53 protein-coding genes and 2 riboswitches (1 of these 55 only partly in view) are annotated in these 56,253 nt (G+C 67.6%); of the genes, 44 read left to right on the plus strand and 9 right to left on the minus strand.

Annotated elements, in window-relative coordinates:
* Positions 1–180: 180 nt before the first annotated feature.
* Complete coding sequence (locus LWW96_RS02755; protein WP_291484135.1) at positions 181–486, minus strand: c-type cytochrome; 306 nt, start codon at positions 484–486, stop codon at positions 181–183.
* 112 nt (positions 487–598) lie between these two features.
* Here LWW96_RS02755 and LWW96_RS02760 point away from each other — a divergent pair, with 112 nt between their 5' ends.
* From LWW96_RS02760 to LWW96_RS02780, 5 genes are all read left to right on the plus strand, one after another.
* The gene (locus tag LWW96_RS02760) at positions 599–841 is read left to right on the plus strand and encodes a TIGR04438 family Trp-rich protein (protein ID WP_291484136.1); all 243 of its coding nucleotides are present in this window, start codon (positions 599–601) and stop codon (positions 839–841) included.
* 309 nt (positions 842–1,150) lie between these two features.
* A complete protein-coding gene (locus LWW96_RS02765; protein WP_291484137.1) occupies positions 1,151–2,269 on the plus strand; it encodes a glycosyltransferase family 1 protein in 1,119 nt (372 codons plus the stop codon).
* A 15-nt stretch (positions 2,270–2,284) separates the two neighbouring features.
* Complete coding sequence (locus LWW96_RS02770; protein WP_291484138.1) at positions 2,285–3,115, plus strand: ABC transporter permease; 831 nt, start codon at positions 2,285–2,287, stop codon at positions 3,113–3,115.
* Between the two features lie 24 nt (positions 3,116–3,139).
* Entirely contained in the window at positions 3,140–3,904 is a 765-nt protein-coding gene (locus tag LWW96_RS02775; protein ID WP_291484139.1) for an ABC transporter ATP-binding protein, read from the plus strand.
* Positions 3,901–5,088, plus strand: coding sequence for an LpqB family beta-propeller domain-containing protein (locus tag LWW96_RS02780; RefSeq protein WP_291484140.1), 1,188 nt, complete (start codon positions 3,901–3,903; stop codon positions 5,086–5,088). Before LWW96_RS02775 ends, LWW96_RS02780 begins: the two co-directional genes overlap by 4 nt.
* Positions 5,089–5,196: 108 nt before the next feature.
* Here the strand turns inward: LWW96_RS02780 and ilvD (LWW96_RS02785) are convergent, their stop codons facing one another.
* Positions 5,197–6,900 (minus strand): dihydroxy-acid dehydratase, encoded by a 1,704-nt coding sequence (ilvD, locus tag LWW96_RS02785; RefSeq protein ID WP_291484141.1) that lies wholly within the window; start codon positions 6,898–6,900, stop codon positions 5,197–5,199.
* A 245-nt stretch (positions 6,901–7,145) separates the two neighbouring features.
* On the opposite strand from ilvD (LWW96_RS02785), the gene ilvD (LWW96_RS02790) reads away from it, so the two are divergent.
* Positions 7,146–9,005 (plus strand): dihydroxy-acid dehydratase, encoded by a 1,860-nt coding sequence (gene ilvD / locus LWW96_RS02790; protein WP_291484142.1) that lies wholly within the window; start codon positions 7,146–7,148, stop codon positions 9,003–9,005.
* 145 nt (positions 9,006–9,150) lie between these two features.
* Positions 9,151–9,981, plus strand: a complete 831-nt coding sequence (gene lgt / locus LWW96_RS02795) for a prolipoprotein diacylglyceryl transferase (RefSeq protein WP_291484143.1) — start codon at positions 9,151–9,153, stop codon at positions 9,979–9,981.
* Between the two features lie 77 nt (positions 9,982–10,058).
* Here lgt and LWW96_RS02800 read toward each other — a convergent pair whose 3' ends face one another.
* A complete protein-coding gene (locus LWW96_RS02800; protein WP_291484144.1) occupies positions 10,059–11,012 on the minus strand; it encodes a DMT family transporter in 954 nt (317 codons plus the stop codon).
* Positions 11,013–11,093: 81 nt separating this feature from the next.
* On the opposite strand from LWW96_RS02800, the gene LWW96_RS02805 reads away from it, so the two are divergent.
* The 6 genes from LWW96_RS02805 to LWW96_RS02830 all read left to right on the plus strand — a co-directional run bounded on the left by LWW96_RS02805 (position 11,094) and on the right by LWW96_RS02830 (position 18,412).
* A complete protein-coding gene (locus tag LWW96_RS02805) occupies positions 11,094–12,026 on the plus strand; it encodes a LysR family transcriptional regulator (RefSeq protein WP_291484145.1) in 933 nt (310 codons plus the stop codon).
* Positions 12,027–12,563: 537 nt separating this feature from the next.
* Entirely contained in the window at positions 12,564–13,232 is a 669-nt protein-coding gene (locus LWW96_RS02810) for a GntR family transcriptional regulator (protein ID WP_291484146.1), read from the plus strand.
* Positions 13,232–14,719 (plus strand): malonyl-CoA decarboxylase, encoded by a 1,488-nt coding sequence (locus LWW96_RS02815; RefSeq protein ID WP_291484193.1) that lies wholly within the window; start codon positions 13,232–13,234, stop codon positions 14,717–14,719. The genes LWW96_RS02810 and LWW96_RS02815 overlap by 1 nt, the downstream gene beginning before the upstream one ends.
* Positions 14,720–14,840: 121 nt before the next feature.
* Positions 14,841–15,842 (plus strand): tripartite tricarboxylate transporter substrate binding protein, encoded by a 1,002-nt coding sequence (locus LWW96_RS02820; RefSeq protein ID WP_291484147.1) that lies wholly within the window; start codon positions 14,841–14,843, stop codon positions 15,840–15,842.
* Positions 15,843–15,967: 125 nt separating this feature from the next.
* Positions 15,968–16,777: an enoyl-CoA hydratase/isomerase family protein gene (locus tag LWW96_RS02825; RefSeq protein WP_291484148.1), complete on the plus strand. Its 810-nt coding sequence runs from the start codon at positions 15,968–15,970 to the stop codon at positions 16,775–16,777.
* A gap of 60 nt (positions 16,778–16,837) precedes the next feature.
* On the plus strand, positions 16,838–18,412 hold the full coding sequence (locus LWW96_RS02830) for a malonyl-CoA synthase (protein ID WP_291484149.1): 1,575 nt from the start codon (positions 16,838–16,840) through the stop codon (positions 18,410–18,412).
* A gap of 133 nt (positions 18,413–18,545) precedes the next feature.
* On the opposite strand, the gene LWW96_RS02835 is transcribed toward LWW96_RS02830, so the two are convergent.
* Complete coding sequence (locus tag LWW96_RS02835) at positions 18,546–18,989, minus strand: universal stress protein (RefSeq protein ID WP_291484150.1); 444 nt, start codon at positions 18,987–18,989, stop codon at positions 18,546–18,548.
* 100 nt (positions 18,990–19,089) lie between these two features.
* On the opposite strand from LWW96_RS02835, the gene LWW96_RS02840 reads away from it, so the two are divergent.
* The 9 genes from LWW96_RS02840 to LWW96_RS02880 all read left to right on the plus strand — a co-directional run bounded on the left by LWW96_RS02840 (position 19,090) and on the right by LWW96_RS02880 (position 27,225).
* Complete coding sequence (locus LWW96_RS02840) at positions 19,090–21,546, plus strand: cation-translocating P-type ATPase (protein ID WP_291484151.1); 2,457 nt, start codon at positions 19,090–19,092, stop codon at positions 21,544–21,546.
* The gene (gene ccoS / locus LWW96_RS02845; RefSeq protein ID WP_291484152.1) at positions 21,546–21,683 is read left to right on the plus strand and encodes a cbb3-type cytochrome oxidase assembly protein CcoS; all 138 of its coding nucleotides are present in this window, start codon (positions 21,546–21,548) and stop codon (positions 21,681–21,683) included. Before LWW96_RS02840 ends, ccoS begins: the two co-directional genes overlap by 1 nt.
* Positions 21,684–21,748: 65 nt before the next feature.
* On the plus strand, positions 21,749–23,188 hold the full coding sequence (gene ccoN / locus LWW96_RS02850; protein ID WP_291484153.1) for a cytochrome-c oxidase, cbb3-type subunit I: 1,440 nt from the start codon (positions 21,749–21,751) through the stop codon (positions 23,186–23,188).
* A gap of 19 nt (positions 23,189–23,207) precedes the next feature.
* Complete coding sequence (gene ccoO / locus LWW96_RS02855; protein ID WP_291484154.1) at positions 23,208–23,840, plus strand: cytochrome-c oxidase, cbb3-type subunit II; 633 nt, start codon at positions 23,208–23,210, stop codon at positions 23,838–23,840.
* Positions 23,841–23,852: 12 nt separating this feature from the next.
* A complete protein-coding gene (locus tag LWW96_RS02860) occupies positions 23,853–23,990 on the plus strand; it encodes a cbb3-type cytochrome c oxidase subunit 3 (protein ID WP_291484155.1) in 138 nt (45 codons plus the stop codon).
* A 24-nt stretch (positions 23,991–24,014) separates the two neighbouring features.
* A complete protein-coding gene (ccoP, locus tag LWW96_RS02865; RefSeq protein ID WP_291484156.1) occupies positions 24,015–24,917 on the plus strand; it encodes a cytochrome-c oxidase, cbb3-type subunit III in 903 nt (300 codons plus the stop codon).
* A 163-nt stretch (positions 24,918–25,080) separates the two neighbouring features.
* Positions 25,081–26,526, plus strand: coding sequence for a cytochrome c oxidase accessory protein CcoG (ccoG, locus tag LWW96_RS02870; RefSeq protein ID WP_291484157.1), 1,446 nt, complete (start codon positions 25,081–25,083; stop codon positions 26,524–26,526).
* A gap of 70 nt (positions 26,527–26,596) precedes the next feature.
* Positions 26,597–26,878, plus strand: a complete 282-nt coding sequence (locus tag LWW96_RS02875; protein ID WP_291484158.1) for a FixH family protein — start codon at positions 26,597–26,599, stop codon at positions 26,876–26,878.
* 53 nt (positions 26,879–26,931) lie between these two features.
* Positions 26,932–27,225 carry a hypothetical protein gene (locus LWW96_RS02880; protein WP_291484159.1) on the plus strand — a complete coding sequence of 98 codons (294 nt, stop codon included), beginning with the start codon at positions 26,932–26,934 and terminating at the stop codon, positions 27,223–27,225.
* A gap of 97 nt (positions 27,226–27,322) precedes the next feature.
* Here the strand turns inward: LWW96_RS02880 and fnr are convergent, their stop codons facing one another.
* Positions 27,323–28,045, minus strand: coding sequence for a fumarate/nitrate reduction transcriptional regulator Fnr (gene fnr, locus LWW96_RS02885; protein ID WP_291484160.1), 723 nt, complete (start codon positions 28,043–28,045; stop codon positions 27,323–27,325).
* A 185-nt stretch (positions 28,046–28,230) separates the two neighbouring features.
* Here fnr and hemN point away from each other — a divergent pair, with 185 nt between their 5' ends.
* From hemN to LWW96_RS02905, 4 genes are all read left to right on the plus strand, one after another.
* Positions 28,231–29,613, plus strand: a complete 1,383-nt coding sequence (hemN, locus tag LWW96_RS02890; protein ID WP_291484161.1) for an oxygen-independent coproporphyrinogen III oxidase — start codon at positions 28,231–28,233, stop codon at positions 29,611–29,613.
* Positions 29,614–29,618: 5 nt separating this feature from the next.
* On the plus strand, positions 29,619–30,347 hold the full coding sequence (locus tag LWW96_RS02895; protein WP_291484162.1) for a sulfite exporter TauE/SafE family protein: 729 nt from the start codon (positions 29,619–29,621) through the stop codon (positions 30,345–30,347).
* 216 nt (positions 30,348–30,563) lie between these two features.
* Positions 30,564–31,865 carry an HD-GYP domain-containing protein gene (locus LWW96_RS02900; RefSeq protein ID WP_291484163.1) on the plus strand — a complete coding sequence of 434 codons (1,302 nt, stop codon included), beginning with the start codon at positions 30,564–30,566 and terminating at the stop codon, positions 31,863–31,865.
* A complete protein-coding gene (locus tag LWW96_RS02905; protein ID WP_291484164.1) occupies positions 31,862–34,309 on the plus strand; it encodes a bifunctional diguanylate cyclase/phosphodiesterase in 2,448 nt (815 codons plus the stop codon). The genes LWW96_RS02900 and LWW96_RS02905 overlap by 4 nt, the downstream gene beginning before the upstream one ends.
* 33 nt (positions 34,310–34,342) lie before the next feature.
* Here the strand turns inward: LWW96_RS02905 and LWW96_RS02910 are convergent, their stop codons facing one another.
* The 3 genes from LWW96_RS02910 to LWW96_RS02920 all read right to left on the minus strand — a co-directional run bounded on the left by LWW96_RS02910 (position 34,343) and on the right by LWW96_RS02920 (position 36,148).
* Positions 34,343–35,158, minus strand: coding sequence for a sulfite exporter TauE/SafE family protein (locus tag LWW96_RS02910; RefSeq protein ID WP_291484165.1), 816 nt, complete (start codon positions 35,156–35,158; stop codon positions 34,343–34,345).
* Between the two features lie 415 nt (positions 35,159–35,573).
* On the minus strand, positions 35,574–35,918 hold the full coding sequence (locus LWW96_RS02915) for a cell division protein ZapA (RefSeq protein ID WP_291484166.1): 345 nt from the start codon (positions 35,916–35,918) through the stop codon (positions 35,574–35,576).
* The gene (locus LWW96_RS02920) at positions 35,915–36,148 is read right to left on the minus strand and encodes a DUF904 domain-containing protein (RefSeq protein ID WP_291484167.1); all 234 of its coding nucleotides are present in this window, start codon (positions 36,146–36,148) and stop codon (positions 35,915–35,917) included. The genes LWW96_RS02915 and LWW96_RS02920 overlap by 4 nt, the downstream gene beginning before the upstream one ends.
* A 36-nt stretch (positions 36,149–36,184) precedes the next feature.
* Positions 36,185–36,423, plus strand: a riboswitch (cobalamin riboswitch).
* A gap of 84 nt (positions 36,424–36,507) precedes the next feature.
* On the opposite strand from LWW96_RS02920, the gene LWW96_RS02925 reads away from it, so the two are divergent.
* The 14 genes from LWW96_RS02925 to cobT all read left to right on the plus strand — a co-directional run bounded on the left by LWW96_RS02925 (position 36,508) and on the right by cobT (position 51,194).
* Positions 36,508–38,391, plus strand: coding sequence for a TonB-dependent receptor (locus tag LWW96_RS02925; protein WP_291484168.1), 1,884 nt, complete (start codon positions 36,508–36,510; stop codon positions 38,389–38,391).
* Between the two features lie 142 nt (positions 38,392–38,533).
* The gene (locus tag LWW96_RS02930; RefSeq protein ID WP_291484169.1) at positions 38,534–39,880 is read left to right on the plus strand and encodes a cobyrinate a,c-diamide synthase; all 1,347 of its coding nucleotides are present in this window, start codon (positions 38,534–38,536) and stop codon (positions 39,878–39,880) included.
* Complete coding sequence (locus LWW96_RS02935) at positions 39,877–40,470, plus strand: bifunctional adenosylcobinamide kinase/adenosylcobinamide-phosphate guanylyltransferase (RefSeq protein ID WP_291484170.1); 594 nt, start codon at positions 39,877–39,879, stop codon at positions 40,468–40,470. Before LWW96_RS02930 ends, LWW96_RS02935 begins: the two co-directional genes overlap by 4 nt.
* A 187-nt stretch (positions 40,471–40,657) precedes the next feature.
* A complete protein-coding gene (locus LWW96_RS02940; RefSeq protein WP_291484171.1) occupies positions 40,658–41,560 on the plus strand; it encodes a helical backbone metal receptor in 903 nt (300 codons plus the stop codon).
* Complete coding sequence (locus tag LWW96_RS02945) at positions 41,557–42,591, plus strand: iron ABC transporter permease (RefSeq protein ID WP_291484172.1); 1,035 nt, start codon at positions 41,557–41,559, stop codon at positions 42,589–42,591. Before LWW96_RS02940 ends, LWW96_RS02945 begins: the two co-directional genes overlap by 4 nt.
* The gene (locus LWW96_RS02950) at positions 42,588–43,412 is read left to right on the plus strand and encodes an ABC transporter ATP-binding protein (RefSeq protein WP_291484173.1); all 825 of its coding nucleotides are present in this window, start codon (positions 42,588–42,590) and stop codon (positions 43,410–43,412) included. Before LWW96_RS02945 ends, LWW96_RS02950 begins: the two co-directional genes overlap by 4 nt.
* Positions 43,402–44,058 carry a cob(I)yrinic acid a,c-diamide adenosyltransferase gene (gene cobO / locus LWW96_RS02955; RefSeq protein ID WP_291484174.1) on the plus strand — a complete coding sequence of 219 codons (657 nt, stop codon included), beginning with the start codon at positions 43,402–43,404 and terminating at the stop codon, positions 44,056–44,058. The genes LWW96_RS02950 and cobO overlap by 11 nt, the downstream gene beginning before the upstream one ends.
* 110 nt (positions 44,059–44,168) lie before the next feature.
* Complete coding sequence (cbiB, locus tag LWW96_RS02960; protein WP_291484194.1) at positions 44,169–45,110, plus strand: adenosylcobinamide-phosphate synthase CbiB; 942 nt, start codon at positions 44,169–44,171, stop codon at positions 45,108–45,110.
* Entirely contained in the window at positions 45,107–46,192 is a 1,086-nt protein-coding gene (locus LWW96_RS02965; RefSeq protein ID WP_291484175.1) for an aminotransferase class I/II-fold pyridoxal phosphate-dependent enzyme, read from the plus strand. Before cbiB ends, LWW96_RS02965 begins: the two co-directional genes overlap by 4 nt.
* Before the next feature lie 14 nt (positions 46,193–46,206).
* Positions 46,207–47,001, plus strand: coding sequence for a HipA family kinase (locus tag LWW96_RS02970; RefSeq protein WP_291484195.1), 795 nt, complete (start codon positions 46,207–46,209; stop codon positions 46,999–47,001).
* The gene (locus LWW96_RS02975; protein ID WP_291484176.1) at positions 46,988–47,380 is read left to right on the plus strand and encodes a DUF3037 domain-containing protein; all 393 of its coding nucleotides are present in this window, start codon (positions 46,988–46,990) and stop codon (positions 47,378–47,380) included. Before LWW96_RS02970 ends, LWW96_RS02975 begins: the two co-directional genes overlap by 14 nt.
* A gap of 35 nt (positions 47,381–47,415) precedes the next feature.
* Entirely contained in the window at positions 47,416–48,867 is a 1,452-nt protein-coding gene (locus LWW96_RS02980) for a cobyric acid synthase (RefSeq protein WP_291484196.1), read from the plus strand.
* 186 nt (positions 48,868–49,053) lie between these two features.
* Positions 49,054–49,245, plus strand: a riboswitch (cobalamin riboswitch).
* Positions 49,246–49,290: 45 nt separating this feature from the next.
* Positions 49,291–50,052, plus strand: coding sequence for a 5,6-dimethylbenzimidazole synthase (bluB, locus tag LWW96_RS02985; RefSeq protein WP_291484177.1), 762 nt, complete (start codon positions 49,291–49,293; stop codon positions 50,050–50,052).
* Between the two features lie 83 nt (positions 50,053–50,135).
* Positions 50,136–51,194: a nicotinate-nucleotide--dimethylbenzimidazole phosphoribosyltransferase gene (gene cobT, locus LWW96_RS02990; protein WP_291484178.1), complete on the plus strand. Its 1,059-nt coding sequence runs from the start codon at positions 50,136–50,138 to the stop codon at positions 51,192–51,194.
* A gap of 23 nt (positions 51,195–51,217) precedes the next feature.
* Here cobT and LWW96_RS02995 read toward each other — a convergent pair whose 3' ends face one another.
* On the minus strand, positions 51,218–52,351 hold the full coding sequence (locus LWW96_RS02995) for a diguanylate cyclase (protein WP_291484179.1): 1,134 nt from the start codon (positions 52,349–52,351) through the stop codon (positions 51,218–51,220).
* 209 nt (positions 52,352–52,560) lie between these two features.
* Between LWW96_RS02995 and LWW96_RS03000 the strand changes: the two genes are divergently transcribed.
* The 4 genes from LWW96_RS03000 to LWW96_RS03015 all read left to right on the plus strand — a co-directional run.
* Entirely contained in the window at positions 52,561–53,634 is a 1,074-nt protein-coding gene (locus LWW96_RS03000) for an ABC transporter ATP-binding protein (protein ID WP_291484180.1), read from the plus strand.
* A 56-nt stretch (positions 53,635–53,690) separates the two neighbouring features.
* The gene (locus LWW96_RS03005; protein ID WP_291484181.1) at positions 53,691–54,983 is read left to right on the plus strand and encodes a PotD/PotF family extracellular solute-binding protein; all 1,293 of its coding nucleotides are present in this window, start codon (positions 53,691–53,693) and stop codon (positions 54,981–54,983) included.
* 198 nt (positions 54,984–55,181) lie between these two features.
* Positions 55,182–56,093 (plus strand): ABC transporter permease, encoded by a 912-nt coding sequence (locus LWW96_RS03010; protein WP_291484182.1) that lies wholly within the window; start codon positions 55,182–55,184, stop codon positions 56,091–56,093.
* 1 nt (position 56,094) lies between these two features.
* Positions 56,095–56,253 carry the 5' portion of an ABC transporter permease gene (locus LWW96_RS03015; RefSeq protein ID WP_291484183.1) on the plus strand. 735 nt of this gene lie beyond the right edge of the window, so the window shows 159 of its 894 coding nt (coding positions 1–159); it begins with the start codon at positions 56,095–56,097; the stop codon falls past the right edge of the window.

Here is a 56,253-nt window from a genome sequence, read left to right on the forward strand (position 1 = left end):
CAGCCTGTATTCTTATGCATGCAGCGGTGCTCTGAAGTTTGATGATTGGTCGCACAACCATCTTGCTTGAGATGTCACCGCTGTTTTTTTGCCTCTGGGGTGGCTTACCCCGCTAATCCGTGAAGAACCAAAAAAAAGCCGTGCCCAAGGGCACGGCTGCCGCGTTCTGGCGAACGGGGATTATTTCTGGGTCAGCACCCAGGCAGCCAGCTTCTTGGCTTCTGCTTCGTTGACCTGGGTGTTCGCGGGCATGGGCACGGGACCCCACACGCCAGAACCGCCCTTCATGATCTTGGCGGCCAGTTTGTCGGCGGCATCCTTTTGGCCGGCGTACTTGGCAGCGACGTCCTTGTAGGCGGGGCCGACCAGCTTCTTGTCCACGGCATGGCAGGCCATGCAGTTCTTGGAGGTGGCCAGGGCCAGATCGGCCATGGCCGGTGCAGCGACCGACAGCGTCATGGCAAGGGTGATCAGGGTACGCTTCATGGTGGGATTTCCTGTGGTTGGGTTACAGTTCTTTAATGGGATTGTAGTGGCTTGGGTTGACACGCGTCTTGCCCGTGATCAAGCCGCCAGCCCCCTTATTTTGGAGATCGCCATGTATTTGCTGGGCCTATCCCTGCTGCTTCTCGCGTTGAAATATTTTGAGATCGGGCCGGTGGCGGCCTGGTCGTGGTGGTGGATCGTCGCGCCGTTTGGCGCCACGGCCGCGTGGTGGGCCTGGGCGGACTCGACCGGCTACACCAAGCGCAAGGCCGTGGAGAAGATGGAAGAGCGCAAACGGGAGCGCATCGAGAAGCACAAGGAAGCCCTCGGCATGCGCCCGCGCAAGCCGCGGTAGCCCGCTGGCGCATCGGCGCCGGCCCGGGCATCCGCCCGGTGTTTCATGGCCGCGCGGCCCCACAAGGTGCGCCCTGCCACACGGGTGCCGTGGGATGCCATGACGCCGGTGCCCAAGGGCCGCCCATCTTTTCAAAACCATCTTGTGCGCCCTGCAGGGCAACAAACGTAAGCGATAGTAAGCGCATGGCAGGGCGGCCGCTTTGCGCCGCAGCACAGTGTTCTACCGAGCGCCCGAGGGCAGGGCGCCATCGGCCCGGGACGGCGGCGCGCGTTATGCAAAACACCAGTAGGTCAAGGGAGTGTGTGAATGAAGGTGGCGTTTGGGGTCAGCGTGCTCGCGCGGTCCGTCCAGCAGGGCGGCGTGGATGGCATCGGGACCTACACCCGGGAGCTGATGGCGGCCATGCCGCAGGGCGTGCAGCTGCAGCCTTACGTGTTCGGTCCGGCGAGCCTGTGGACGGGCGCCGTTCCCGCGGTGGCCGCAGGGCGGTTTGGCACGCAGGCGCTCCTGTCGAATGTGCCCGGCGGCAGCTTCCGGGCCATGCGCCGCGCGCTCGGGGCGGGGGTCGATCTGGTGCATGCCACCGATCACCTGGTGCCACGGATGCGGGGGATTCCCGTGGTCGCCACCTTTTTCGATGCGATACCGCTGGCCCATCCCGAGTGGATCCGGTACCGCTTCAAGGCGCTGAAGAACGAGATGTGGCGCCGGACGGCATTCTGGGCCCAGCGGATCATCACCATTTCAGAATATTCCCGGCAGGAGATTGCCGAGCATTTCCGCGTCCCCGTGGAGCGCATCACGGCCATTCCGCTGGGCGTGGGGCCGGGGTGGTTTGATCCGGTGGACGCCGCGCAGGCCGCCGCCGTGCGCGCACGGCACGCGTTGCCAGAGCGTTATTTCGTGACTGTCGGCACGCTGCAGCCGCGCAAGAACATCGCCCGGCTGCTGGCGGCACACAGCAGCCTGCCGTTGCGTTTGCAGCGCGAATTTCCGCTGCTGGTCGTGGGCAAGCCCGGCTGGGGCTGCGAGGATGTGGTGGCGCGGTTTTCTGACGGAACGCTGCCCAACGTTCGCTGGCTGCGCCACTTGCCCGACGCCGATCTGCGGGCGGTGGTGAAGAGTGCGACTGCGCTGGTCTTCCCTTCGCTTCACGAAGGCTTCGGACTGCCGGTGCTGGAGGGCTTTGCGGCCGGCGTGCCGGTGGCGGCCTCCCATGCCACGTCGATTCCCGAGGTGGCCGGCGATGCGGCGCTGCTGTTTGACCCGCTGCGCACCGACGATGTGGCGCATGCCATGGCGCGGATCGCGGAACAGCCGGCGCTCGCGCACCAACTGGCGGCGCGGGGCCGCGAGCGTGTGCGCAGCTTCACGTGGCAGGCGTGCGCGGAAAAGACCGTGCAGGTCTACCAGTCGGTCCTCTGACGGGCGAAGGCAGCCATGGCAAACACGGCCCTTCATGCGCCAGCCGGAGCCTTTGGGCAGCAGGTCCGGCTGCTGGTGCGGGATATCGCCAGCGCGCTGGCGGCGTGGCGCTTCTGGTGCTTCATGGGGTGGAACGATGTGGCCAAAAGGTACCGGCAGACGTTCCTGGGCCCCGTGTGGATCACCGTGAACACGGCTCTGTTCATCGTGGCGTTTGGCCTGATTGGGGCCCAGTTGTTCAAGTACCCGGCCGATTGGTACCTGCCGTATTTTTGTGCCGGGCACGTGTTGTTCGGGTATTTCAGCGCACTGCTCAACGAAGGGTGTCTCACCTACACCGGCTCGGACGCCTTCCTGAAGCAGATGTCCTACCCCAAGACGGCGTTCGTCTTTCGCACCGTGTTCCGCTGCACCGTGCTGATGCTGCACAGCGCGGTGATCGTGCTGGCCGTGCTGTGGTGGTCCGGGCGCCTGGGGGCCGTGCACTGGGCGGCCTTCCTGGGCGCCATGGCGCTCACTTTGCTGGCCGCCAGCTTCGCCGTTGCCATCATTGGCGCGCTGGCCACCCGTTTCAGGGATGTGACCGTGGCCATGGGCAGCCTGATGCAGCTGAGCTTCTTTGTCACGCCCGTGCTGTGGGTGCCCGACGAGCTGACCGAGCGGGCCCGCTGGGTGGTGCGCCTGAACCCGCTGGCATTGTTTCTGGATCTGGTGCGCAACCCCTTGATGGGCACGGCGACGGACCCGCAAGCATGGCTTGCGGCGGCCGGCGTGGTCGCTGTGCTGGGCGTGGTGTTTTTTTTCCAGTACGTCATGGTCCGGCGGCGGATCGTGTACTGGCTGTGACATGGCCAAAAGCCGCGGACCCCTATGGCACACATCCGATTGCACGAGGTCTCCATCGACTTTCCCGTGTTCACTTCGCGGTCGCGTGGTTTGCTCAACACCATGCTGGGGCTGCCGCAGCGTGAAAAGGCGCGCGTGGAGGCCAGCGGCCTGCGGCGGGTCAGCGTGCATGCCTTGCGGGACGTCAGCCTGCAGCTGAATCCCGGGGACCGGGTGGGGCTGGTGGGGGCCAACGGGGCCGGCAAGACGACCCTGCTGCGCGTGCTGTCCGGCGTGTACGAGCCGATGCAGGGAGAGTGCAGCTTCCAGGGGAAGATCGCGGCGCTCACGGACATCATGCTCGGCATGGATGCCGACGCCACCGGCTACGACAACATCATCATGCGGGGCATCGTGATGGGGCTCACGCGCCGGCAGGCGATGGAACTGATCCCGTCGGTGGAGTCCTTCACGCAGCTGGGCGAGCATCTCCAGTTGCCCGTGCGAACCTATTCGCAGGGCATGTTGCTGCGGCTTGCGTTTGCGGTGTCCACCAGCGTCGTGCCCGACATCCTGCTGATGGACGAAATGATTGGCGCAGGCGATGCCAAGTTCTTCAGCCAGGCACAGGGGCGCATCAATGGGCTGATTGAAAAGGTATCCATCCTGGTGCTTGCCTCGCACAACGAACTCATTCTCAGGAGCTTTTGCAACCGCGCGCTGGTCTTGAAGGAAGGCCGCGTGGTGTTTGACGGTGGCGTGGAGGACGCGTTGGCGTTCCACAACGCGCAGCAAGGGGTGACGCCATGAGACTGTTGTCGACAGGACCCGCGGAGGTATACCGGGCCATCGCCTCCATGGGGCGCACGGAAGACATCGCGTGGTCGCCCGACGGGCGCCGGCTGGCACTTGCCGCCATCACGCTGGACCGCTTGCTGGTGGTCGGCGTGGACTGCCAGACTGTGGAAGGCCGCAAAACCCTGGTCCTCACGGATGCCGTGGAGATCGCCTCGGACAGCCTGCAGCGCCCGCACGGCGTGAGCTGGATCGGCAACGACCGACTGGCCGTGGCCAACCGCGAGGGCATCGTGTCGGTCTTCGATGTTCCCGCGCCCCGCGGCCTGGCCTCGGTGCACCATCTCCAGCCCATGGCCGTCATCAGCAAGCGCGAGACCGAGCTGGTGAGCACCCCGGGCAGCCTGTGCGCGCGGGACCTGGGGTCCGGGCTGGTGGAGCTGTGGGTTTGCAACGGCTTTTCCAACTACGTGACGCACCACCTGCTGGACGCCCGGGCCGGCCTGGCCCATCTGGACGCGCAGGTGTTCATGCAGCAAGGGCTCGACCTGCCCGACGGCGTGGCCGTGGACGCCCGGGGAGACTGGGTGGCCATCAGCAACCACGACCGGCATGCCGTGGCGCTGTACCGGAACGACGAGTGGCTTGCGGCGGACCAGGTGCCGGCGGCCCAGCTGCAGGGGGTGACCTATCCCCACGGGCTGTGCTTTCTGGCTGAGGGGCGAATTTTGCTGGTGGCGGATGCGGGGGCGCCCCACGTTGCCGTGTTTTTCCGGCCCGCGCAGGGCTGGGTGGGCGGCGCGGCGCCGGACGACGTGGTGCGCGTGCTGGAGGACGGCGCATTTGAGCAGGGGCATTACAACCCCCGCGAAGGCGGGCCCAAGGGCATCGACGCGCACGAGCCCTGGGGCGTGGTGGTCACTACCTGCGCAGAGCAACCCCTGGCGTTTTTTGATGCAGACCCGCTGGTGGCGCGGGCACAACCCGCGGCGGCGGGCAGCCGCCCGCCGGCCGACCCGGCGCGCATCACGGTCCTGCGGCTTGCCCGTGGTGTGGCGGCCCGGGAGGTCGCAGTGACCGCCGCCGTCCGCAAAGAGCTGGAGCAGATGCGTTCCAGCTGGTCCTGGCGCGTGACTGCGCCGCTCAGGGCATTGGCCGGCCGCTGGATGCGCCGGAACGCGGGGCGCGGCAAGCCCTGAGCGCCTGGGCTACGGCCCCGGGGGACCGGGAGCAGGCCCGGCGCTCTCGAAGAGGCCGCGCAAGGGATCCATGCCCGCGCCACCTGCGCGGGCCCCCCGCGCTGTGCCTCAGTATGCGTCCAGCACGGCGCCCCGGCTCGCGCTGGCGGCGTTGAAGGCAAACTTGGCCTGCACACCGCGGGTATAGCGCGGGGGCGGTGGCGTCCAGCCTTCGCGGCGCCGGGCGATCTCGGCCGCGGGCACGTTCAGCTCCAGCTTGAGCTGGTGCGCGTCGATGGTAATGCTGTCGCCCTCGTGCACGAAGGCAATGGTGCCGCCAGCGGCGGCTTCCGGCGCCACGTGCCCCACCACCATGCCCCAGGTGCCACCGGAGAAGCGCCCGTCGGTGATGAGGCCCACGCTCTCGCCGAGCCCCGCGCCGATCAGGGCGCCGGTGGGGGCCAGCATCTCGGGCATGCCGGGGCCGCCCTTGGGCCCCAGGTAGCGCAGCACCATCACGTCGCCGGCCTGGATCTTGCCGTCCAGAATGGCCTGCAGGGCCGACTGCTCATCGTCGAACACCCGCGCCGGGCCGGTGATGACGGGGTTCTTGAGCCCGGTGATCTTGGCCACCGCGCCCTCGGGGCTGAGGTTGCCCTTGAGAATGGCCAGGTGGCCCTGCGCGTACATCGGGTTGCCGATGGGGCGGATGACGTCCTGGTCTGCGCGGGGCTCGCCGGGCACGTCCTGGAGCACTTCGGCAATTGTCTTGCCGGTGATGGTGAGGCAGTCGCCGTGCAGCAGGCCGGCGTTCAGCAGGATCTTCATCACCTGCGGGATGCCGCCCGCGCGGTGCAGATCGACGGCCAGGTATTTGCCGCTGGGCTTGAGGTCGCAGAGCACGGGCGTCTTCTGGCGGATGCGCTCGAAGTCGTCGATGGTCCACTCCACGCCGGCCGCATGCGCGATGGCCAGGAAGTGCAGCACCGCGTTGGTGGAGCCGCCAGTGGCCATGATCACGGCCACGGCGTTCTCGATGGACTGGCGGGTCACGATGTCGCGGGGCTTGAGGTCCCGCCGGATGGCCTCGATCAGCACCTGGGCCGACGCCCGGGCGGAGTTCATCTTTTCGTCATGCGGGTTGGCCATGGTGGAGGAGTAGGGCAGGCTGATGCCCAGCGCCTCGAACGCGCTGCTCATGGTGTTGGCGGTGTACATGCCGCCGCACGAGCCCGTGCCCGGAATGGCGCGTTTCTCGATTTCGTGCAGGTCGTGGTCGCTCAGCTTGCCGGCGGCGTTCTCGCCCACCGCCTCGAACACGCTCACGATGTTCAGGTCGCGGCCCTGGTAGTGGCCGGGCAGGATGGTGCCGCCGTAGACATAAATGGCGGGCACGTTGGCGCGCAGCATGCCCATGAGGCCGCCGGGCATGTTCTTGTCGCAGCCGCCAATGACGACCACGCCGTCCATCCACTGGCCCTGCACGCAGGTCTCGATGCAGTCGCTGATCACCTCGCGGCTCACCAGGCTGTATTTCATGCCCTCGGTGCCCATGGCCATGCCGTCCGAAATGGTGGGCGTGCCGAACACCTGGGCGTTGCCGCCCGCTTCCTCGATGCCGGCGATGGCGGCATCGGCCAGCTTCTGCAGGCCGCTGTTGCACGGCGTGATGGTGCTGTGGCCGTTGGCCACGCCCACCATGGGCTTGGCGAAGTCGCCTTCCTGGTAACCCATGCCGTAGAACATGGAGCGGTTGGGCGCGCGGCTCTTGCCCTCGGTGATGTGGGCGCTGCGGCGGTTGATGGCAAGGGACGGGCGCGTCGAATCGGTCATTGGCGGTACTCCTGTGGGGAATGCCGCAGTGTCCGCCGGTGCAGTGGCGCTGTCCATCGGTGGGAATACGCAATGCGCCGCAGGGCCCCCGGATGCGTCGGCCATAATTGCGGGGTTTGCCCAGGGCGCGGCTCAAGAGGTTGCGCGTCGCACGGGCGCGCACGGGGCTGCTACGGCGCAGCCCGCCCCCTTCTGCGATCCAATCGTTTTCCTCTTCCTCCCTCCATCCTTCTTTTCTCTCCACGATGCCCGCATACCGTTCCAAGACTTCCACCGCCGGACGCAACATGGCCGGCGCCCGCTCGCTGTGGCGCGCCACCGGCATGAGGGACGACGATTTTTCCAAGCCCATCATCGCCGTGGTCAACTCGTTCACGCAGTTTGTGCCCGGCCACGTACACCTGAAGGACCTGGGCCAGCTCGTCGCGCGCGAGATCGAGGCCGCGGGCGGCGTGGCCAAGGAGTTCAACACCATTGCTGTCGACGACGGCATCGCCATGGGCCACGACGGCATGCTGTATTCGCTGCCCAGCCGCGACATCATCGCGGACTCGGTCGAGTACATGGTCAACGCCCACTGCGCCGATGCGATGGTCTGCATCTCCAACTGCGACAAGATCACCCCCGGCATGCTGATGGCGGCGATGCGCCTGAACATCCCGGTGATCTTCGTCTCCGGCGGCCCGATGGAAGCGGGCAAGACCCGGCTGGCCAACCCCGTCACCAAGACCATCGAGTTCAAGAAGCTCGACCTGGTGGACGCGATGGTGATCGCCGCGGACCAGGCCTATTCCGACGCCGACGTGGCCGAGGTGGAGCGCTCGGCCTGCCCTACCTGCGGCTCGTGCTCGGGCATGTTCACCGCCAACTCCATGAACTGCCTGACCGAGGCGCTGGGCCTGTCCCTGCCCGGCAATGGCACGGTGGTGGCCACGCACGCCGACCGCGAACAGCTCTTCAAGCGCGCCGGCCGCCGCATCGTGGAGCTGGCCCGCCAGTACTACGAGCAGGACGACGAGCGCATCCTCCCGCGCTCCGTGGGCTTCAAGGCCTTCGAGAACGCGATGACGCTGGACATCGCCATGGGCGGCTCCACCAACACCATCCTGCACCTGCTGGCCGTTGCGCGCGAAGCCGGGATCGACTTCACCATGGCCGACATCGACCGCCTCTCGCGCGCCGTGCCGCAGCTGTGCAAGGTGGCACCCAACACCAACAAGTACCACATCGAGGACGTGCACCGCGCCGGCGGCATCATGGCCATCCTGGGCGAGCTGGAGCGCGCCGGCAAGCTGCACACCGATGTGCCCACGGTGCATGCGCCCACGCTGGGCGATGCGCTGACGCAGTGGGACATCACCCGCACGCAGGACGAGGCCGTGCGCACCTTCTACATGGCCGGCCCGGCCGGCGTGCCGACGCAGGTGGCGTTCAGCCAGAACACGCGCTGGCCCAGCCTGGACCTGGACCGTGCCGAGGGCTGCATCCGCTCCGTCGAGCATGCGTTCAGCAAGGAAGGCGGCCTGGCCGTGCTGCGCGGCAACATCGCGCTGGACGGCTGCGTGGTCAAGACCGCAGGCGTGGACGAGTCCATCCACGTGTTCGAGGGCACGGCCCATGTGACCGAGTCGCAGGACGAGGCGGTGGAGAACATCCTGGCCGACAAGGTGAAGGCCGGTGACATCGTCATCGTGCGCTACGAAGGCCCCAAGGGCGGCCCCGGCATGCAGGAAATGCTCTACCCGACCAGCTACATCAAGTCGAAGGGCCTGGGCAAGGCCTGCGCGCTGCTGACCGACGGGCGCTTCTCGGGCGGCACCTCGGGCCTGTCGATCGGCCACTGCTCGCCCGAGGCCGCCGCCGGCGGCGCGATCGGCCTGGTGCAGAACGGCGACCGTATCCGCATCGACATCCCCAACCGCACGATCAATGTGCTGGTGAGCGATGAAGAACTCGCCAAGCGCCGCGAGGCACAGAACGCCAAAGGCTGGAAGCCTGCCCAGCCACGCCCGCGCAAGGTGTCGGCTGCGCTCAAGGCCTATGCCAAGCTGGTGATGTCGGCCGACAAGGGCGCGGTGCGCGACCTGTCGCTGCTGGACGACTGAGCGGGCCGCGGCGCGCGCGCTGCGCAAGCTGCCCCCTCGCAAGCCGCGCCGCCAGCGCGGCTTTTTTCGTGGCGGCCCGGGGCCGCGCCGGGGGTGGCCGCACACCGGCGGGGGCGAATGCGGGGCAGGCACAATACCGGCCACCATGCTGACCTATCCCCACATTGACCCCGTCGCCCTGCAGATCGGCCCGCTGGCCATCCACTGGTACGGGCTGACCTATCTCGCGGCCTTTGGCCTTTTCATGCTGCTGGGCAACCTGCGCCTGCGCCACGAGCCGTTTGCCTCCCTGACCGGCTCTGCCGCGTGGTCGCGCAAGGATGTGGAGGACATCCTCTTCCTGGGTGTCGCCGGGGTCGTGGCCGGGGGGCGCCTGGGCTACTGCCTGTTCTACAAGCCGGGCTACTACCTCAGCCATCCGCTGGAGATCTTCGCGGTGTGGCAGGGCGGCATGTCGTTTCATGGCGGTTTGCTGGGCGTGATCGTGGCGATGATCTGGTTTGCCCGCTCCCGCCAGCGGCCCTGGCTGCAGGTGGCGGACTTCGTGGCGCCCTGCGTGCCCACCGGCCTGGCGGCCGGACGCGTGGGCAACTTCATCAATGGGGAACTGTGGGGCCGCTTTGCCAGCCCCGACCTGCCCTGGGGCATGGTGTTTGCGCACAGCGGTTCCCTGCAGCCGCGCCACCCTTCGCAGGTCTACCAGTTTCTGATGGAAGGGCTGCTGCTGTTCGTGCTGCTGTGGCTGTATGCGCGCAAGGAGCGCCGGCAGGGCCAAGTGGCGGCGGCGTTCCTGTTCGGCTATGGCGTCTTCCGCTTCATTGCCGAGTATTTCCGCGAGCCCGACGCCTTCCTGGGCATCTTGTCGCTGGGCATGAGCATGGGCCAGTGGCTGTGCCTGCCGATGATCGTGGGCGGCATCGCGCTGTGGCTGTGGGCGCAGCGGCAACCCCAGGCGGCCCGGCGCGTGCCCGCTTGAAGAAAATTTTGGTAAAAATGGCATCCAGCGCTTGATGGGTAAGCGCTGGCAGCTATTAAAACAATAGCTATTTTGCTTCAGCAGGACGCCGTGCGCCGCCGCACGGTCAGCAGCGCGGCCGCCACGATCAGCGCACCGCCCACCCAGCCCAGCGGGCTGAGGCTTTCTCCCAGCCATGCCACCGCAAACAGCGCGCCAAACACCGGCTCGCTGCCCATTAGCAGGCCCACGCGGGTGGGCGAGCTGTGGCGCAGCGCCCAGTTCTGCACCCCGAACGCAAACACCGTGCAGCCCAGCACCAGGTACGCGCTGGCCCCCCAAAACTGGGGCTCGCGCGGCAGCGGGGGCAGCCCGCCGGGCAGCGCCAGCGCCAGCCCCAGCGCCCCCGATCCGACGACGGCGGCCTGCACCGCGGTGAGCGCCATCACCGGCGCCGCGCTGTCTCCGCCGCCACGGGTCAGGCGCGTGGTGGCGCACACCGTGATGGCGCGCAGCACCGCCGCGGCCAGGATCAGCGCATCTCCCCAGCCCCAGGCTACGCCGCCCTCGCCGAGCCCTGGCGCGCCGCCGCTGAGCAGCGCGGCGCCCAGCAGCGACACCGCGGCAAACCCCAGCATGGCTGGGGCCGGGCGCTGGCGCAGCAAGGCCCATTCGGCCAGCGGGGTGAACACCACGCACAGGCTGATCAGAAAAGCGGCGTGGCTGGCCTGCGTGTGCGCCAGGCCCCAGGTCTCGCACAAAAAGATGCCCAGCAGCAGCCACCCCAGCGGCAGCCCCGCACGCAGCGCACTGCGCCGCTGCGCCGGGCTGGCGCGCCACCACGCGGGCAGCAGCAGCGCCAGGGTGAGCCCGAAGCGCACAGCCAAAAAGCCCAACACCGGATAGAACACCAGCGCCCCCTTGGCCACGCCATAGCTGGTGCCCCACACCACGGCCACCAGCAGCAGGGCCGCATCCGCCCAGCGCGCGGCAAAGGCTGCCGCAGAAGAGGGCGCGGCCGGTGAAGCGAAGAATGCGGTGGGCTGGGTCATGGTGGTGTCCTTGAAAGCCCTGAATTGTTGGCCTGTGCGTGAAAATTGATAATCTCTGCCAGTGCAAAGCATCTGTTCCGTATGAGCATCAATCAACCTGCCGCCCAGCCTCTGGACGGCCTGACCGACATGGCCGTGTTTGCCCGCGTGGTCGAGGCGGGCGGCTTTTCGGCCGCAGCGCGGCAACTGGGCACCACGCCCTCGGCCGTCAGCCGCCAGGTGGCGCGGCTGGAGGGCGCATTGCGTGTGCGCCTGCTGGAGCGCACCACCCGCAAGGTGCGGCTGACGGAAGCCGGCACCGCCGCCTACGGCCGCTGCCAGGCCCTGGTGGCCGCCGCGCGCGAGGTCTGGGCGCTGTGCGACACGCACACGGGCGCGCCGTCCGGCCTGGTGCGCATGAGCGTGCCCAAGGCCGTGGGGCGCCAGGTGGTGCACCCGCTGGTGCTGTCGTTCCTGGCGCAGTACCCGGCGGTGGATGTGCAGCTGGTCGTGACCGACCGCGTGGTGGACCTGTGGGAAGAGGGCATCGACCTGGCCTTGCGCATCACCGACGCGCCCCCACCCGGATTGGCCGGCCGGCCGGTGGCCACGGTGCGCCACCGCATCTGCGCCAGCCCCGCGTACCTGGCGGCCCACGGCCATCCCGGGCACCCGCGTGACTTGGCCGAGCACGCCTGCATCTACCTGGGCGAAGACGAGCGCGACCGGCACTGGCGCTTTGTGCGCGGGCCGGAGACCGCCACCGTCACCGTGCACGGCCGCTACGTGGCCAACCACAGCGAGCTGCGGCTGGAGGCGGCGCTGGCCCACCTGGGCATCGCCAGCCTGCCCGGCTTCACCGCCCAGGCCGCGCTGCACAGCGGCGCCCTGGTGGAGGTGCTGCCGGACTGGGAGCACCGCACCAGCTACGCCGGCACGGCTTGGCTCCTGTACCCGCCCAACCGCTTCCTGGCCGCCAAGACCCGGGCGTGGATCGACCATCTGGTCCAGGGGCTTGCGCAGCTGAAGAGCTAGGTAGTTGAGCGGAAAGCGTGCCCGCAGATCGGGAGGACTGCAAGTGCGGGGGCGCAAAAAGGACCCATAGCAGCCGGAGCGGTTGCGAGGTTTTGCAACGCTGCAGACCGCCCGAGCCCGCAGAGGCACTCGGCGCAGTGATTCGTGCACAGGGTGCCTGGAGGCCTCTGCGCTCCATCCCTCGCGTCGCCGGTTCCCCGCGGGCGGATGTCGTTTTTATGCCGCAACCCGGCGGGTGTTGTTGCGCATTTGCCCCTGAGTTTCTTGCGGGATGGCTCGGCGCTGGCCTTTTGCGGTGACGCTGCCCATAATTACAGAAAATTATGCAAATTCACGCACTCACCCCCCGAAAAGGCAGCAGGTTGCGCGCTGTTAGCCCCAGTTCGCTCGCGCGGCTGGGCGTATGTGGCAATGTCGACCGCTGTGGCACCGCGCCGGCTGGGCAGGCACCCCGTGCCGGGGGCCTACGCCCGCGCCAGCGGTTGTGCCGGGCGGGTGGCCTCGACATGCGGGTCCCCTTCATGGCCCCTGTTGCCTATGCGCCCGGTTCCTAACTCCTTGCATGACGAAGCTGCCGCGCGGCTGCGTGAGCAGATCTTCGCGGGGGCGCTGCCGCCGGGCAGCTTCCTGGACGAGGGCGCGCTGTGCGAACGGCTGTCGATCTCGCGCACCCCCCTGCGGGAGGCGCTGAAGGTGCTGGTGGCCGAAGGCCTGTTGCGCCACGAGCCGCGCCGCGGCTGCTTTGTGGCCGAGGTGACCGAGCGAGACCTGGACGAGATCTTTCCGGTGATTGCGTTGCTGGAAGGCCGCGCCGCCCACGAAGCCACGCGCAACGCCAGCGCGGCGGACGTGGCGGCGCTCTCGGTGCTGCACCAGCGCCTGCAGGAATGCGCCCAGCAAGGCCGCATCACCGACTACTACGAGGCCAACTACGCCATCCACGAGGCGCTTATCACCCTGGCTGACAACCGCTGGCTGGCGCAGGTGATCGGCGATCTGCGCAAGATCCTGCGGCTCGCGCGGGCGCAGACCCTGCACGCGCCGGGCCGCCTGCAGCAAAGCCTGGCGGAGCACTTGGCCGTGTTTGCGGCCCTGAAGGCGCGCGATTGCGACGCCGCCGAAGAGGCCATGCGCAACCACCTCTTGCGCCAGCGCGACGCGCTGCGCGACATCGCCCGCAACCAGCAATCGAGGCTCACACCATGATGAACAGCACCCCCGAGTGGATCGCCCGCAGCGTGTCCCGCCTGCGCACCGCCGCACCCGCCGTGGACAGCAAGGCCGCGGACAAGCCGGCCCGCGCCGTGCTCGACAAGACCGTCACCGACGTGGTGCCCAAGACGCCCCAGCCGCGCGGCACCCATGAGCGCCTGCAGGCCACGCTGCGCCGGGGGCAGGAGGCGTTGTCCCCCCGCGCGCTGCGCCGCTTGCTGGCCGACCTGCAGGAGGTGGTGGCACCGCAGGTCAGCGAGATCGAAGGCGGCCGCCGCGCGCAGGCGGTGGCCGAGTGGTATGCCAAGGCCGAGCCCGAGGAGCGGCGCGACATGTGGCTGCTGATGTGCGAGCAGTTCGCGCCCGACGCCTCGCGCTTCAAGTCGGCCCGCGCGCGCTACGAGGCCGCCGCCGGCACCGAGGAAGAGGGCCAGGCCGAGATCAGCCTGCGCCGGGCGCTGGTGTCGCCGCGCACCCGGCTGCTGCAGCGCTTTGCCGTGTTCCCGCAGGGCATGCGCTTCCTGGTGGACCTGCGCGCCGAGCTGCTGCCGCAGCTCAAGGGCGACAAGCGCCTGCTGCCGCTGGACGCCGAGCTGGAGCACCTGTTCTCGACCTGGTTCGACGTGGCGTTCCTGGAACTGCGCCGCCTGTCCTGGGACTCGCCCGCTTCCCTGCTGGAAAAGCTCATCAAGTACGAGGCGGTGCACGACATCCGCAGTTGGGCCGACTTGAAGAACCGCCTGGATAGCGATCGCCGCTGCTACGGCTTCTTCCACCCCCGGCTGCCGGGCGAGCCACTGATCTTCGTGGAGGTGGCGCTGCTGGACAAGATGTCGTCCAGCATCACGCCGCTGCTGGACGAATCCGCTGCGCCGGTGGACATCTCGCGGGCCACCACGGCCATCTTTTATTCCATCAGCAACACGCAGACCGGTCTGCGCGGCGTGAGCTTTGGCGATTCGCTCATCAAGCACGTGGTGGAGACGCTCACGGCCGAGTTCCCGCGCCTGCGCACGTTTGCCACGCTCTCGCCCATCCCCGGGTTCCGGTCCTGGCTGGGCAAGCATGCGGGCGCCATGCTGGAGCGGCTGGACGACAAGCGCCGCGCCGAGCTGGGCCGGGCCGTGGGCTTTGAGCCGCCCCAGGCCACCCACCTGCTGGCCGCGCTCGACAAGGCCGCGGAACTCGATGCCCGCTCGCCGGTGCGGCAGATGCTGCTGGAGTGCGCGGCCTCTTATTTGGGCCGCGAGCTGCCCGATGGCAAGCCTGCCGACCCCGTGGCCCGTTTCCACCTGGGCAACGGCGCCCGCGTGGAGCGGCTGAACTGGGGCGGCGATCCGTCCGCCAAGGGCCTGAAACAATCGTATGGCCTCATGGTGAACTACCTGTACGACCTCAAGCGCCTGGACAAGCACCGCAGCCTGCTCGCGCAGGGCAAGGTGCCCATGTCGGGCGAGATCGAGAGCCTGTGCCGGGGGTGATGCGCCCGCCTAGTTGTTTGCACGGCAGGGCAGCGACAATGCCGGCGGGCACCCGGTTGCTGGGCCCGGGCGTGCCCGCCCACTGATTTCCTTTTTTTACAACGACGACAGGAGACAAGGAATGAAAGAACACCACACGCAGATTCGTCGCCGCACGGTGCTGCTGGGCGCTGCGGGCGCCGGACTCGGATGGTCTGCAGGCCCGGCAAGGGCGCAGGCTTCTGCCTGGCCCACCAAGCCGGTCTACCTGGTGGTGCCGTTTCCGGCCGGGGGCGGAACAGACGCCTTTGCGCGCCCCCTGGCGGCACAGTTCTCCAAGGCCACCGGCAAGACGCTGGTGATCGACAACCGCGGCGGCGCCGGCGGCACGGTGGGGGCCAGCTTTGCCTCCAAGGCCGCGCCGGACGGCTACACCCTCTTCATGGGCGCCGTGCACCACGCCATTGCGCCGTCGATGTACCCCAAGCTGGACTACGACATCGAGCGGGACTTTGTGCCCCTGTACCTGCTGGCCAACGTGCCGCAGGTGGTGGTGGTCAACCCCAGAAACGTGCCGGCCAGCAACTTCCAGCAGTTCATGGATTTCGTGAAGCGCAACCCGGCCAAGCTCAACTACGGCTCGGCGGGCGCGGGCACCTCGCACCACCTGGCGGGCGAATTGTTCAAGCAGCAGACGGGCACCTTCATCACGCACATTCCGTACCGTGGGGCCGGTCCGGCGCTGCAAGACCTGATCGGCGGCCAGGTGGACATGATGTTCGACGGCCTGGGCTCGTCGGCCGCGCATATCAAGGCCGGGCGCGTGAAGGCGATGATGGTGTCCGGCAGCAAGCGCAACCCGGCCTTTCCGGACGTGCCGTGTGCGGCCGAAGTCGGGCTGCCCGATTACACCGTCACCACTTGGTATGGCCTGTGGGCGCCCAAGGGCACGCCGGCCGACGTGCAGGCACGGATCGTGGACGAGGTTCGCAAGCTGGGCACGGCCGAGGAGCTCAAGACCATCTGGGCCAGCAACGGGGCCGATTTCGGCGGCATGACCCAGCAGCAATTTGCGGCCATGGTCAGCAGCGAGGTCAAGCGCTGGGCGGCGGTGGTGAAGGCGTCTGGCGCCAAATTGGACTAATCCCCTGAAGGGGGACGCGCCCCCGTGGACCGGCCAAGCCAGTTCCACGGTGGCGCTGGTGATGGCGCTGCGCGGGTTTCGAGGGCTGCAAGTGTTGAGCAGTGCAGGACGGGATGGATACCAAGATGTCTGGTGAAGTGTTGATGAATGCGGGTGAGGGCGGCGTGGTGCATGTCACCCTGCGCCACACGGGGCGGCTGAACGCCATGTCGCGGCCCATGTGGCGGCAGTTGCGGGCGGTGTTTGAAGCAGTGCAGCGCCGCAGCGAGGCGCGCTGCGTGGTCATCGCAGGCGAGGGCGGTGCGTTCTGCGCCGGGGGCGATATCTCGGAATACCCCGGCTTCCGCTTCGACGTGGAGGGCCTGCGCGACTTCCACGAGAACGATGTGTGGGGCGGGCTGAACGCCATGCTCCAGTGCGACGTGCCCATCGTGGCCCAGATCAGCGGCGCCTGCATGGGCGCGGGGGTGGAGATTGCCAGCTGCTGCGACATCCGCATTGCAGGGCAGGGAGCGCGCTTTGGCGCACCCATTGCCAAACTGGGCTTTCCCATGGCCCCGCGCGAAGCGCAGCTGGTGGCCGGCGCGGTCGGCGAGGTCATCGCCCGCCAGATGCTGCTGGAGGCGGCCACCTTCAACGCCCCCGACATGCTGGCCCGCGGCTTTCTGAGCCGGGTCGTGCCCGACGACCAGGTGGCCGCCGAGGCGCAAGGCTGTGCTGCCCGCATTGCGGCACTGGCGCCCCAGGCCGCCCGCATGAACAAGCAGACGCTTCGTGCATTGAAAGTGCCTCCAGCGCTTGCTGGACAAGCGCAGACAGCTATTAAAAACATAGCAAACAATGCGCTGGCCGCCGACCCCTACGCCTATGCGCCCAGCGCCGAGCACCGCGAGGGCATCAACGCCTTCCTGCAAAAGCGCTCGCCCGTGTTCTGAACGGCCGGCGCGGCCGTCCCCTGATCGTTTTCCTTGTTGAACCCACTGCCCCCTCAAGCCATGAGCCAGCAAAACCTCTTCAGCGCCTTGCGCGCAGCCTTTCCTGCGGACCTGGACAGCACCGCCGTGGAGACCACGGCCGCCGACGGCACGCCGCTGTACTACACCTGGCGCGACCTGGACCACGCCAGCGCCCGCATTGCCAACCTGCTCGCATCGCTGAAGTTGCCCGAAGGCAGCCGCGTGGCCGTGCAGGTAGAAAAGTCGGTGGAGGCGATGGCGCTGTACCTGGCCACGCTGCGCGCGGGCTACGTCTTCTTACCGCTCAACACCGCCTACCAGAGCGCCGAAATCGAATACTTCATCGGCAACGCCGAGCCCGCCGTGGTGGTGTGCAGCCCCGGCAACTTTGGCTGGGTGTCCAAGCTGGCCTTCACCCTGGGCACCCAGCACGTGTTCACGCTGGGCGATGACCGCACCGGCAGCCTGCTGGAGCGCGCCGCCCACCACAGCGATGAGCACCAGGCCGTGCCCCGCAGCGCCGACGACTTGGCCGCCATCCTCTACACCAGCGGCACCACCGGCCGCAGCAAGGGCGCCATGCTCACGCACGGCAACATGCTCAGCAACGCCGTCATGCTCAAGGAGTACTGGGGCTGGACGGCTACCGGAGGGCCTGACGGACGGGGCGACGTGTTGATTCACGCCTTGCCCATCTTCCACGTGCACGGCCTGTTCGTCGCCATCCACGGCGCGCTCATCAACGGCAGCAAGATGATCTGGCTAGCCAAGTTCGACCCCAAGGCCGTCATCGCCGCCATGCCCCGCGCAACCGTGTTCATGGGCGTGCCCACGCTGTACGTGCGCATGCTGGCCGAGGCAGGTTTGAACAAACAGGCCGTGAAGAACATGCGCCTCTTCATCGCAGGCTCGGCGCCGCTGCTCATCGAAACCTTCAAGGAGTGGCAGCAGCGCACCGGCCACACCATCCTGGAGCGCTACGGCATGAGCGAAACCATCATGCTCACCAGCAACCCCTACAGCGCCGACCAGCGCTACAACGGGCAGGACGAACGCCGTGGCGGCACCGTGGGCTTCCCCCTGCCGGGCGTGAGCCTGCGCGTGCAGGGCGACGACGGCAAAGACCTGCCCGTGGGCGAGATCGGCGGCATCCAGGTCAAGGGCCCCAACGTCTTCAAGGGCTACTGGCGCATGCCCGAGAAGACGGCCGAAGAGTTCACGAAGGACGGCTACTTCAAGACCGGCGACGTGGGCAAGGTGGACGAGCGCGGCTACGTCCACATCGTGGGCCGCAGCAAAGACCTCATCATCAGCGGCGGCTACAACGTCTACCCCGCAGAGATCGAGGGCTACATCAACGACATGCCCGGCGTGGCCGAAAGCGCCCTGGTCGGCGTGCCCCACCCCGACTTTGGCGAAGTGGGCGTGGCCGTGGTGATTGCCAAGCCCGGTGCCCAGCTGGATGCCGATGCCATCGTGGCCCAGCTCAAGTCGCAGTTGGCCAACTTCAAGATTCCGAAGAAGTGCTTTGTGGTGGCGGAGTTGCCGCGTAATACGATGGGGAAGGTGCAGAAGAATCTGCTGCGGGATCAGTACAAGGGGTTGTTCGCCTAGTCGCCGCGGCCGGCTGCTGGCCAGCAAAAAAGCCGGGGAGGCGGATGCTTCCTCGGCTTTTTGCTTTGTTTTTGATAGCTGCTAGCGCTTGCTGGATAAGCGCTAGAGCCTGTTTTGATGCTGATTTCGGTGCTTAACGCAGCACCAGCACCGGGATGTGCGAGTGCGTCAGCACATGCTGCGTTTCGCTGCCCAGCAGCAGGCGCTTGAGGCCCTTGCGGCCGTGCGATGCCATCACGATCAGGTCGCACTTGTGCTTCTTGGCGGCGGAGATGATGGCTTCGGCCACCAGGTCCGATTTGGCAATGATGGGCTTGACGGAGACTCCTTGGGAGTCGCCCTGGGCCTTGACGCCATCCACCATCGCTTGTGCGGCGCTGCCCCACTGGGCTTCGATGCGCTTGACATCGCTGGCGTCCACCGGCATGCCGCCTTCGAAGTAGCTGCGGGGATAGCGCGGCACCACCTTCAGGGCGACCACGCTGGCGCCGGTGAGGGCCGCGATGGACAGGCCGTGCTCCACCGCCTTGTCCGACAGAGGGGAGCCGTCTGTTGCAATCAGGATGCGTTTGTACATAAAAGGTCCTCCAAGTGATGCAACAAGCTTAGGATGAATCATGTCCGCGGACTTGATGCAGGTCAATGTGCATGTCATGTCGCAAAGATAGGCTTGAACCATGTCAATGTTTCGACCCGATCAGCCGGTAGCGCCTTCGGCGCCTGCCGCGGGGGCGGCTGCCCTGGTGGCGCCGGCCGCGCAGGCTGCGTTGCTGGATGATCCGCAGGAATGGTCGGCCTTCGGCCGGCCTCGCGATGCGTCGGGTACGGCTCCCGCAGACCCTGCTGCCTGCACGTGGGATTCGCAGGTGGTGCTGGAGGGCATGCACTGCGCGGCGTGTGCGCTGACGATCGAAGACGCGCTGCGCAGCGTGCCCGGCGTGCGGCAGGCCGATGTGAGCGCGGCCACCCGCCGCGCCCGCGTGGTGTGGGATCCCGCCCAGGTGCGCCCGTCGCAATGGATCGAGGCCGTGCAGAAGGCCGGCTACCGTGCGATGCCCGCCATGGACGCCTTTGCCCGCGAGCAGCGCCAGAAGGAAAGCCGCCGCGCCCTGTGGCGTTGGCTGGTGGCAGGCTTCTGCATGATGCAGGTGATGATGTACGCATGGCCTGCCTACGTGGCGCAGCCCGGCGACCTGACGCCCGAGATGGAGCGGCTGTTGCGCTGGGCATCGTGGGTCATCACGCTGCCGATGGTGGTGTTTTCCTGCGGGCCATTCTTTGCCAGCGCGCTGCGGGACGTCCGCCAGCGCCGGGTCAGCATGGATCTGCCGGTGGCGCTGGGCATGGCCATCACTTTCGTGGTGAGCACGGCTGGCACCTTCGATCCCACGGGCATCTTCGGGCGCGAGGTCTACTACGACTCGCTCACCATGTTCGTGTTCTTCCTTCTGACGGGCCGCTGGCTGGAGCTGCGTTTGCGTGACCGCACGGCTGGGGCGCTGGAGGCCATGATGAACCGCCTGCCCGACAGCGTGGAGCGGCGCACGGCCATGGGGGACTACGAACGCGTGGCCACGCGGCGCCTGGCGGTGGGGGACACCATCCGCGTGCTGCCGGGCGAGGCGTTTCCTGCCGACGGCCGCATCCTGCGCGGCAATACCCACGCCGACGAATCGCTGCTCACCGGCGAATCCACGCCAGTGGCGCGTGGCGAAGGTAGCGCGGTCACGGCGGGCAGCTACAACCTGCAGGCGCCGGTGGAGGTGCGGGTCGAGGGGCTTGGTGCGCAGACACGCTTTGCGCACATCGTGGCGCTCATGGAGAGTGCGTCCCTGCAAAAGCCCCGCCTGGCCCAACTGGCCGACCGCATTGCCCGCCCGTTCCTGGTGGCGGTGCTGGTGGCGGCGGTGCTCGCCGCGGTGTACTGGTGGCCCTCCGATCCGGGGCATGCGCTGATGGTCGCCGTGGCGGTGCTGATCGTGACCTGCCCTTGCGCGCTGTCGCTGGCAACGCCCGTGGCCATGCTCACGGCCGCCGGCACCCTGGCGCGGCACGGTGTGCTGGTGCGCAATCTGCAGGGCCTGGAGGCCCTTGCGCAGGTGGATACCGTGGTGTTCGACAAGACCGGCACGCTCACGCGGGACGGCATGGCGTTGCGGGCGGTTCACCCCGCTGGCGGCTGGGACGGTGCGCAGGCGCTGGCACTGGCCGCCGTGCTGGCCGGCCATTCCATGCACCCCGCCTCGCGCGCTGTAGCCGCCAGCGCCGCGGCGGATGCTGGCCACGCCGCGCATGCCGCGCGCTGGCTTGTGGCCGACCTGCGCGAAGAAGCCGGGTTCGGCCTGGTAGCCACGGTACAAGACCGCCAGGCCGCCGGCGCGCTGCCGAGGCAGTTCCGCCTGGGATCCGCGGCGCATGCCGGCGTGCCAGTCCACGGCGCGGGCCTGGGCCTGCAGGTCGTGCTGTCGGAGCAGGGGGCGGACAGTGCGGTGTCCGAGGTCGCCCGCTTCGATCTGGTGGAAGACCTGCGCGCGGAGGCGCCCGGGGTGGTGGCCTCGTTGCAGCAGGCCGGCATGGCGGTGCAGCTGCTTTCGGGGGACCGGCAGCAAGCCGTGCAGCGCGTGGCCGCCCAGGCGGGCATCGGTGTTGCGGCGGGCGAATGCACCCCGCAGGACAAGCTGGCCGCGTTGCGGGCGCTGCAAGCGCAAGGGCACTGCGTTGCCATGGTGGGCGACGGCCTCAATGACGGCCCGGTGCTCGCGGGCGCCCATGTGTCGTTTGCGTTCGGGCGGGCCGTTCCCCTAGCGCAATCGCGGGCGGATTTCGTGGTGCTGGCAGACAACCTGGCCTTGGTGCCCCAGACCGCCTTACTGGCGCGCCGCACCTTGCGCGTGGTGCGCCAGAACCTGTGGTGGGCGGCGGGTTACAACGCCCTGTGTGTTCCCTTGGCGGTGGCGGGCTGGATGCCCGCCTGGCTGGCCGGGCTGGGCATGGCGCTGAGTTCCCTGCTGGTGGTGCTCAACGCGGCACGGTTGGCCCGCGGCCTGCCGGCCGTCCCGCAGGGAGGGCCGGCTGAGCCCGCCCCCGGCATCCAGGCCATGACCATTTCAAAGACTACTCTGGAGACCGCCTGATGGACATTCTTTATCTGCTGATTCCGCTGTCGGTGGTGCTGGTGCTGATGATCTTGGCCGGGCTGTGGTGGGCGATCTACCACGGCCAGTTTGAGAGCGTGGAGCAAGAGGGGGAGCGGATTCTCCGAGACGGTTGACATGTGTCAATGCCCCAAAACGCTGACTAAAACAAACTCTTACTGCATTAAAAAAGAGGTGCCCGATGGATTCTTCAAAAACTAATGCTGCACACTACAACGACACCGTAGTGCGGCAGTTTTCTATCCTGGCCGTGGTCGTGGGGGTGGTCGGCATGCTGGTGGGCGTCATCGTCGCCGCCCAGCTCGCCTGGCCGGAACTCAACTTTGGCATTCCCTGGCTGAGCTACGGCCGCTTGCGACCCTTGCACACCAACGCGGTGATCTTTGGGTTTGGCGGCAGCGCGCTGTTCGCCACCAGCTACTACGTGGTGCAGCGCACCTGCCAGGTCCGCCTGTTCGGCGGACCCTTGGCCTCGTTCACCTTCTGGGGTTGGCTGCTGGTGATCGCCGCGGCCGTGGTGAGCCTGCCGCTGGGTTATACCCAGGGCAAGGAATACGCCGAACTGGAGTGGCCCATCGACATCCTGATCACCCTGGTGTGGGTGGCCTATGCGGTCGTGTTCTTCGGAACCATCGGCGTGCGCAAGGTCAAGCACATCTACGTGGCGAACTGGTTCTTCGGCGCCTTCATCCTGGCCGTGGCCCTGCTGCACGTGGTCAATAGCGCTGCGATTCCGGCCGGTTTCATGAAGAGCTACTCGGCCTACGCGGGTGTGCAGGATGCCATGGTGCAGTGGTGGTACGGCCACAATGCCGTGGGCTTTTTCCTGACCGCCGGCTTCCTGGGCATGATGTACTACTTCATCCCCAAGCAGGCAGGCCGTCCCGTGTACTCGTATCGCCTGTCGATCGTGCACTTCTGGGCCCTGATCTTCACCTACATGTGGGCAGGTCCTCACCATCTGCACTACACCGCGCTGCCTGACTGGACGCAATCGGTGGGCATGGTGTTCTCCCTGATCCTGCTGGCTCCCAGCTGGGGCGGCATGATCAACGGGATCATGACCCTGTCGGGCGCATGGCACAAGCTGCGTGACGACCCCATCCTGCGCTTCCTGATCGTGTCCCTGTCGTTCTACGGCATGTCCACGTTCGAGGGCCCGATGATGTCCATCAAGACCGTCAACGCCCTGAGCCACTACACCGACTGGACCATTGGCCACGTGCACTCCGGCGCCCTGGGCTGGGTGGGTCTGATCTCCATGGGTTCGCTGTACTACCTGGTTCCCCGCCTCTTCGGCCGCGACAAGATGCATTCCGTCAAGGCGGTTGAGCTGCACTTCTGGATGGCCACGATCGGCATCGTGCTGTACATCGCCGCCATGTGGATTGCCGGTGTGATGCAAGGCCTGATGTGGCGCGCCATCAACCCCGACGGCACGCTCACCTACACCTTCGTGGAAAGCGTGAAAGCGACCTATCCGTTCTACGTGATCCGCGTGGGCGGCGGTCTGCTGTACCTCGGCGGCATGATCGTCATGGCCTGGAACGTGTGGATGACTGCGATCTCGGGTCGCTCGGTCAAGGTGGCTATCCCCGCCGTGAACGCGGCCCACGCCTGAGCCCGAAGGAGATTTATTCATGTCTAACAACAACGCATCTGCTTCGACCGGCTTCTCCCACGAAAAGGTGGAGACCAACAACTTCCTGATGATCGTGCTGATCCTGCTGGTGATCGCCATTGGCGGCCTGGTCGAGATCGTGCCGCTGTTCTTCCAGAAGTCCACGACGGAGGCCGTCAAGGGGGTCGAGCCCTACACGGCCCTGCAACTGGCAGGCCGCGACATCTACACCCGCGAAGGCTGCTACAACTGCCACTCGCAGATGATCCGCCCCTTCCGCGCAGAAACGCTGCGGTACGGCCACTATTCGGTGGCGGGCGAATTCGTCTATGACCACCCCTTCCAGTGGGGCAGCAAGCGCACCGGTCCCGACCTGCAGCGCGTGGGCGGCAAGTACAGCGACGAATGGCATCGCATTCACCTGAACAACCCGCGTGACGTGGTGCCCGAGTCCAACATGCCTGCCTACCCCTGGCTGGAAAAGACCCCGGTGGACGCCAGCGTCATGCCAGCCCACATGAAGGCGCTGCGCACCGTGGGCGTGCCTTACACGGACGCGCAGATCACGGCGTCTGTCGACGAGGTCAAGGGCAAGACCGAACTGGAAGCCCTGGTGGCTTACCTGCAAGTGCTGGGCCGTGCGCTCAAGTAAAGGAGATTCGCCATGGATATCACCACCATGCGCATCGTCGCCACGCTGGCATCGATGGCCTGCTTCATCGGCATCTGGGTGTGGGCCTACCAGGGCCGCAACAAGACCCGCTTTGACGAAGCTGCCCAGTTGCCCTTCGAGCAAGATTGACCTTTACCAGAACGAGAACACCCCATGAGTGACTTCACCAGCAATTTCTGGTCGGTCTTTGTGACCACGCTGACCTTGGTCGGCATCATCGGCTGCGCGATCCTGCTGTGGATGGCAGGGCGCAAGAAGGTGATGGCCACGTCCGACAACACTACCGGCCACGTCTGGGACGAAGACCTGGTCGAGATGAACAACCCCCTGCCACGGTGGTGGGTGTGGCTGTTCGTCATCACCATCCTCTTCGGCCTGGGCTACCTGGCTGCCTACCCTGGCCTGGGCGCCTTCACCGGCAAGCTCAGCTGGACGCAAAAGGGCCAGTACGACGCCGAAATGGCCAAGGCCAAGACGGAACTGGAGCCCCTGTACGCCCGATTCGCTTCGATGAAGCCCGAAGACATGGCCAAGGACCCGCAAGCCAAGGCCATCGGCGAGCGCCTGTTCATGAACAACTGTGCGCAGTGCCATGGTTCGGATGCCCGCGGCAGCAAGGGGTTCCCCAACCTGACCGACAATGACTGGCTGCACGGCGGTACGCCCGAGAAGATCCGTGAAACGATCGAGAAGGGGCGTATCGGTGTCATGCCTCCCATGGTCGCAGCGGTCGGCTCTGCAGAAGATGTTCGCAACTTGGCGCAATACGTGCTGAGCCTGTCCGGCAGCCCGCACGACTCGGTGCGTGCATCGCTGGGCAAGCCCAAGTTCGCTGCTTGCGCCGCCTGCCACGGCATGGACGGCAAGGGGAATCAGGCACTGGGCGCGCCCAACCTGACCGACGACATCTGGCTGCATGGCTGGGGTGAAGCTGCCGTGGCCGCCATGGTCAACAACGGCAAGGTGAACCAGATGCCGGCACAGGCAGAAAAGCTGACAGAAGCGCAGATCAGCGTGCTGGCGGCTTACGTGTGGGGCTTGTCGAACGTCAAGTGACGACAATCCTCTGAACACCGAGGCGGCGCGCGGCGCCGCCTCGGTGTTTGGAACCCGCTCACAAAACCCGTCAGGAGCCCATCCTGGCCCCACCCGACGGGTTTTGTGAGCTGGCTCTGGACTAGGAGTCAGCATTGCTAGTCTTCAAGGGATTAAGAAAACCATGAACCCCCCCAGCGAGCCAGCGCGCAAGGTCATTCCGATAGCTCCGGCGGCCCCTGACGCGTCAGCCAACACCGAGATCGTCTCCTTGTACGAGGCGCAAAAAAAGGTGTACCCCCGGTCCATCAGCGGAGTGTTTGCGCGGTGGCGCTGGGCCATGGTGTTCTTGACGCAGTTGGTCTTCTACGGCCTGCCCTGGTTTGAGTGGGGGCAGCGCCAGATGGTCTTGTTCGACCTGGGCGCGCGGCGGTTCTACATCTTCGGGCTGGTGCTGTACCCGCAGGACTTCATCTACCTTACGGGCCTGCTGATCATTTCCGCACTCTCGCTGTTCCTGTTCACGGCCGTGGCGGGGCGCCTGTGGTGCGGCTTTGCCTGCCCGCAAACGGTCTACACCGAGATCTTCATGTGGATCGAGCACAAGATCGAAGGAGATCGCAGTGCCCGGATGCGGCTGGACAACGGTCCCTGGACGTTTGAGAAGATCCGCAAGAAATTCCTCAAGCAGTTGGTCTGGATTGTGGTGGCTGCCTGGACGGGGTTCACCTTCGTGGGCTATTTCGTCCCCATCCGCCAGCTGGGCGCAGAGCTGCTGGCATTGCAGGGCAGCTGGCAGATCTTCTGGGTGCTGTTCTACGGTTTCGCCACCTATGGCAACGCCGGCTACATGCGCGAGCAGGTTTGCAAGTACATGTGCCCCTATGCCCGGTTCCAGAGCGCCATGTTCGACAAGGACACGCTGATCGTCAGCTATGACGTCCAGCGCGGCGAGCCCCGCGGCCCGCGCAACAAAACGGTGGATTACAAGGCCAAGGGGCTTGGCGATTGCATCGACTGCACCCTGTGCGTGCAGGTCTGCCCCGTGGGCATCGATATTCGCAAAGGGCTGCAATACGAGTGCATTGGTTGCGGACTGTGCGTGGACGCCTGCAACACCGTGATGGACAAGATGCACTATCCCAAGGGGCTGATCCGCTTCTCGACGCAGAACGGCGTCGCCAGCCGCTGGAGCCAGTCGCAGATCCTTCGGCGCGTGCTGCGACCGCGTGTGCTGATCTATAGCGCGGTGCTCGCGACCCTGTGCATCGGGATGTTGGTGAGCCTGGTCAACCGCACGCCGCTGAAGGTGGACGTGGTGCGAGACCGAGCCGCGCTGTCCCGCATTGTGGCGGGGGGCAAGCTGGAGAACATCTACCGTCTGCAGATCATGAACGCCACCGAAGGTCCGCAGCGGTACCGCATTGCGGCGCGGGGCATTGAAGGGCTGGAGGTCGCTTCCGAGCCGGAAGTCGAGATCGGGCCGGCCGAATCCCGCTGGGTGGCGGTGCGCTTGCAGGTGCCGTATGGCTCTGTGCCGCCCGGATCGCACGCCGTGCATTTCGACATCCAGGCCGTGGGTGCCGCGGACCATGTGTCGGAAAAGTCAGTCTTTCTGGTGCCGCGATAGTGTTGCATGCATACTGATGCAGGTGCCGGGTGCCTTGCACAGAACATCTCAATCTTGAAGGAGTAAGCCCATGTCTACCAGCAACGCGCTTGGCGCTGTTCCCCCTGCCGCAGCACCGTGGTGGAAGTTTGGCCATGTCTGGCTGGTCATTGCCGGCCCCGTCATCGTGATCATTGCCGGCTTCTTCACGCTGTGGCTTGCGCTGTCGCGTCCTGATCCGGTGGTGGCGGAAGACTATTACCGCCAAGGGGTGGAGATCAACAAGACGCTGGCCGAGCCGCAAAAAAGCCTGGCCCCCGCCATGAAGGCACGCAACCACGCAGCCACCCCTGCCCACGACCAGCCCCGCTGAATTACACTGGTCCGGCGACTGGCTGCTTGTGCGTTTTTGCAGGAGACAAACCAATGTGGACGCAACGCCTGATGTGGATTGCCTGGCCCGCCTTTCTGATGGCGGCTGTGATGGAAATGCTGGTTTTTGCGCTGGTGGATCCGCAGGACCTGCACTGGTTCGGACAGCCGCTGGCGCTCTCGCGTGAAGGGGTCTACACCCTCGCGTTTTTTGCGTTCTGGGGGATTGCCATGGTGTCCAGCGCACTGACCACCCTGCTGGCAATGTCGCCTTTCGAACTCAATCGCTGCCCGGTGCCCGAGGGCGACCGGCCGGACGATTGCCGCAAGACGCCCTCCTGCCCCTGAGCGCGCGGGTGAGGCCGTCGCCCCGCAGTCATCAAGAAAGAGGGCGGGGCGTTGTCGGGACGCCTGGGGCTGCTGCGGCCCCAGCGCCGACGGCGCGTCAGTGGCAGGCTTGCTGGTTGTTCACGATGCGCTTGAGCGCATCGGTGTTGAGGATGCGCACATGGCGCTGCTTGACCTCGACAGTCCCTTCTTCCACGAACTTGGAGAACGTGCGGCTCACCGTTTCCAGCTTGAGGCCCAGGTAGCTGCCGATCTCTTCCCGCGTCATGCGCAGCACCAGCTCGGACTGGGAGAAGCCCCGGGCGTGCAGCCGCTGCACGAGGTTCAGCAGAAATGCCGCCAGGCGCTCTTCAGCGCGCATGCTGCCCAGAAGCAGCATCACGCCATGCTCGCGCACGATCTCGCGGCTCATGATCTTGTGCACGTGGTGCTGCAGGGCCGTCACCTCGCGGGAGAGCTCCTCGATGCGGTCAAACGGCATCACGCACACCTCGGCGTCTTCCAGCGCGACAGCGTCGCAGGTGTGGTGGTCGTTGACAATCCCATCCAGGCCGATGATCTCGCCCGCCATCTGAAAGCCGGTCACCTGGTCGCGGCCATCTTCCGTTGCCACGCACGTCTTGAAGAAGCCCGTACGGATCGCGTAGAGCGAGGTAAACGACTCGCCGTTGCGAAAGAGGGTGCCCCCGCGTTTCACCTTGCGCCGCACGGCCACCACTTCATCAATGCGCTGCAACTGATCCTCGCTCAAGCCGACCGGCATGCACAGCTCACGCAGGTTGCAGTTGGAGCAGGCGACTTTGATGGTGAGCGGGTTCATAGACACAGGTGCTGATAAGGGTTTCGAGCATATCGTCGCGCGGGCCGATGGGCGGTCCCCATGGGCCGGGTGGCGACTGACATGCATCAAATTGTCGCTGTTCGCGTTATGTCATTGCTTGATTCAGGTCAAGGACGCTGGGCGCAGCTTACGGCACAGTGAAAAGGTACGCAAGGAATTTGCCCATGACCGCTGTTTCGCCCGAGCTTCTGCGCCGTTTTGACGTGCCAGGGCCTCGCTATACCTCTTATCCAACGGCTGACCGCTTCGTGGAGGCTTTTGGACAGGACGACTACGCCCTCGCGCTGGAACAACGGCGCCTGGGCTCCATGACGAAAGCGCTGCCGCTGTCGCTGTATGTGCACATACCGTTTTGCGAGTCGCTATGCTACTACTGCGCTTGCAACAAAATCATCACCAAACACCATGACAGGGCCGAGGTCTATCTCCGGTACCTGAGCCGCGAAGTGGATCTGCACACGGCCCGCTGCGGTACTGGCCAGGTGGTGAGCCAGCTGCACCTGGGCGGCGGCACGCCCACCTTCCTGTCGGACGACGGCCTGCGTGAACTGATGGCGATGCTCAAGCGCAGTTTCTCACTGGCGCCCGGGGGCGAGTATTCGATCGAGGTCGATCCCCGCACCGTGGACGCGCAGCGGCTCGCCCTGCTGGCCGAGCTGGGTTTCAACCGGCTGAGTTTCGGGGTGCAGGATTTCGATCCCGAAGTGCAGAAGGCGGTGCACCGCATCCAGCCTGCCGAGCAGGTGTTCTCGCTGGTCGAGTCGGCGCGCTCGCTGGGGTTCGAGTCCGTCAACGTCGATCTGATCTATGGCTTGCCGCGCCAGACGCCCGAGTCATTTGACCGCACACTGGCCCAGGTCGCGCAGTTGCGTCCGGACCGGATTGCCCTGTATGCCTACGCGCATTTGCCGGAGCGCTTCAAGCCCCAACGGCGCATCATCTCTGCCGAGCTGCCCACCGCTGCGGGAAAGGTCTCCATGCTGTCCCGCTCGCTGGACGCGTTCATGGAGGCGGGCTACGTGTACGTGGGGATGGATCACTTTGCGCTGCCGGAGGATGCGTTGGCCGTTGCGAAGCGGCAGGGCCGCCTGCACCGCAACTTCCAGGGGTACAGCACCCAGCCCGACTGCGATCTGATCGGTTTGGGCGTGTCGGCCATCGGCCGGGTCGGCGCCACCTACAGCCAGAATGCGAAGACGCTCGACGAGTATTACGACCTGCTCAACCAGGGGCGTCTGCCCGTGGTGCGGGGACTGGCGCTCACCCGTGACGATCTGGTGCGTCGCGCGGTCATCATGGCATTGATGTGCCAGGGCGAATTGCTGTTCGAGCCGATGGAGCAGGCCTGGCTCATCGACATCCGGAGCTACTTTGGCCCCGAGTTGGCGCAGCTGGAAACCATGGCCGAGCAGGGGCTGGTGACCCTGCGCCCCGATGGGATCGAGGTGACGGCCATGGGCTGGTTCTTTGTGCGGGGGATCGCCATGGTGTTTGACCGCTATCTGCAGGCCGACCGCAACCGCGCCCGTTTTTCCCGCATCATCTGAACCCCATGAACGCGACGACTGCCACCACCGCCTTGCTGATGGGACTCGTGGGCGGGTCGCACTGCCTGGCCATGTGCTCCGCGCCCTGTGGTGCGCTGGTCGGGCAGGCTGGTGATGGCACGTCCGGTGGGACAGCGGGGGAGCACCCCATCCAGTGGGTGCCGCAGGGTGGCGTAATCCGCCGCGGCATCGCGTTTCACCTGGGACGCCTGGCGGGGTATGGCGCTGCCGGCGCGCTGGCGGCTCTGGCCATGGACAGCCTGGCCTGGCTCACGCAGCAGACGGTGGCGCTGCGCCCTGCGTGGACGCTGCTGCATGTGGCGGTCATGGCCTGGGGGCTGATGATGGTGATCCAGGCCCGCCAACCCCAGTGGGTGGAGGTGGCAGGGCGTTCAGTGTGGAGCCGGGTCCGGCCCTGGGTGCGCGCACCCGGCGGTGTGCTCGCAGCGGGGTTCCTGTGGGCCCTGATGCCCTGCGGGTTGCTGTATTCGGCGCTGCTTGTGGCTGCCTTGAGTGGTGGCGCCCTGGACGGGGCGCTGACCATGGCGCTGTTTGGCGTCGGTAGCGGCGTCTGGCTCGTGGGCGGCCCATGGATCTGGGGAAAGCTGAAGGCCCGCCTCAACGCTTCGCGCGCCGATTGGGGGACCCGCGTCGCGGGCGCCTTGCTCTGCGCTGTGGCGGGCTGGGCGCTGTGGATGGACTTGATCTACAAGCCATCCCTTTGGTGCCGGTAGTCAGGTTGCTGCAAGGCCCTCGCGGCCGCGGTGGAACCCCGCATTTCCTCGAATACCCCTCGTCCCCCGCGCTGCGGGGCGCCCTGCACGGCGCTGGCAGGCCCTGTTGCCGGGTTGCCTCAGGTGCCGCAAGTTGCTCTGGCGCCTTCCTTGAAGTGGCGATAATGTGTGTAACCATTGGTGGCAGAAGCGTCGCCATGTTTCACACGCACGGACGTGAACTCCTCCATCCTCATTGATATCAGCCAACTGCGGGTCGGCATGTACATCCAGCTCGATGTGGGCTGGATGCACCATCCGTTTCCTGTCAGCAGTTTCCGCATCGCGTCGGCAGAGCAGATTGCCACGCTGCGCGGCCTCGGACTGGCGGAGGTGCGGTATTTCCCCAAGAAGAGTGATCCGGGCCTGCAGGAAATCGTACCCGCCGCATGGAATGTGGCGGACATGGCGGAGCCGGCCCCGGCCGGGACCCATGAAGCGGGCGCGACCCAGGCAGCCGCTGATCCCGAAGCCCGGCGCAGGCGCGAATTGCTGGAGGCCCAGAACCGGGCGCTGGCCGCCTGCGATCAGCGGTTCGGGGCTGCGACGCGGCAGTACCACGCGCTGGAGCGCACCGTTGTCGAGCACCCCGACCAGGCGCGGGCGAGTGGCGACGCGCTGGTGGCTTCGTGCGTGGCCGAACTGCTCGAAAACGGGGACTCCGTCATCCGGCTGCTGTCCGAAGGGGTGGGCGAGCGCAGCGCCCTGCACCCCATCAACGTGCTGGTGATTTCGCTGCTCCTGGGGCGGGCGCTGGGCATGCAGAGCGCGGAACTGCAGGACCTTGGCGTTGCAGCGCTGCTGCACGACCTGGGCAAGCTGAAACTGCCGCCGAACCTGCGGCACCCCACCGTGTCCATGATCCCCATGGAGCGCACGCGCTACGAATCCCATGTGGCAGAGTCCGTGGCGCTGGGCACGCGCATGGGGTTGTCCGATCCGGTGCTCAAGGCCATTGCGCAGCACCACGAGATGGCCGACGGCAGCGGATTCCCGCAGCGCCTGCAGGGGCCAGCCCTGGCGCGCGCAAGCCAGGTGCTGGCGCTGGTCAACCACTACGACCGCATGTGCAACCCTGCCAACGGCGTGGATGCGCTCACGCCGCACGAAGCCCTGTCGGTCATTTTTGCGCAGCTCAAGCCGCGGTTCGACGCCGTGGTGCTGGGGGCCTTCATCCGCATGATGGGGGTGTACCCGCCGGGGTCTGTCGTCCAGCTGGTCAATGACCGGTACGCCATCGTGGCGTCGGTGAACTCGTCCCGTCCGCTGCGGCCCAAGGTCATCGTTCACGATTCGCGGGTTCCCAAGGAGGAGGCGCCGATCCTGGACCTGGAAACCGTGCCGGAGCTGGGTATTCGGCGCAGCCTGAAGCCGGCGCAGCTACCGCGCGATGCGCTGGACTACCTCTCTCCGCGGCGGCGCATCTGCTACTTTTTTGAGCGGGCAGTCCTCACCGGCTCGCCCGAGGGGCACCCGTGACGGTTTCGCAGGCCCCCGGTTGGCTGGATGGACTCCAGGAAGCCGTGTGGCTGGTGGATGAGAGCAGCCTGCACATCCTGTACGCCAATGCCGCGGCGCAGGCGCTGTCGGGCCTGCCCGCTGCTGCCATGGTGGGAGCGTCCGTGCTCAGCTTGGCAGCGACCCCGCAGGACCATGCGTTCTGGGCCGAGCCGGCCACGGTGATTGCGCAGGGCATTCATTCCCACACCTTGCTGTTGCGTGCCGATGGGTCGCTGCTGCCGGTGGACCGGCGGGTGGTGCGGGTGCCGGCGCACGCAGCGGCCAGCACCGTGTTCATGCTGACCATGCTGGACCGCAGCGTCCAGGAGGCGACCGAGCGCGAACTCGAAACCTTGTTGTCGGAGTTGCGCGGCACACTGGACTCCGCGGCCGACGGCATGCTGGTGTGCGGGCTGGATGGGAGCATCCGGGCGTTCAACCAGCGCCTTGCCCAGTTGTGGGGGCTCCCGCAGGAATTGCTGGTGCAACGGGACGATGCGGCCGTTTATGCGTACATGCGGGCGCAGGTGCAAGATGAGCGCGCCTACTCCGAGCGCCTGGCGTCCCTGGCCCGGGAACCCGCGCAAGAAAGCAACGATATCGTCGCCCTGCGCAACGGCGCCGTGCTGGAGCTGCGGACGGTGCCGCAGTTCAGCCGTGGAGAGCCTGCGGGGCGGGTGTTTTCGTTCCGCGACGTTACCCGCCAGGCCGAGATCCAGGCAAGCCTGCGCCTGGCCGCCCGCGTGTTTGAATCCAGCCTCGACGCGATTTTCATCGCCGACAGCCAGCACCGCATCCTGCGGATGAACCCCGGGTGCGAGCGGCTGGTCGGCCCCACGGCCAAGACTTTCGAGGGGCGCATGGCGGCATCGCTGTTCGGCGGCAATCTGGATGCAGCCTTCATGGAACAGGTCCTGCAAGGCTGGGCGCAGGAGGGATTCTGGGAGGGGGAGCTGTGGCTTCCCCGGGACAACGGCGCGTATTGCGCGGTTCAGCTGTCCTGGGTGGCGCTGCGTGATGACGAGGGCCGGCTGGTGCAGAGCATCGGCTTCATGCGTGACCTGACGCTGCAGCACGCAGCCCAGAAGCGCATCGAAGAGCTCGCCTACAGCGATGTGCTCACGGGCCTGCCCAACCGGCTGCTGCTGTCGCAGCGCGTGGACACTGCCATCCAGGGGGCGCGCCAAAGCGATACCGGCTTTGCCATCCTGTTCCTGGATCTCGACCGTTTCAAGATCATCAACGACTCCCTGGGCCATCCCTTTGGCGACCGCGTGCTGCAACTCGTGGCGGAGCGCCTGCAGGCGTGCCTGCGCCAGACCGACATGCTGTGCCGCCTCGGTGGCGATGAGTTCGTCATCTACCTGCACGGTGGCGGTGCCGAGGTCGCAGAAAGCGTGGCGCGGCGCATTCTTGACGACATGCTCAAGCCGTTCATGCTCGACGGCATGGGGTTTTCCATCCAGTGCAGCATTGGCATGTCCTTGTACCCGCAGGACGGCTCCACGCTGGACGAGCTCATCAAGCAGGCGGACACCGCCATGTACCGCGTCAAGGAGCGTGGGCGGGGCAGCTACGGCTTCTATCAGCCGCAGATGAACGCCAACCTCCTGTCGCGCATGCAGATGGAGCATGCCATGCGCCAGGCCTTGGGGCTGGGCCGCATGGCGGTTCATTACCAACCCCAGGTCAACATGGTCACGGGCCGCATCACCGGTGCCGAGGCCTTGATCCGCTGGACCGACCCGGAGTTTGGCGCCGTGTCGCCGGGGCAGTTCATTCCGCTGGCCGAGGAATCGGGCTACATCGTGACGCTCGGAGCCTGGGTGATGGAGCAGGCCGTGCGCGAGGCCGCCGTGTGGATGCACGGCGGCACGCCCATCGTGATCTCCGTCAACGTGTCGGCACTGGAGTTCCGCCAGCCCGATTTTGTGGACCGGATCACCCGCCTGCTTGCGGTGCACCAGCTTCCTCCCACGCTGCTGGAGCTGGAGCTGACGGAAACCCTGCTCCTGCAGGACGCCCAGGAGATGGAGCAGCGCCTGCGGGTGCTGGCGGGCCTGGGCATTGGCCTGGCCATCGATGACTTCGGGACGGGGTACTCCAGCCTGGCGTATCTGAAGAAGCTGCCGCTGCACAAGCTCAAGATCGACCAGTCCTTCGTGCGGGGGCTGCCCGACGACGAGGGGGACCGCGCCATCGTGAGCGCGATCATCAGCATGGGCCGCGCGCTGCACATCGAGGTGGTGGCGGAAGGGGTGGAGACACCCACCCAGCAAGCCGTGCTGCAGCAGATGCACTGCGACCACTACCAGGGGTTCCTGTGCGCGCCGGGCCTGCCGGCGGAGGCATTCCGCGCGCTGCTGGCGCAGCAGCCCCGCCCGGTAAAGGCCAAGGGGCGCCGCCGGCCCGTGCAGGGGTGATGCAATCGCCGCAGCAGTCGCTGCGGCCCTGGCTCAGAGCGCCGCGAGACCCTTCCAGAGCATGTACGCAGCCAGGCCGAACAACAGGGATGCGAACACGCGCTTGAGCTGCTTGACCGGCAGGCTGTGGGCCGCCTTGGCGCCCAGCGGGGCAGTGAGCACGCTGCAGGTGGCAACGACCGCCAGGGCCGGCAGCCACACGTAGCCCAGCGACGCAGCAGGCAGGCCCTCGACATGCTGGCCGCCAGCGACATAGCCCACCACGTTGGCCAGCGCGATGGGAAAGCCCAGGGCTGCGCTGGTGGCCACGGCGTTGTGGATGGGAACATTGCACCAGGCCATGAAGGGCACGCTCACGAAGCCGCCGCCGGCGCCCACCAGCCCCGACAGAAATCCGATGACGCCTCCGGCGGCCACCTGTCCGGCGCCGCCGGGCATCTGCCGGGTGGGCGCAGGCTTCTTGTCCAGGAACATCTGGAAGGCTGAAAAGCTCACGAACAGGGCGAAGAAGATCGCAAGGAACGAGCCCTTCAGCAGGGCAAACACGCCCAGGCTGGCGACAAACCCGCCCAGCACAATGCCGGGGGCGAGGCGTTTCACGATGTCCCACCGCACCGCGCCGCGCCGGTGGTGCGCGCGCACGCTGGAGATGGAGGTGAACATGATCGTCGCCATGGAGGTGGCGATGGCCATCTTCACGGCCAGGTCGGGGGCCACCTGCCGTGCGCCCAGGATGTAGGTGATGAACGGCACCAGCAGCATGCCGCCGCCGATGCCCAGCAGGCCTGCGAGAAAGCCTGTGGCCAAGCCCAGTGCGCCAAGTTCAATGATCAGGAAAGGGTCCAGCATGGGGCAACCACCGGCAAAGTCTGCGAGAGTGCGGATCGGCTGCCGCCCGCGGTCGGAGCCGGGCCATCTGGCGGTCCGGCCCACTGCGGCGGCAGGGAGGGAAGAGGGTGTCTGCGAATGCCACCGAGCCGTCATCCTGAACCGGGGGTTCAGGTGGGCGAGGGCAGCCTGGCGTTGGGTTCATCTGACGCGAGATGATCACGCTCACCGGACGATGTACCAAGCCCGAGCTCATGGAGCATTGGTTCAAGGAAATATAAAGCCCAGCAGCTTCGCAGACCTGCCCATTGTAGGCGCTGCCAAGCCATCTTGCAGGAACCGATCTGCGCAAACCCACGCCGACAGGTGCGGCAAGCGCCACGCTTCGGCCGCAGACGCCGGGCTGCGAAAAATCCTGCGGCCGAGCGAAGGCTTGTCAGAGCAGGCGACCGTCGTCGCCCAGGGCTTCGTCCAGGCGATGGACCAGGTGGCGCAGGCGTTGTTCGTCGCCGTCTGTCAGCGCGGGCTCCTGATGGAGGGCTGGGGCTGCGGCGGGGGCTGGCGCCACCGGCGCAGCAGCCTCGCGGTCAGCCACCTCAAAGGCGAGATTCAGTGCCGCCAGCACGGCGATGCGCTCGCGCGCACGGACCTTGCCAGCGTCGCGGATGCGCGTCATGGCCGTGTCCACGCGCTCCACGGCCTCCAGCAGCCGGCTCTCGTGCCCCTCGGGGCAGGACAGCAGGTAGCTTTGCTGCAGGATGTGCACCTCGATTTGCTTCATTCGGCTTCTTTCGTGACCGGGGTGGCGGCCGGGGGAAGGCGTTCGAGCAGGGCGTCCACCCGCGCGCGCGCGGCGCTGAGGCGGGATTTGAGCGAGTCCCGCTCCTGCGTCAAGGCCGCCACCTGCTCCGCGAGCAGCGCGTTGGTCCGTTGCAACTCGGCATGGCGCAGCAGCAGGCGCTCCACGCGTTCGGCGATCTGGTCGGTGGTGGACGGGGACGGTGTGGCCATACAACCCTCGATTGTAGGGTTGTGGGCTGTAAACAGCCGTAAAATCCCACTGTTGGTGCTCGCGGTGTGGTTCACATGCTGCAGTTCAACGGGAAGCAGGGAGGCCTCGCCCACCAGGGCCGGCCCAGCCTGCGCTGCCCCCGCAACGGTCAGCGGACGAGTCCTTGCGACTCTCTCTCCAACCACAAGCCACTGAGTGCCTTGAACAAGCGCTTGGGAAGGCGTTGGAGGGCGTTCCGCCAGCCCGGATACCGGCCAACACGGTGGTCGCTTGCGCTTCTTGGAGGAAGCGGCTCGCGGCTGTATCACCCACATGCTGGCGGGAGGCCGGCCCGGGTTGTTTGTTGACGTTGATTCCCATGACATTCCGTACCCTTCGCGCGCGTTCCGCTGCGCGGCTGTGCCCGGCTGCACCGCGCCTGGCCCTGTTGGCCCTGGCGGCCGGCAGCGCTTGCAGCGCCTTGGCGCAGGCCGCGCCCGCCGGCGGCGAACTGCTGGCGCAGAACCTGCGCACGCCTTCGCTGGCCGAAACCGTGGTGGCTGCCACCCGCAGCCCGCAGCCGCTGACCGATCTGGTGGCCGACATTTCCGTGGTGGACCGCGAAACCATCGAGAGCAGCGGCGCCACCGGCCTGGCCGACCTGCTGGGCCGTCTGCCCGGTGTGGAGTTTGCGCGCAATGGCGGGCCTGGCACGACCACGAGCGTTTATCTGCGCGGCGCGGAGTCGCGCTTCACGGCGGTGTTCATCGACGGCGTGCGGGTGGATTCGCAGTCCACCGGTGGTGCGCCGTGGGAGAGCATTCCGCTGGGCCTGATCGACCGCATCGAAGTGCTGCGCGGCCCCGCGGGCGCGGTGTACGGGTCTGACGCGCTGGGCGGCGTGGTGCAGATCTTCACCAAGCGTGGCGAGAAGGGCACCGCCCCCTACGTGGGCGCAGGCGTGGGCAGCCACGGCACGACCAAGGTGGAGGCCGGTATCAGCGGCGCCAGCGGCACGGTGGACTACGCGCTGGGCCTGGAGCGCGAGAACAGCACGGGCTTCAACGCCCGCACGGTGTCCACGCAGAACCCCGACCGCGACGGCTACCGCTCCACGGCGGGCCACGCCCGCGTGGGCCTGCAACTGAACGCCGTGCACCGGCTCGAAGGCACGCTGATGGTGAACGACACCAACAGCGGCTACGACAACGGCCTGGGCAAGGACGACCGCAGCCTGCACCAGATGCACGCGCTGGGCCTGAACTGGAGCGCGCAGTGGAGCAGCGCCTACAAGACGCGCCTGTCCATCACCGACTCGCGCGATGAGTACGAAACGCGGCCATCGCCGTACCTGAGCGACACCCGCCTGCGCGGCTACTACTTCCAGAACGAATGGCGGCAGGGGCCGCACCTCGTGACGGCCGCGCTGGAACGCCGCGAAGACCGCCTGGAGAACGCGCCCATCGACGCCAAGCGTTCGCAGGACGCCGTGGCCCTGGGCTATGGCTACAACGCGGCCGGGCATACGGTGCAGCTCAATGTGCGGCATGACTCCGACAGCGAATTCGGCGGCAAGACCACCGGCAGCGTGGCCTACGGTTACGCGATCACGCCGCAGTGGCGGGCCACGGCCTCGGTGGGCACGGGCTTTCGCGCGCCCACGCTGTACCACCGCTTCAGCGAGTACGGCGTGGCCACGCTGCGCCCCGAAAGCAGCCGCAATGCCGAGGTGGCGCTGCGCTACGCACAGGGCAGCAGCACCTTCTCGGCAACGCTGTTCCGCAACCGGCTGACCAACCTCATCTCGTTTGCCGGGCCGGGCACCTGCGCCTCGGAATTCGGCTGCTACGCCAACACCGCGCGGGCCGAATACCAGGGCGTGACCTTCGCGGGATCGCACCGCCTGGGCGACGTCACGCTGCACGGCTCCATCGACCTGCAGCGCCCGCGCGACCTGGACACCGGCAAGCAGCTGGCGCGCCGCGCCAAGCGCCACGCCACGCTGGGCGCCGACACCCGCTGGGCGGGCTGGACGCTGGGCGCCGAAGTGCAGGCCTCGGCCCGCCGCTTCGACACCGCGGCCAACACCAACGTGCTGGGCGGCTACACCCTGCTCAACCTGTACGCCAGCACCCGCATCGCCCGCGACACCACGCTGCTCGCGCGCATCGACAACGTGGCCGACAAGGACTACCAGCTCGCGCGCACCTATGCCACCGCGGGCCGCACGGTATACGTCGGAATCAAGTGGGCACCCCAATGACGCCCCCCCTGAGGCGCTGCGCGCCTTCTCCCCACGGGGGGACGCCACCCGTGGCCTGGCGGAGCCAGTTCCACGGTGGCACTGGTTTCGTGCGTGCCAGTTTCATCGGCATGCTGGGCATGTGTTCCCCGGGGTTGCTGAAATGACCAGGTGCCCCGCGTTGCTGATCGCAGCCCCGGCCTCGGGGCAGGGCAAGACCACTGTCACTGCGGCTCTGGCGCGCCTGCATGCGCGCCAGGGGCGGCGGGTGCAGGTGTTCAAGTGCGGACCGGATTTTCTGGACCCGCACTGGCACCAGCTGGCCAGCGGCGCGGCCGTGCACCAGCTTGACCTGTGGATGAATGGCGAGGCCGACTGCGCCCAGCGGCTGCACGCCGCGGCGCAGGCATGCGACCTGATCCTGATCGAGGGCGTCATGGGGCTGTTTGACGGCACCCCCAGCGCTGCCGACCTGGCGCAGCGCTTTGGCGTGCCGGTGCTGGCGGTGGCCGATGCCTCGGCCATGGCCGGCACCTTCGGGGCGCTGGCGTTTGGGCTGCGCCACTACCGCCCGGGCCTGCCCTGGGCGGGCATCCTGGCCAACCGCGTGGGCAGTGCGCGCCATGCCGACATGCTGCGCGAAGGCCTGCAAGACCCGTCCGACTGGATGGGCGCGCTGCTGCGCGTCGCGCCGGGGGGCGGCGCTGCGGGCGCTGCCTTGCTGCCGGAGCGGCACCTGGGCCTGGTGGCCGCGCACGAGCTGCAGGACAGCCTGCAGCGGCTGGATGCCGCCGCCGACGCGCTGGAGGCCACGCCGCTGGGCCAGATGACCGCCGGCGACTTGCAGCGCTGGGCGGTGGATTTCGCCGCGCCGGCCCAGACCGCACCGGTGCCGCCGCTGCTGGCGGGCCGCACGGTGGCGGTCGCACGCGATGCGGCGTTCTGCTTTGTTTACGCCGCCAACCTGCAGTGCCTGGAGCAGATGGGTGCGCGGGTGGTGCTTTTCTCGCCGCTGCACGATGCGGCGCTGCCGCCCTGCGACGCCGTGTGGCTGCCCGGCGGCTACCCCGAGCTGCACACGGCGCAGATCGCGGCGAACACCGGCCTGCAGGCCAGCCTGCGTGCGCACGTGGCCGCCGGCCGGCCCCTGTGGGCCGAGTGCGGCGGGATGATGGCGCTGTTTGACTCCATCACCCTGGCCGATGGCGCCGTGGCGCCGCTGTGGGGGCTGCTGCCGGGCCGCGTGACCCTGCACAAGCGCCTGGCGGCCCTGGGGCCGCAGCAGCTGACCGTGGCGGGCCACACGCTGCGCGGCCACACGTTTCACTATTCGACCAGCGACAGCAGCGCCCCCGTGGTGGCTCGCACGGCACGACCCAACGAGGCCGTGTCGCCCGACGCGGGCGAGGCGCTGTACCGCCAAGGCAGTCTGCACGCCAGCTACTTTCACGCGTGGTTCCCCTCCAGCCCCGAGGCCGTGGCGTACTTGCTGGGCGGGGCCCCACCATGACAGCGGCTGTGCCCTCCATCACCACCGAACTGATCCTGGGTGGCCAGAAAAGCGGCAAGTCACGCCGCGCCGAACTGCTGGCGCGCGACTGGCTGGCGCAGTCGGCCGATCACCGCGCGGTGTTGATTGCCACCGGAGAGGCCTGGGACGACGAGATGCGCGCGCGCATCGCCCGCCACCAGCGCGACCGGGCCGAGCGCGTGCCCGGCCTGCAGACGGTGGAGGAGCCGCACGACGTGGCCGCAGCGCTCACGCGGCTCGGCGCGCCGCAGACCTTGCTGGTGGTGGACTGCCTCACACTGTGGCTCACCCACTGGACCATGCCCCTGGGTGTGGAAGCCATGAGTTTTGAACAAAAACAGGCCCTGGCCCTTGACTGGCAAGCGCAAGCAGCTATGTTTTTGGAAGCAGTTCGGAAATCCCCCGGGCCCGTTGTTCTGGTGGGCAACGAAATCGGCCTGGGGGTCATCCCGATGGGGCGCGAGGTGCGGGCCTTCGTGGATGCGCTGGGCACCCTCAACCAGCAGGTGGCCCAGGTGTGCCCCCGCGTCACGCTGATGGCCGCCGGCCTGCCCCTCAAGCTGAAATGAAACACCCCCTGAGCCGCTTCGCGCCTTCCCCCTCTCTCGCTTCGCGGGAAGGGACCGCCGCCCGTGCACGCAAGCGAAGCGCCGCACCGCCGGCTGGCGGCCCTTGCACGGCGGCCCCGGTTTTGTGCACGCCAGTTTCGAGCGCTTTGCCTCGTGCAGACGGCTACCCATACGCTGAGTTAGAACTATGAAACCAACCCCCGTGCGCCGCATCCTGTGGGTGATCGCCATCCTGGTGCTGCTGGGCTTGCTCATGGCCGGGCTGGCGCGTGCGCAACCTGTGCATATTCGGGATGACAAGGGCCGCGAGGTCTCGCTGCCCCGCCCCCCGCAGCGCATCGTGAGTCTGCTGCCGTCGCTGGCCGAGAGCGTGTGCGCGCTGGAGCAGTGCCATCGCCTGGTGGGGGTGGACCGCTATTCCAACTGGCCCGAGGATGTGGTCGGCAAGCTGCCCAAGGTGGGAGGCGGGCTGGACCCCAGCATCGAGGCCATCGTCGCGCTCAAGCCCGACGTGGTGCTGATGTCCGTCAGCTCGCGCGCCAGCGACCGGCTGGAGGCGCTGGGCCTCACCGTGGTGCAGCTGGAGCCCAAGACCCATGCCGACGTGCGCCGCGTGCTGGGCGTTCTGAGCGATCTGCTGGGCGTCCCCCGTGCGCAAGGGGCCGACCGCCTTTGGCGCGTGATCGACGCGGGGGTGCTGGCGGCGGCGCAGTCCCTGCCGCCCCGGGCCCGCAATGCGCGGGTGTATTTCGAGGTCAGCCGCGGGCCATACGCCGCGGGCGAGGCGTCGTTCATCGGCGAGACGCTTACCCGGCTGGGCGTGCGCAACGTGGTGCCCGCATCGCTCGGCCCGTTTCCGCGCCTGAACCCCGAGTTCATCGTGCGCGCCAACCCCGACATCATCATGATCGGCAACCGCAGCATGCAGGCCATGGTGCCGTACCCCGGCTGGGCCACGATGCGCGCCATCCGCGAAAACCGGCTGTGCGTGTTCGGCCCGGGTGATTCGGACGTGGTGGTGCGCCCTGGGCCGCGCATGGCAGAGGCGGCTCGCCTCATGGCACGGTGTCTTTCGGACAAGGCTTCATGACCGGCGTATCCATCGATTTGCCCACGGGGTCGGCGCGTCGCCGCGCGGCCTGGTGTGCGGCGTGGCTGCTGCTGGCCAGCGCTGTGCTGACCGTGTGCGGCGCCAGCGTGGGCAGCACGGGTTTTGACAGCGTGCTGCGCATGCACGGCGACCCGGTGGCCTGGCAGATCGTGTGGGACATCCGCCTGCCGCGCACGCTGGGCGCCTGGCTGGCGGGCGCGCTGCTGGGCCTGTCGGGCGCGGTGGCGCAGGGGCTGTTTCGCAACCCGCTGGCCGACCCGTACCTGCTGGGCAGCGCCTCGGGCGCTGCGCTGGGCGGGGCGGTGGCCATGGCGCTGTTCGGCGTGTCGCCGGTGGCGGCGCAGTGGCTGGCGCGCATCGGCATCACGGGCATGGCTTTTTTGGGCGCGGCGGGCGCCGTGGTGCTCACGCTCATCCTGGCTCGGGGCGTGCAGCACACGCTGCGCCTGCTGCTGGCAGGCGTGATCGTGGGCGTGGTGCTGGGGGCGCTGCGCGACCTGGTGGAGCTGGCCTCGCCCGACATCCTGCAGGCCATGCAGGCTTTTACGCTGGGCAGCACCGCCTTCGCCGGCTGGGCCGCCTGCGCAATGATGGCCGGTGCGCTGGCGCTGTGCATGCTGGTGGCGTGGATGCTGGCGCGCGCGCTGGACGGCCTCACGCTGGGCGAGTCCACCGCTGCCAGCCTGGGCTTGCCGCTGGCGCCCATGCGCGCCGGCCTGGTGGCGGCCATGGCGCTGGCTACCGGCACGGCCGTGGCGCAGACGGGGCTGATCGCCTTTGTGGGCCTGGCCGCGCCGCACCTGGTGCGCTCCATCGTGCGCGTGACGCACGAGCGGCACATCGTGCTCGCCAGCCTCATGGGCGCGGTGCTGCTGCTGGCGGCCGACATCCTGGCGCGCTGGGTGCTGGCGCCGCAGGAGCTGCCGGTGGGCGTGCTCACGGCCGCGCTGGGCGGAACCTACCTGCTGTGGCTCATGCACCGCCGCAGCGCGCAGGGGGGCTCACTATGAATTCCATAGCTGTCCGCGCTTGCCAGATCAGCGTCAGCATCGGAAATCGCCCCATACTGCAGGCCGTCGACCTGGCGCTGCCGGCCGGGCGCTGGACCTGCATCGTCGGCCCCAACGGGGCGGGCAAGTCCACGCTGCTCAAGGCGCTGGCCGGGCTGCTGCCCCGCGCCGTAGTCCAGGGCGAGGTGCAGCTGTTCGGCCGCCCGCTGGCGCAGCTACCCGCGCGCGAACGCGCCCGGCAGCTGGCCTGGCTGGGGCAGAACGAAGGCTCGCCCGACGACCTGTCCAGCTACGACGTGGCCTTGCTGGGCCGCCTGCCGCACCAGCCCTGGCTGGCCCCGCCCAGTGCCGCCGACCACGCCGCGGTGGAGCAGGCGCTGCGTGCCACGCAGGCCTGGGACTGGCGCGACCGCCCGCTGTCGCAGCTCTCAGGCGGCGAGCGCCAGCGGGTGCTGCTGGCGCGGGCGCTGGCCGTGCAGGCGCCGCTGCTGCTCATGGACGAGCCCCTGGCCAACCTCGACCCGCCGCACCAGACCGACTGGCTGCACACCGTGCGGGCGCTGGTGGAGGCCGGCGGCACCGTGGTCAGCGTGCTCCACGAGGTGTCGCTGGCGCTGCAGGCCGACGAACTGGTGGTGATGGCCGGCGGCCGCGTGCTGCACCAGGGCGCCAGCGACGCAGCGGCCACGCACGCCGCGCTGGAGCAGGTGTTTGACCACCGCATCCGGGTGCGGCATCTCGACGGCCTGTGGATGGCGCTGCCCAGCCTGCAGCCGAGCCGCCCCTTTTCCGAAGGAAAGAATGAACACCATGCAGATTGAAACCCCACCCACCGAAAAGCGCTATGAAAAAGCCGAGGGCGAGCGCCGGGGCATCGTCATCGTCAACACCGGCGACGGCAAGGGCAAGAGCACGGCCGCCTTTGGTCTGGCGCTGCGCGCGCACGGCCGGGGCAAGGCCGTCAAGATCTTCCAGTTCATGAAAGTGCCCACTGCGCGCTTTGGCGAGCACCGCGCGTTCGAGCAGCTGGAGGCCTTCCGGACGGCGCCGGGCCGCCCCAAGCCGGACGACGGCCCCCTTGGGGGGCAGGGCGCTACACGCAGTGAGCAACCGTGGGGGCCCATCATCGAGGGGCTGGGCGATGGCTTCAGCTGGAAGAGCAAGGACCTCGACCACTCCGCGCAGCTGGCCCGCGAAGGCTGGGAGAAGGCGCGCGCCGCCATCCTCTCGGGCGATTATTTCCTGGTGGTGCTCGACGAAATCACCTACCCGCTGATCTACGGCTGGCTGCCCCTGGAGGGCGTGCTGCAGACCCTGCGCGAGCGGCCCAAGGAGGTGCATGTGTGCCTCACCGGCCGCCGCTGCCCGCCCGAGATCATTGAACTGGCGGACACCGTGACCGAGATGCAGATGGTCAAGCACGCGTTCAAGGCGGGCATTCCCGCGCAGCGCGGCATCGAGGACTGACGTGCCGCACCGCGCTGCATGGCTTTCTGACGGGGCGCAGGCGCGCCATGGCTGAGCCCGGGTTCGCGTCCCTGCTGAGCGGCGGCGGCTGGCCTGCCGCGCTGGGGTGGATGGCCGCGCCGTTGCTGGCCCTGCTGGTGGACCGATGGTTGGGCGAGCCGCCCGCGCCCCTGCACCCCGTGGTGTGGATGGGGCGGGCGCTGCAGCGGGTGGGAGACCGGCTGGCGCCCCAGATCCCTGTGGCGCAGGATTTCAAGCGTTTTTGGCTTGCAGCGCTTGCCTGGTGTGCGCTGGCAGCTATTGTTTTGATAGTGTCCCTGGCGGTGCAGCAGTTGGCGTGGAGGCTGTTGCCGCCGGCCGTGGCCGGGCTGGCCGTGGGCGTGCTGCTCAAGCCGCTGTTGGCCTGGCGCATGCTGCGCGATGAAGTGCTGGCGGTGGAGGTGGCGCTGGGCCAGTCGCTGCCCGCCGGCCGAGCCCAGCTGGCGCGGCTGGTGAGCCGGGACGTGAGTGCACTCAGCGCGGTGCAGGTGCGCGAGTCGGCCGTCGAGTCGCTGGCCGAGAACCTCAACGACTCCGTGGTGGCGCCGCTCTTCTGGTTCGCGCTGCTGGGCCTGCCGGGCGCGGCGCTCTACCGCTTTGCCAACACCGCAGACGCGATGTGGGGCTACCCCGGTATGCGGGGCGGGCGGTACTGGCAGTGGGCGGGCAAATGGGCGGCCCGGGCGGACGATGTGCTGTCGTGGGTGCCGGCGCGCATCACGGCAGCCCTGGTGGCGCTGGTGGCCGGCGGCGTAAGGCTGCGTGCCTTGGTGCGCCAGGCCCGCAAGACGCCGTCGCCCAACAGCGGCTGGCCCATGGCGGCCATGGCGCTGGCGCTGGGGGTGCGGTTGGGCAAGCCGGGCGTGTACACATTGCACGGGCACGGGCGGCGCGCCGGCCCGCTGGATGTGCGGCGGGCGGCCCGCATCGGCCAGGCGGTGGTGGTGGCGTGCGTGCCGCTCATGGCGCTGCTGCAGGGGCTGGTGTGGTGGATGGAAGGGAAATTTGCATGACGGCAGGGAACCCGAGCCCGGAAACAGGATGGAACGCCGTGCATGGCGGGCCGGACGCGCTGGGCGTGCCGGTGCACGACTTTTCCACCAACAGCAACGCTGCCGGGCCCTGCGAGGAAGCCTTGCACGCGGTGCAGTCGGCGGACCCGCGGCACTACCCCGACCCGGGCTACGCGGCGCTTCGCGAGGCCCTGGGGGCGTTCCATGGCGTGGCACCGGACCGGGTGGTACTGGCTGCCAGCGCCAGCGAGTTCATCCACCGCGTGACCGCGCTGGCGGCCCAGCAGGGGGCGCGGCACGTGGCCGTGCCCTTGCACGGTTTTGGCGAATACGCGCGGGCGGCGCAGGCGCGGGGGCTGGCCGTGGAGCGGCTGCGGGCGGACTCCCCCGCGCCCCTGCAATGGGCCTGCGAGCCGTCCAGCCCGTTGGGCCAGGGTGAACCCGTGGTGCGCACCTGGGCTGCGGCCGCCCCGGCTGCGGCGCCCGCGTGGCGGGTGGTGGACTGTGCCTATGTGCCGTTGCGCCTGGATGCCGCGGCCCCGTGGTCGGCCGCGCTGGTGGCCCACGGGGCGGACTGCTGGCAGCTGTGGACGCCCAACAAGGCGCTGGGCATGACGGGCGTGCGCGCGGCCTACGCCATCGCGCCGGCGGGCGGCGATGCCCAGGTGCAGGCGCTGGACGCGCTGGCGCCCGCGTGGCCGGTGGGCGCGCACGGCGTGGCGCTGCTGCAGGCCTGGGTGCGGCCCAGCGTGCAGCGGTGGCGGGTGTACAGCCTGGACACCCTGCGCAGCTGGAAGGCGCGCCAGGAGGCGCTGTGCATCGACCTGGGCTGGTCGGTCCACGCCGGCAGCCTGGCCAACTATTTCTGTGCCCAGCCCGACACGGCCGGTGACCTGTCCGCGTTGCAGCAGGCCCTGGCCGCCCTGCGGCGCAGCGGCATCAAGCTGCGGGACTGCACCTCTTTTGGCCTGGCCGGATCGGTGCGCCTGGGCGTGCTGCCGCCGGCCGCGCAAGATGCGCTGCGCGCCGCCTGGAACGCCCTGCCGCGCGAGCACCGTACCATGCCCGTCCCATCTGCATGAAAGACATCCCTGTGGTGCGAACTGTCCAAATCACCCGCTACGTCACGCCGCTGCGCGAGGGCGGCTCCATGCCCGCGGTGGTCGAAGCCGACGACCTGGGCCTTTACGTGCTCAAGTTCCGCGGGGCGGGGCAGGGCGTGCGCGCGCTGCTGGCCGAGATGATTGCGGGCGGCATCGCCCGCGCCCTCGGCCTGCCCGTGCCCGAGATCGTGCTCGCGCAGCTGGACCCGATGCTCGCGCAGACCGAGCCCGACCCCGAGATCCAGGACCTGGTCCGCGCCAGCGGCGGCCTCAACGTGGGGCTGGACTACCTGTCGGGCGCGCTCAACTTCGACCCGGCGGTGGACGTGGTGTCTGCCGATTTCGCCTCGCGCCTGGTGTGGTTCGATGCGCTGGTCGGCAATGTGGACCGCACCGCCCGCAACACCAACCTGCTGGTGTGGCACCGCCAGCCCTGGCTGATCGACCACGGCGCGGCGCTCACCTTCCACCATGCGTGGAACGGCGCCGTCGCCCAGCCGGCCAAGCCCTTCGCGCCCATTGCCGAGCATGTGCTGCTGGGGCAGGCCACGGCGCTGGCCGCGGTGGACGCCGAGCTGGCCGCCCGCCTCACGCCCGAAGTGGTCGCGGCCATCCTGGCCGAGGTGCCCGACGAGTTCCTGGCCCTGGCAGGCGCCGACCACGCGGAAGGGCCGCTGTCGGCCCCGGCAAGCCACCGCCAGGCCTACGGGGACTACTTCTGCGCACGGCTGGCCGGGCGCACAACCTGGGTGCATGCGTTGCAGGAGGCCGCCAATGCACGCGCCTGAGATTTACGACTACGCCATCGTGCGCGTGGTGCCGCGCGTGGAGCGCGAAGAGTTCATCAACGCGGGCGCCATCGTCTCGTGCCAGCGCACGGGCTTTCTGCAGGCCGCCATGGCGCTGGACGAAGCACGCCTGCGGGCGCTGGACCCCCATGCCGACCTCGACACCGTGCGCCGCCACCTGGGCGCCATCGTGGCCATCTGCGCGGGCGAGCCGGGTTGCGGGCCGATTGCGCAGCTGCCGTACCGCGCGCGCTTCCACTGGCTCACGGCGCGGCGCAGCGGCGTCATCCAGACCTCGCCCGTGCACACGGGCCGCTGCACCGATGCTGCGGCGGCGCTCGAACACATCCTGGACCGCATGGTCCGTCCCTTGCCATGACCGCGAAGACTTCTCCGCCGCTGGCCCGCTGCGTGATGGTGCTGGGCACCACCAGCGGCGCCGGCAAGAGCTGGCTCACCACTGCGCTGTGCCGCTACTACAGCAACCAGGGCCTGAAGGTGGCGCCCTTCAAGGCGCAGAACATGAGCAACAACGCGCGCGTGGTGCCCGCCCCCGGCAGTGCACTGGGCGAGATCGGCAGCGCCCAGTACTTCCAGGCCCTGGCCGCGCGCGCCACGCCCGAGGTGCGCATGAACCCCCTGCTGCTCAAGCCCGAGGCCGACACCCGAAGCCAGGTGGTGCTGATGGGCCAGGTGCATGCCGAGCTGACGGCGCTGCCCTGGCGCGGCCGCAGCGAGCGCGTCTGGCCGCAGATCGCCGCCGCGCTGGACGCGCTGCGTGCCGAGAACGAGGTGGTGGTGATCGAGGGCGCAGGCTCGCCCGCCGAGATCAACCTGCACGCCAGCGACATCGTGAACATGCGCGTGGCGCGCCATGCGCAGGCCCGCTGCCTGCTCGTCACCGACATCGATCGGGGCGGTGCGTTTGCCCACCTCTACGGCACCTGGGCGCTGCTGCCCGAGGACGAACGCGCGCTCATCCAGGGCTTTGTGCTCAACAAGTTCCGGGGCGATGCCAGCCTGCTCGCACCCGCACCGCAGATGCTGCAGGAGCTGACGGGTGTGCCCACCGTGGCCACCATCCCCACGCAGTGGCACCACGGCCTGCCCGAGGAGGATGGCGTCTTTGACGACCGCAGCATGGCGGCCGGCGCGGTGCACACCACGGTCGCAGTCATCGCCTACCCGCGCATCAGCAACCTGGACGAGTTCCAGCCGCTCAAGAACGTGCCCGGCGTGCGCCTGCTGTGGGTGCGCAGCCCCGCCGATGTGGCGGGCCTGCGGCCCAGCGACTGGATCGTGCTGCCCGGCTCGAAGGCCACCGCCGCCGACCTGGCCTGGCTGCGCGCCCAAGGCCTGGACCAGGCCATTGCCCGCCACGCGGGGCAGGGCGGCACCGTGCTGGGCGTGTGTGGAGGCCTGCAGATGCTGGGCGAAGCGCTGATTGACACGGCGGGCATCGACGGCAATGCGCCGGGCCTGGGCCTGCTGCCGCTGGTCACCGTGTTCGAGCCCGCCAAGACGGTGCGGCGCACCTCGGCGGCGTTCGGGGCGCTTGCAGGTGCCTGGAGTCCGCTCTCGGGCGTGCGCGCCGAGGGTTATGAAATCCACCACGGCCAGACGGCCCAGCACCCCGCCATGGCCGCCAAGGGCGACGTGGCGCGCGAGATCGTGCCCGGCATCGCCTGGCAGAACCCGGCGGGCAATGTGCTGGGCGTGTACCTGCACGGTTTGTTCGAGGACGCCGCCGTGCTGCAGGCCCTGTTTGGCGCCCGGGCGCCCACGCTGGACAGCGTGTTTGACGGCTTGGCGGATGGCGCGGCCCGGCACTTCGCACCGGGCGTGCTGGAGGCGCTCATTGCGTAGGGAACCTCTGCACGAATCGAGCGGCAAGTAGGCACTGCGGATCGGGATGGGATGCAAGGCGTAAAACGCAGCAATAGCCGGTGCTATTGCGAGGATTTGCAACGCAGCAGCCTGCCCGAGTCCGCAGGTGCCCACGGCGCGGGGATTCGTGCAGAGGTTCCTAAGCACTCTGCAGAGTGCCGGCTGCTATCATCGCGCCCCTCAGGTGCCCGCTGCCGCAATGGCAACGGGAGAATCGGGAAGGCGGTGCAAATCCGCCGCGTGCCCAACGCTGTAAGGACGATGCCGCGCACACATGCCACTGGCTGCCATGCCGGGAAGGCGTGCCGAGGCAGACGACTCCAAGCCAGAAGACCGGCCTGAGCCATTCTTGGCGCTGCAAGGCCGGGCAGCGCTGCCACTATTCAAGCACAGGGGACTGCCATGAATACGCGCGCAGTGGTGCAATCCGCGCCCAGCGTTCACGCCTTTACGCAAGAGGCGCGCGACGCCGTTTACCACGCGATCTTTTCACGCCGCGATGTACGGGGGCAATTTCTGCCCACACCCGTGCCGGACGAGGTTCTGAGCCGCATCCTTACCGCCGCGCACCACGCACCTTCGGTGGGCTTCATGCAGCCCTGGAACTTCCTCGTGGTGCGCTCGCCAGAGACCAAGCGGCGCGTGCATGGCGCCTTTGCCAAGGCCCACGCCGAAGCTGCCGCCCTGTTCGAGGGCGACAGGCGCGCCGCCTACCAAAAGCTCAAGCTCGAAGGCATCGTCGAATCGCCCGTCGGCATCTGCATCACCTGCGACCGCGAGCGCACCGGCCCGGTGGTGGTGGGGCGCACCCACATGAAGACCATGGACCTGTACAGCAGCGTCTGCGCCGTGCAAAACCTGTGGCTCGCCGCGCGCGCCGAAGGGCTGGGCGTGGGCTGGGTCAGCATCTTCCACCAGGCCGACTTGCAAGAGGCGCTGAGCATTCCCCCGCGCATCACGCCCATTGCCTACCTCTGCGTGGGCTACGTCAGTCACTTCCACGCCAGGCCCGAGTTGGAGACTGCCGGCTGGCTGCCGCGCCTGCCCATGGAGGAGCTTGTGTACTTCGACCAATGGGGCCAGCGCGATGACCTGCAGCCCCTCATTGCCCATCTGCAGCGCGACCAGGCCGCTGCCCTGCGCCAGCGGGACGCCATCGCCTGACCTCGCCACCGCGCGCTCCGCCATTGATCGCGGGGCCTGCCAGTGCAGGCCGCGCTCCATCCTGATTGAAAGTTGAACAAGCCATGAATACCCCCTTGCCCCAGATTGCCGATATTGCCGACCCGCAACTCATCCAGGCCCTGCAGCACAAGCTGGACCACAAGACCAAACCCCTGGGCTCCCTGGGCCTTCTGGAGCGCCTGGCACTGCGCCTGGGGCTGATCCTTGGCTCGGAAGCCCCTGCCTTGCACGTGCCGCAGATGCTGGTGTGCGCGGGCGACCATGGCCTGGCTGCACGGGGCGTTTCGGCCTTCCCGAGCGATGTGACGTGGCAGATGGTGGAGAACTTCTTGGCCGGCGGCGCAGCCGTGAGCGTGCTGGCGCGCCAGCACGGCCTGGGCCTCACGGTGGTGGACTGCGGCGTGGCCAAGCCCATTGCCGCGCGCGATGCGGCGCCCGGCCAGCCGCGCCTGCTGCTGCGCAAGGTGGCGCCGGGCACGCAGGATGCCTCGGCCGGCCCCGCCATGACCGCCGACCAGTGCGCGCTGGCGATTGCCAACGGCCTGGAGGTGGTGCGCGGCCTGCCCGGCAACGCACTGCTGCTGGGCGAGATGGGCATCGGCAACACCTCGGTGGCATCGCTGCTGCTGGCGCGCCTGGCGGGCTTGCCGCTGGCCGAGGTGACGGGCGCCGGCACGGGCCTGGATGCCGCGGGCATTGAGCGCAAGCGGGCCGTGCTGCAGCAGGCGCTGGATGTCAATGCCGACGCTACCGGCCCGCTGGAGGCGCTGGCCGCGCTGGGCGGCTACGAAGTGGCGACGCTGGTAGGCGCGGTGCTGCAGGCCGCGGCCGAGCGCCGGGTGATCGTGGTGGATGGCTTCATCACCAGCGCGGCCGTGCTGGTGGCCAGCCGCATCGCCCCGCAGGTGCTGCAGCGCTGCGTGTTTGCCCACCGCTCGGGCGAGCGGGGCCACAGCCTGATGCTGGCACAGATGCAGGCGGAGCCCCTGCTGGACCTGGGCCTGCGTCTGGGCGAGGGCTCGGGCGCAGCACTGGCCTGGCCGCTGCTGCAGTCGGCCTGCGCGGTGCTGGCGGAAATGGCGAGCTTTGAGTCGGCCGGCGTGGCCACGGCGTCGGCCTGAGCCTGTCACTGGGGCCGGGGTTCTCAGGCCACGCAGGTCCGGTTGCGCCCCTGGTCCTTGGCGCGGTACAGGGCCGCATCGGCGCGGGACAGCATGCTGTCCAGCGTCTCGTGCCTGCCCGTCCAGCTGGTCAGGCCGATGCTGACCTCGCAGTCCAGCGGGTGGCCCGCGGCCAGGGTGGCGTGGATGCGCTGCGCCACCACCATGGCGGCTTCGACATCGGCGGACGGTAGCAGCACCAAAAACTCCTCACCGCCGTAGCGCCCCAGCCGGTCGCCGCGCCGCAGCGCCTGCCGCGTGCGCTCGGCAAAATGCGCCAGCACCGCATCGCCGTGCTGGTGGCCTCCGTGGTCGTTCACGGCCTTGAAGTTGTCCAGATCCACCATCATGATGGACGGGCCGTTGCCGTGGCGCCGTGCGCGTTCCAGCTCGTCCTCGCAGTGCTCCAGCAGCGCGCGCCGGTTCAGCGTCTGGGTGAGGGAGTCGTGGGTGGCCAGGTGTTCCAGTTCGGTGCGCAGCCGGTCGGTGGCCATCAGGACGGCACCGATGGAGAGCATCAGCACCGTGAGCACGTAGGCGCCGATGTAGAGCGTCTGAAACAGCGAGGGCTCCATCAGGTGCTCGCCCGCATGGCCGGACAGGATGGAGGCGAGCCGCATGGCCAGCACGCCCATGTGCAGCACCAGCACCACCTCCACCATGCGCACCGGAAAGCCGTTGCCGCCGTGGCGCAGCATGAAGCGAAGCTGTGCGCCGTAGATGGCGCCCATGACCAGCGTGAAGAAGCCCACCCGCAGCGCATAGTGGGGCAGCCAGTAGGTGAGGAGGGTGAACACCACCGTGGTAGCCACCATGACGGCGTTCCACAGGCGCCACGGAGTGGGCTGGCCCATGAAGCGGCGGGTGCCCATGTAGTACACCACCGTGCCCAGCACCAGCAGCTGGTTGGCCAGGATCAGGCTGAGCCAGTCGGGCACAAAGCCGCGCGTGCCAAACAGCACGGTGGAGACCAGCCACAGCACGGGCGCAGCCGCCCACGCGCCCACGCCGTGGATCCACGGCGGGTAATGGCGCCGCATGAACAGCAAGACCACTGCCATGACGGCCGACATGAATCCCGCCATCGCGATCAACGAGCGTGGGTCGAGGTTCGTCATCCGTCGGTGCGGGAGAGCGGGACGTAAATAAATGTATCTTGCTGCCCCAGTATAGCCATTGCATGCGCTCGGAGGAGGGGGCTTTCCAGGGGGCGGACGGCAGGGCGGCACAGAGTGGGTGCGGCGCTGCCCGGGGATGGTGCATTTTGTATGCAAAGTGGATTTTTGATTGTGTACAAACTGGCATGGGGTTTGCGTACACCCACGCCATGCACGCTCCCCATCCCGCCCCCACGGCCCCGGCGGCCGTCGAGATCGTCGCCCTGACCAAGCGCTACGCCCAGGGCAAGCCGGCCGTCGACGCCATCAACCTGCGCATTGCCAGCGGCAGCTACTGCTGCCTGCTGGGGCCCTCGGGCTGCGGCAAGAGCACCACCCTGCGCATGATCGCGGGCCACGAGTCGGTGACCAGCGGCGACATCCTGCTGGAGAACCGCAACATCACCGACCTGCCTGCCGCCGCGCGCGGCACGGCCATGATGTTCCAGAGCTTTGCGCTGTTCCCGCACCTCTCGGCGCTGGACAACGTGGCCTTCAGCCTCAAGATGAAAGGCGTGGCCAAGGCCGAGCGCCAGGCCAAGGCGCGCGACCTGCTGGAGCGCGTGGCCCTGGGCCACCTGGCCGAGCGCAAGCCGGCCGAACTCTCCGGCGGGCAGCAGCAGCGCGTGGCGCTGGCCCGTGCGCTCATCACCCAGCCGCGGGTGTTGCTGCTCGATGAACCGCTGTCCGCGCTGGACCCCTTTCTGCGCATCCAGATGCGCGCCGAGCTGCGCCGCTGGCAGAAGGAATTGGGCCTGACTTTTATCCATGTGACCCACAGCCAGGAAGAAGCCATGGCCCTGGCCGACACCATGGTGGTGATGAACCATGGCGTGATCGAGCAGGTGGGTAGCCCGCACGAGGTCTACAACCGCCCTGCCAGCGAGTTCGTGGCGCGTTTCATGGGCGGGCACAACGTGATCGACACCCCCGAGGGCAAGGTGGGCGTGCGCACCGACCACCTGCAGATTGCCCCCGCCCAGGCCGAGCTGCCCTGGGGCGCGCAGCGCATGCAGGCCGTGGTGACCGATGTGGAGTACCAGGGCACCTATGTGCTGCTGGGGCTGCAAAAGCAGGGCGTGGCCCTGTCCGCCAACGCCACGGCGGCCTACTCGGTGATGGTGTCTGAAGCGGCCTTTGCCGCGCAGCCTTACCAGGTCGGGCAAGCCGTGCAACTGCACTGGACGCCCGACCAAGCGCATCCACTGTCGGCGCCTGCTCCATCCATGGCGCAAGCCGCCTGACCGCTTCGTGACGCATTTTTTCACCCGTCCCCTTCCGCAACCCAAGGAGTTTTCCCATGTCCGATGCTTCCCGTGCTGATTCCCCTGCTGTTGTCCCCGAAGCCACTGGTGTGGCTCGCCGCTCGCTGCTCAAGGGCACGGCGGGCATCCTGGCCGCTGGCATGTTCCCGGCTGTGCATGCGCAAGAGAAGATCGTGCTGCGCTACCTGGGCACGGCGGTGAACCAGGACAAGGCCATTGCCGAGAAATTCAAGGCCGACACCGGCATCGAGATCCAGTACGTGGCCGTGACCACGGACGACGTGACCAAACGCGCCGTCACCGCGCCCAACAGCTTTGACCTGATCGACACCGAGTACTTTTCGCTCAAGAAGATCGTGCCCACGGGCAACCTCAAGGGCATCGACACCAAGCGCATCAAGAATGCCGACAAGATCACCACGCTGTTCACCACCGGCATGGTCGCCGGCAAGGCCGTGGGCGACCAGGGCACGGCGCCCAAGAAGGTGATCTATCTGGAAGGCGAGAAGTCCAAGAGGTTCGCCACCGCGCCCACGCAGTTCATGAGCCTCATCCCCACCGTGTACAACGCCGACACGCTGGGCATCCGCCCCGACCTCATCAAGCGCCCCATCAACTCCTGGGCTGAGCTGCTGAACGCCGAGTTCAAGGGCAAGGCGGCCATCCTGAACATCCCCAGCATCGGCATCATGGACGCCGCCATGGTGGTCGAGGCCATGGGCCTGTACAAGTACCCCGACAAGGGCAACATGACCAAGAAGGAGATTGATCTCACGATCAAGACCCTGATCGAAGCCAAGAAGCAGGGCCAGTTCCGCGCGCTGTGGAAGGACTTCAACGAGTCGGTGAACCTGATGGCGTCGGGAGAAGTGGTGATCCAGTCGATGTGGAGCCCGGCGGTGACCGCTGTGCGCACCAAGGGCATTGCCTGCAACTTCCAGCCCCTGAAGGAAGGCTACCGCGCCTGGGCAGCCGGGTTTGGTCTGCCCGCCACGCTGAGCGGCCGCAAGCTCGATGGCGCCTACGAGTTCATCAACTGGTTCCTCGATGGCTGGGCCGGTGCGTACCTCAACCGCCAGGGCTACTACAGCGCCGTGCTGGAGACCGCCAAGGCCAAGATGGAAGCCTACGAGTGGGCCTACTGGATGGAAGGCAAGCCCGCCACGCAAGACATCAAGAGCCCGAACGGCGACGTGCTGGCCAAGGCCGGTGCGGTGCGCGATGGCGGCAGCTATGAAGCGCGCATGGGCGGTATTGCCTGCTGGAACGCGATCATGGATGAGAACAACTACATGGTCCAAAAATGGAACGAGTTTGTGGCTGCATGAGGTAGGCACCCCCTGAGGCGCTGTGCGCGTTCCCCCTCTCTCATATTGCTTCGCAATCTGGGAGGGGGACGCCCCCGGTGCACGCAAGCGAAGCGCTGCATCCGCAGCTCGGCGGCCCTTGCACGGGGGCACTGGTATCGGGCCGCGCCAGTTTTGACGACTGTCGCCCGATGCGATGGATAACTGATTTGCAAACACATGAGCACCACCACACCGTCCTTACCCGCTGCTGCCGTCCCCGGCCGCAGCATTGCCGCCTGGTGGCAGGCCGCGCCGTTCACACTGGTGTTTGCGCTGTTCTTCATCATTCCGCTGGTGCTGATCGTGATGGTCAGCTTCTGGGATTTCAACGACTACGAACTGCTGCCGGGGTTCACGTTCAAGAACTACGTCTCGATCTTCGAAGGCTGCGGCGATGTGTCGGACGGGCTGTGCGTCACGCTCAAGACGTACTGGTCCACGCTCAAGTTCAGTTTTCTGGTGTGGCTCATCACGTTGGTGATTGGCTTCACCGTGGCCTATTTTCTGGCCTTCCATGTACGTTCATCGGGCATGCAGACGCTGTTGTTCGTGCTGTGCACCATTCCGTTCTGGACGTCGAACGTGATCCGCATGATCTCGTGGGTGCCGCTGCTGGGCCGCAACGGCCTGGTGAACCAGACGCTGATGGGCATGAACCTCATCGAGACGCCGATCGAGTGGCTGCTGTTCTCGGATTTCTCGGTGGTGCTGGCCTTCGTGCACCTGTACACCATGTTCATGATCGTGCCCATCTTCAACAGCATGATGCGCATCGACCGCAGCCTCATCGAGGCGGCCAGCGACAGCGGCGCGAGCGGCTGGCAGACGCTGTGGAACGTGATCGTGCCGCTGTCGCGCACGGGCATCCTCATCGGTTCCATCTTTGTGCTCACCATCGTGATGGGCGACTTCGTGACCATCGGCGTGATGGGCGGGCAGCAGATTGCGTCCGTGGGCAAGATCATCCAGGTGCAGACGTCGTACCTGCAGTTCCCGCTGGCGGCAGCCAATGCGGTGATCCTGCTGGCCGTGGTGCTGATGATCATCTGGGGCCTCACGCGCCTCGTCGACATTCGCAAGGAGCTGTGAGATGACAACCCGCATCCGCGAAACCCGCCCCGCCAGCTTCTGGCCCCTGGCCATTGTCTTTGCACTGTTCGTGCTGTTCATGTACGGGCCGATGTTGGTCATCTTCATCCTGAGCTTTCAGGGGCCGGAAGGGGGGCTCACCTTTCCGATGCGCGGCGTG

This window comes from Acidovorax sp. (genome assembly GCF_021287135.1).
Classification (GTDB): Bacteria; Pseudomonadota; Gammaproteobacteria; order Burkholderiales; family Burkholderiaceae_C; genus Acidovorax.

Coding starts and splice junctions, on each gene's coding strand:
- LWW96_RS02755 (WP_291484135.1), bottom strand. CDS start 486: ATGAAGCGTACCCTGATCACCCTTGCCATGACGCTGTCGGTCGCTGCA.
- LWW96_RS02760 (WP_291484136.1), top strand. CDS start 599: ATGTATTTGCTGGGCCTATCCCTGCTGCTTCTCGCGTTGAAATATTTT.
- LWW96_RS02765 (WP_291484137.1), top strand. CDS start 1,151: ATGAAGGTGGCGTTTGGGGTCAGCGTGCTCGCGCGGTCCGTCCAGCAG.
- LWW96_RS02770 (WP_291484138.1), top strand. CDS start 2,285: ATGGCAAACACGGCCCTTCATGCGCCAGCCGGAGCCTTTGGGCAGCAG.
- LWW96_RS02775 (WP_291484139.1), top strand. CDS start 3,140: ATGGCACACATCCGATTGCACGAGGTCTCCATCGACTTTCCCGTGTTC.
- LWW96_RS02780 (WP_291484140.1), top strand. CDS start 3,901: ATGAGACTGTTGTCGACAGGACCCGCGGAGGTATACCGGGCCATCGCC.
- ilvD (WP_291484141.1), bottom strand. CDS start 6,900: ATGACCGATTCGACGCGCCCGTCCCTTGCCATCAACCGCCGCAGCGCC.
- ilvD (WP_291484142.1), top strand. CDS start 7,146: ATGCCCGCATACCGTTCCAAGACTTCCACCGCCGGACGCAACATGGCC.
- lgt (WP_291484143.1), top strand. CDS start 9,151: ATGCTGACCTATCCCCACATTGACCCCGTCGCCCTGCAGATCGGCCCG.
- LWW96_RS02800 (WP_291484144.1), bottom strand. CDS start 11,012: ATGACCCAGCCCACCGCATTCTTCGCTTCACCGGCCGCGCCCTCTTCT.
- LWW96_RS02805 (WP_291484145.1), top strand. CDS start 11,094: ATGAGCATCAATCAACCTGCCGCCCAGCCTCTGGACGGCCTGACCGAC.
- LWW96_RS02810 (WP_291484146.1), top strand. CDS start 12,564: ATGCGCCCGGTTCCTAACTCCTTGCATGACGAAGCTGCCGCGCGGCTG.
- LWW96_RS02815 (WP_291484193.1), top strand. CDS start 13,232: ATGAACAGCACCCCCGAGTGGATCGCCCGCAGCGTGTCCCGCCTGCGC.
- LWW96_RS02820 (WP_291484147.1), top strand. CDS start 14,841: ATGAAAGAACACCACACGCAGATTCGTCGCCGCACGGTGCTGCTGGGC.
- LWW96_RS02825 (WP_291484148.1), top strand. CDS start 15,968: ATGTCTGGTGAAGTGTTGATGAATGCGGGTGAGGGCGGCGTGGTGCAT.
- LWW96_RS02830 (WP_291484149.1), top strand. CDS start 16,838: ATGAGCCAGCAAAACCTCTTCAGCGCCTTGCGCGCAGCCTTTCCTGCG.
- LWW96_RS02835 (WP_291484150.1), bottom strand. CDS start 18,989: ATGTACAAACGCATCCTGATTGCAACAGACGGCTCCCCTCTGTCGGAC.
- LWW96_RS02840 (WP_291484151.1), top strand. CDS start 19,090: ATGTCAATGTTTCGACCCGATCAGCCGGTAGCGCCTTCGGCGCCTGCC.
- ccoS (WP_291484152.1), top strand. CDS start 21,546: ATGGACATTCTTTATCTGCTGATTCCGCTGTCGGTGGTGCTGGTGCTG.
- ccoN (WP_291484153.1), top strand. CDS start 21,749: ATGGATTCTTCAAAAACTAATGCTGCACACTACAACGACACCGTAGTG.
- ccoO (WP_291484154.1), top strand. CDS start 23,208: ATGTCTAACAACAACGCATCTGCTTCGACCGGCTTCTCCCACGAAAAG.
- LWW96_RS02860 (WP_291484155.1), top strand. CDS start 23,853: ATGGATATCACCACCATGCGCATCGTCGCCACGCTGGCATCGATGGCC.
- ccoP (WP_291484156.1), top strand. CDS start 24,015: ATGAGTGACTTCACCAGCAATTTCTGGTCGGTCTTTGTGACCACGCTG.
- ccoG (WP_291484157.1), top strand. CDS start 25,081: ATGAACCCCCCCAGCGAGCCAGCGCGCAAGGTCATTCCGATAGCTCCG.
- LWW96_RS02875 (WP_291484158.1), top strand. CDS start 26,597: ATGTCTACCAGCAACGCGCTTGGCGCTGTTCCCCCTGCCGCAGCACCG.
- LWW96_RS02880 (WP_291484159.1), top strand. CDS start 26,932: ATGTGGACGCAACGCCTGATGTGGATTGCCTGGCCCGCCTTTCTGATG.
- fnr (WP_291484160.1), bottom strand. CDS start 28,045: ATGAACCCGCTCACCATCAAAGTCGCCTGCTCCAACTGCAACCTGCGT.
- hemN (WP_291484161.1), top strand. CDS start 28,231: ATGACCGCTGTTTCGCCCGAGCTTCTGCGCCGTTTTGACGTGCCAGGG.
- LWW96_RS02895 (WP_291484162.1), top strand. CDS start 29,619: ATGAACGCGACGACTGCCACCACCGCCTTGCTGATGGGACTCGTGGGC.
- LWW96_RS02910 (WP_291484165.1), bottom strand. CDS start 35,158: ATGCTGGACCCTTTCCTGATCATTGAACTTGGCGCACTGGGCTTGGCC.
- LWW96_RS02915 (WP_291484166.1), bottom strand. CDS start 35,918: ATGAAGCAAATCGAGGTGCACATCCTGCAGCAAAGCTACCTGCTGTCC.
- LWW96_RS02920 (WP_291484167.1), bottom strand. CDS start 36,148: ATGGCCACACCGTCCCCGTCCACCACCGACCAGATCGCCGAACGCGTG.
- LWW96_RS02925 (WP_291484168.1), top strand. CDS start 36,508: ATGACATTCCGTACCCTTCGCGCGCGTTCCGCTGCGCGGCTGTGCCCG.
- LWW96_RS02930 (WP_291484169.1), top strand. CDS start 38,534: ATGACCAGGTGCCCCGCGTTGCTGATCGCAGCCCCGGCCTCGGGGCAG.
- LWW96_RS02935 (WP_291484170.1), top strand. CDS start 39,877: ATGACAGCGGCTGTGCCCTCCATCACCACCGAACTGATCCTGGGTGGC.
- LWW96_RS02940 (WP_291484171.1), top strand. CDS start 40,658: ATGAAACCAACCCCCGTGCGCCGCATCCTGTGGGTGATCGCCATCCTG.
- LWW96_RS02945 (WP_291484172.1), top strand. CDS start 41,557: ATGACCGGCGTATCCATCGATTTGCCCACGGGGTCGGCGCGTCGCCGC.
- LWW96_RS02950 (WP_291484173.1), top strand. CDS start 42,588: ATGAATTCCATAGCTGTCCGCGCTTGCCAGATCAGCGTCAGCATCGGA.
- cobO (WP_291484174.1), top strand. CDS start 43,402: ATGCAGATTGAAACCCCACCCACCGAAAAGCGCTATGAAAAAGCCGAG.
- cbiB (WP_291484194.1), top strand. CDS start 44,169: ATGGCCGCGCCGTTGCTGGCCCTGCTGGTGGACCGATGGTTGGGCGAG.
- LWW96_RS02965 (WP_291484175.1), top strand. CDS start 45,107: ATGACGGCAGGGAACCCGAGCCCGGAAACAGGATGGAACGCCGTGCAT.
- LWW96_RS02975 (WP_291484176.1), top strand. CDS start 46,988: ATGCACGCGCCTGAGATTTACGACTACGCCATCGTGCGCGTGGTGCCG.
- LWW96_RS02980 (WP_291484196.1), top strand. CDS start 47,416: ATGGTGCTGGGCACCACCAGCGGCGCCGGCAAGAGCTGGCTCACCACT.
- bluB (WP_291484177.1), top strand. CDS start 49,291: ATGAATACGCGCGCAGTGGTGCAATCCGCGCCCAGCGTTCACGCCTTT.
- cobT (WP_291484178.1), top strand. CDS start 50,136: ATGAATACCCCCTTGCCCCAGATTGCCGATATTGCCGACCCGCAACTC.
- LWW96_RS02995 (WP_291484179.1), bottom strand. CDS start 52,351: ATGACGAACCTCGACCCACGCTCGTTGATCGCGATGGCGGGATTCATG.
- LWW96_RS03000 (WP_291484180.1), top strand. CDS start 52,561: ATGCACGCTCCCCATCCCGCCCCCACGGCCCCGGCGGCCGTCGAGATC.
- LWW96_RS03005 (WP_291484181.1), top strand. CDS start 53,691: ATGTCCGATGCTTCCCGTGCTGATTCCCCTGCTGTTGTCCCCGAAGCC.
- LWW96_RS03010 (WP_291484182.1), top strand. CDS start 55,182: ATGAGCACCACCACACCGTCCTTACCCGCTGCTGCCGTCCCCGGCCGC.